The sequence below is a fragment of the Geodermatophilus normandii genome (genome assembly GCF_003182485.1).
Taxonomy (GTDB): Bacteria; Actinomycetota; Actinomycetes; order Mycobacteriales; family Geodermatophilaceae; genus Geodermatophilus; species Geodermatophilus normandii.
Window position 1 is genome coordinate 3,647,936 of sequence record NZ_QGTX01000001.1, and the last position, 57,254, is coordinate 3,705,189.

A 57,254-nucleotide genomic window follows, 5' to 3' on the forward strand; every position below is an offset into this window, starting at 1 on the left:
CACCGCGCACAGCGGGACGTTCACGAACAGGACCCACCGCCAGCTCAGCAGGCCGGTCAGCAGACCGCCGATGACGCCGCCGAGCGCGCTGCCGGAGGCCGCCGCCGCGGTGAGCAGGCTCAGCGCCCGGGCGCGGGCGCGGGCGTCGGCGAAGCCCGTCGTGACGAGGCTGAGCGTCGTGGGCACCAGGACCGCTCCCCCGAGCCCCTGGACGAAGCGGGCGGCGACCAGCTGCCAGCCCTCCTGGGCCAGACCGCCGGCCAGGCTGGCCGCGGCGAAGAGCAGGAGGCCACCGAGGAACGCCCGCTTGCGGCCGAACAGGTCGCCCAGCCGCCCGCCGAGCAGCAGGAAGCCGGCGAAGGTGAGCGTGTAGCTGCTCACCACCCACTGCAGCCCGGTCGCCGAGAGCCCGAGGCTCTCCTGCATCGGCGGCAGCGCGACGTTGACGATCGAGGTGTCGAGGACGGCGATGAACTGGGCGGCGCAGGCGATCGCGAGCAGCGCGCCCGGCCGCCGCGGCGGCGCCTCGACGGGCGCCGCCGCGGGGAGTGTGGTGTCCACTTACCGGAAGGTGTCCTCGAACTGCGTGTACGGCACCGGCGGCTCGGGGTCGAGCGTCTGGACCCTGTCGTTGGCGTACGGGTGGTGGTCCGTCGTCGTCACCGGCTCGTCCACCGGCGGCAGGAACACCGGGACGCCGTCGTCGCCGAACCACGCCAGCTGCGAGTCGTGGCTCTCCTGGTTGTCCTTGGCGAAGCTGATCCAGTCGCGGTTGAAGGGGGCCCGGGCGACCTCGTAGCAGCGGAAGTGCCAGATCCGCCACTCGCCGTCCTGCTTGACGAAGTCGACGCCGTACTTGCACCACACCCAGTGCGCCCACACCGGCTTGCCGTCGACGTCACCGCCGGACAGGACCCACGGCGGGACGCCCTTGGCGACCTCCGGGTCCATGAGACCGGACTCCAGGCCGGCCATGATCCAGATGCCCTTGGCGGTCTGCCCGTCGGCACCGACCTCGACGACCGGCGTGCTCGTGTAGTGGAACAGCAGCTTGCCGATCGGCTTGGGGCGGCCGCGGTGGTAGGCGGTCACCGACTCGTAGGTCGTGTAGACGCCGACGTTGTTGTACCGCGACCAGATGTCCGGCGTCCCGGGCTTCACCCAGAGCTCGTCGATGATCCGCTCGTCCTGGTAGGCGTTGTGGTAGTGCATGTACCGGTTGAAGACGTTCTCGACCGCGCCGCGGTCCTGCGCACGGGTGGCGGTCAGCTCGGCGGCGGCGAGCCGCTCCTCCAGTGCTGCCAGGCGCTGCTCGAGCGCCTGTGTCTCGTCGGTGGTGGTCATGTCGTGTCCTGCTCCCTCTGTGGGGCGGTTGACGGGGGTCGGGTCCGGGGCGCGCCGGGCGGTCCGCGGAACGGCCGCGGCGTGATCAGCCGGCAGGAACGGGGCACGGGTCAGCCGTGGCCCTTCTGCAGCGAGCGCAGCAGGGCGTGCTGTCGACGCACCTGGTCGCGGCCGCGGTAGGGCTCCCGCCGTCCCTCGTACTCGCTGGACAGCCAGCCGCTCCAGCCGGCGTCCTCCAGGGTCGGGACGATCTCGCCCCACGGGACGTGCAGGTCGTGCAGCGAGTCGTCGATCTCGAAGAACTTGGCCTGGATGAAGTGCGTGTGCGGCAGGACCTCGACGAGGTCGGACATGGGGACGCGCAGCGGGCGCAGCGGCGGCGGCACGTCCTCCTCGTCGTCCGTGCCGAGGCTCTCCGCGGCCTCGCGGACGACGGCGGTCTGGAAGATGCCGGTGTCGATGAGCAGCTTGAAGTGCTCGGTGCCGGTCTTCTCGATGAAGTCGACGTAGCCCTGGGTGACGGGGTGGTCGATCGGTGTCGGCGAGTGGATCTCCGGGCAGATGACGACGTCGAGGTCGGCGGCCAGGTCGAGCGAGCGCTCGACGACCTGCTCCCAGATGGGGTGCGGGTCGAGGTCCCAGGAGACGACGCCGAACTTCGGGCGCACCGAGGTGAAGCCGAGCTCCTTGGCCAGCCGCAGGTCCTGCTGGAGCTGCTCGGCGCCCTCCTCCGCGGTGAGGTCGCGGCCGTGGAAGCGGGTGGTGTCGACCCAGGAGCCGAAGTTCGTGGGCGTGAGGCCGTACCGGGCGACCAGCCCGTGCCAGGAGTCGATCCAGGCCGGGTCGGGCGACGGGTAGTCCGGCAGGTTGCCCTCACCGAGGATCTCGATGCCGGTGGCGCCGAGGTCGGCGATGTCGGCGAAGACGTCCTCGAGGGTCATCGACGTGTACACGTCGCCGGTGTAGCTGTAGGTCGAGACGCAGTACCGCAGGCCGCCGTCGGGCACCGGCGGGACGATCACGCCCGAGCCGGTGATCGCGAACTCCGACCGGGCGATCGGCGGTGGGAAGTACGAGCGCCGCAGGTAGACCGTCGCCTCGAGGCGGTGGACGCCGACGGACAGGCCGCCGGGCTTCGGCACGGTGATGGTGGCCGGCTCGTCGAGCTGCCAGCGGACGTCGGTCGAGGCCCGCAGCTCGTCGCGGGTGAAGGTGCGGCCCTGCAGCGTCCACAGCGGCACGTGGTCGGGGATCCGCTCGCCGTCGACGACGACCTCGATGCCGTCGAGGAGGCTGGCGGGGCCGCCGCGGTAGTTGGGGTTGCGCAGCCGGAAGGAGAAACCGGTGACCCGGCCGTCCTCGACGACGTTGCGGAAGCCCCGCCCCTGGATGATCGGGAACTCGAGCACGGTCATGCTCCTTCGCGGAGTCCGGTGGCCAGCGCCGTGGCCCCGCGCACGGCGAGGGCGACGCTGGTGAGGGTCGGGTTCATCGAGTTGGCGGTCGGGATCAGGCCGTTGCCGGCGAGCACGAGGCCGGGCACGCCCCACACCCGCGACCACGGGTCGCACACGCTGGTGCCGTCGTCGGTCTCGCCCATGCGGACGGTCCCCATGTAGTGCAGCGAGCTGCCGGCCGGCATGACCTTGGGCATCCCGTCGACGAACTCGCCGAGCGCGGCGGCGGCGCGGGCCTGGTGCTTGCGGGCCCGCTCGAAGTCCGCCTCCTCCAGGTCGGTGAGCTCGTAGGCGATGCGGATGCCGGGCAGGCCGTTCTCGTCGGGCGCGTCGTCCTCGAACGTGAGCCGGTCCTCCGGCCGGGGCCGCTTGCGGATGCCCCAGCCCATGCCGACGTAGCCCGCCGGGTTGTCGCGGAACCGGCTGCCCTCCGGCAGCGGCGCCGGCGAGACGGGGCTGAACATCATCTGCGCGGAGTACGGGTGTCCGTGCTCCTCGTCGAACGGGATCGCGATGATGGCCCGGATCGGGTCGACCGGCCCGGCGGAGTCCTCCCGCGGCGGCAGGACGTCCTCCCGCACCGCCACCACGCCGAAGAGCAGCGGGTGCTCGGTCAGGTACCGGCCCAGCGCCTCGGGGCGGATGCCGGAGGCCCACAGCAGCTGCGGGGTGCGCAGCGCGTCGGCGGCCAGGACGACGACGTCGGCCCGGACCTCCTCCTCCGCGCCGGTGCGCAGGTCGCGCAGCACGGCGCCGACGGCGCGGTCGCCGTCCCGGAGCACCCGCACGCACAGCGTCTCGGGGCGCAGGGTGAACCTGCCGTCGTCGGGCACGCCGTCGAGGACGACGTCGGTGCCGCTCCACCGCAGGGAGCCGTCCGCCCGGGGGTCGGCGGCCACCGGCAGGGGGCGCACCGTGATGCCGTCGGGCGCGAACTCGTCGCGGATCCGCTCCAGGATCGCCGCGGCCTGGGGCGCGCCGTCGAAGGACGGCCGGTGGACGTGCAGCAGCGACTCCGCGACGGCGAGGAGCTGCTCCCAGTCCGCGTCCTCGATGAAGGGGACGCGCTCCGGCCCGGTGGGGGCGGGCGTGGCGCAGGTCCAGTGCACGCCCTGGCCGCCGACGCAGGTCGCGCCGGCCGCCGCGGGCATGCCCGGTGAACCGTCGGCGGCCCGGCCGATGAGGTGGGTGCCCTGCCGCGCGGTGATCGTCCCCTCGACGACCACGCCGCCCGGGATGCCGGAGACGCCGCTCTCGTGCGACCGGCCCTGCGAGGCCAGTCGCGCCGCCGCCTGCTCCTCCGGGTCCGGGACGTTCTTGACGTTCATGCCGAGCGGCCGGGTCACGACCGGCCCCGCCTCGACCATGAGGACGTCGACGTCCGGGACCTGCTCCAGGAGCAGCCGGGCGTAGGTGGCTCCGGTCGGCCCGCTGCCGACGACCAGTACTCGGGGGGTCATGCGTGCGCCTCCTCGGCGACGGGGGTGGCGGCCAGCGAGGCGGCCAGGGACCGGGCGGTGAGGACGCCGAGCGCGACGGCGGTCAGGGTGGGGTTGCAGGCGGTCGCGGTCGGGATGACGTTGTTGCCGCCGACGTACAGGTTCTCGGTGCCCCACACCCGGCCGGTCGGGTCGCAGACGCTCGTGCCGTCGTCGGCCCTGCCCATCCGGGTCGTGCCGAGGTAGTGCAGCGAGCTGCCGGGCGGCATGACGAACGGGTCGCCGAGCGGCCGGCCCAGCGCCCGGGCCGCCTCCGCGATCTCGGTCTTGGCCGCCTCGATCGACGCCGTGTCGGCGGCGCTCAGGGCGTAGTCGACCCGGATGGCCGGCAGGCCGTGGGCGTCGGTGGCGTCGTCGTCGAACCAGACCCGGTTGTCCGGCGACAGCTCCTTCCTGCAGAACCAGCCGAGGCCGACGACCTGCCCCGGCCGCACGGTCACGCCGGGGTCCAGGGGCACCGGCGAGGCGTCCATCTGCATGACCTGGCCGTGGAAGGGCCGGTCGGCGGCGTAGGGCACCCAGGAGACGCCGGAGACGGGGACGATCGCCCCGCCGCCGGGTGCGGCCGCGGCGGTCACCGGGAGGGCGGTGTCCACGGGGGCGTCCTCCGGGACGTACCGCTCGTCCAGCACCGACGCCGCCATGATCTGCGGGTGCTCGGTCAGGTACCGGCCGAGCGCCTCGGGTCGCACACCCGAGGCCCACAGCAGCTGGGGGGTCCGCCAGGCGTCGGCGGCCACCACCACCGCGCGGGCGCCGACCTCCGACCGCTCCCCCGAGGCCAGGTCGACCACCTCGACCCCGGTCACCCGGTCGCCGTCGAGCAGGAGCCGCCGCGCCAGCGTCCCGGTGCGCAGCTCCACGCCGGGCCGCTGCCACAGGTCGCCCGCGATGATCGCGGGCCCGGTCCAGTGCAGGGCGCCGTCCTCCCCCACGGTCACGGCGACCGGCATCGCGCCCACCGGCCGGCGGTGCGGCCGGTCGAACAGCTCGCCGAGCACCCGCTGCACCGCGCCGGTCAGCGGCGCCCGGTCGAAGGCGTGCGTGGTCACCGCCAGCAGCTCCTCGGCCCGCGCGAGCGCCTCGTCGAGGACGGCGGGCTCGACGCAGTCGGGCACCTCGTCGTCGACCGGGCGCGGGCAGGCCGCGGTCCAGTGCGCGCCCATCCCGCCGACGTTCGTCGACATGGCCGCGTTGGGCATCGACGCGGCGCCGATCAGCGCGGTGCCCGGACGGGCCGGCGTGCCGCCGGGCAGCGGCGCCGGTCCGGTGGCGAGACCGGCGAGCAGCCGGTCGCGCTCGTCGACGTCGGCGATGTTCTTCACGTGCCCGCCGGCGGTGTCGCCGAGGGCCTCACCGGCCTCGAGCACCAGCACCCGCAGGCCGCTGCCGGCGTCGGACAGCTCGCGCGCGACCGCCGTCCCCACCGGGCCGGAGCCGACGACGACGACGTCGTACGACCCGCTCACCGGGCCACCACCGAGGCCTCGGCCTCGAGCAGCCGCCTGAGCATGTCGTGCTGGGCGCGGACCTGGTCGAAGGCGTCGTGGCGGTCGCTGTACGCGTGCGCCTCGTACTCGCTGGAGACGAAGCCGGTGTAGCGCTGCTCGACCAGCACGCGGGCGACCGTCGGCCAGTCGATGGACGGGTCGGTGAGACCGTCGGGCCCCTCCACGATCCCGTAGAACTTGCCGTGCACGTGCACCACGTGGGGGAAGAAGTCGGCCCAGCGCTCGGGCTCCATCTTCCCGTGCATCGTGAAGAGCATCTTGAGGTTGCCGACCTGCGCCGGGCTCGCGCCCGCCTCGGCGGCCCGCCGCTCCAGCTCGGGGAACTTGGCCACGGTCGGGCCGGGCTCGGCCCACAGCTGCTTGGTCATGGCCGTCAGCTCCGGCGAGATGCCGGCGGCGCGGTGGGCGTCGTCGACGGCCTCCGGGATGGCCCGCATGCTGGAGCTCATGTCGGGGATGAACCCCAGCCACGGGGTGTCCAGCCGGACGAAGAGCTCCTTGAGCGCGGCCACCGGCGGCGCCTCGACGGTCAGCGGCGCGTGGATCTCGACGCCGATGCCCACGCCGAGCTCCTCGGCCAGGGGCAGGAGCCGCTCCAGGATCGCCGGGCTCGTCTCGACGCCCACCCGGGTGACGGGGAAGCCCAGCGCCGCGGCCCCGCGGACCTGGACGGCCACGTACTCGTAGGACTCGTCGTCGGTCAGCAGCCGGCCCGGGTAGAGCCCGAGGTCGTTGTTGATGGCCAGGCAGGAGGGGGTGAGGCCGGAGGACTCGATCACGCCGCGGACCTCGCGGACGGCGGCGTCGTCCAGCCGCGGCCAGCCGCGCAGGCTCTGGAAGGCGACCATCTCCAGGCCGGGGCCCAGGTCGCGCGCCGCCACCTCGGCCACCAGCGAGGCGAAGTCGCGGCCGGGCTTGCGCTGCTCCAGGGAGAGGCTGAACAGGGTGGTGCCCAGGCGCGGCAGGCCGGGCGCGGTGTCGGTCATCGTCAGGCTCCCGCCGCGGTGAGGGTCTTGTCGGTGAGGCTGGGCGCCACCAGGGGCACCCGGTCCGGGCCGGTGAGGATGTACGGGATCGACAGCCCGAGGAGCAGCCGCACGCGGTGCTCGCGCCCGGGGGCGGTCTCCACGGGCACGTGCAGCACGACCGGGTCGGTGGTGAACCAGTACTCGTCGCCCTTCTCCGCCAGCGCGGCGAAGGGGTGGCGCTGCCCGTTCACGGTGACCGACAGCGAGGAGGGCTCGATGCGCTGCCCGTCCACGGTCAGGTCGACGCGGGCCAGCGAGGGCAGCGGCAGTGCCCGGTACCAGTGCGAGTAGACGGCGATGTCCAGGCCGTCGGGCGTGGCGGTGAGCGAGTCGGCGCGCACCACCTGGTCGTCGAGGGGTCCCATCAGATCTCCTGGGCAGCGAGGGTCAGGCGCTTGGCGTCCCGGCCGCCGCCGGGCACGGGCATGTACGAGATCCGCAGCCGGACGGCGACGGCCACCTCGTGCTCGCCGGGTGCCAGCGGCTCGTCGGTCTCGAAGGCGAGCTGCGCCCGCTCCCCCATCTCCCAGCGGTCGTCGGTGGTGCGCGGCAGCTGGTCGAAGCGGTAGGTGTTGCCGTGCACCGTGAACGTGGTGCGCCCGGCCGGCACGGGCCGGCCGTCGAGGACGAGGTCGACGGCCTCGACCATCGACAGCGCCAGGCCCCGGTAGTAGGGCATCCGCACCTCCACGACGCCGCCGGTGCGGCCGTCGTCGAGGGCCCGGAAGCCCTCCTCGCAGACGATGTACCTGTCGAACATCAGGCGTCCTCTCCGGTGGGCTCGCCGAGCAGGCGGGCGAACATGGCGTGCTGGCGGCGGACCTGCTCGACGCTGTCCACGGGGAAGGCGTCCTGGACGTGGCGGTTGCCCTCGTACTCGCTGGACAGGTGGCCGTCGAAGCCGCCCTCGACCAGCACCGGGACGATCCGGTCGTAGGGGATCGAGTACTCGACCTCGTCCGGGGTCATCTCGTAGAACTTCGCCTGGATGTGCCCGATCAGGGGCATGTGCTCGAGCATCGCCTTGGGGTCGGACCAGATGTAGTGCGTCGCCTGGCGGGCCAGGCCGAAGTCGACCGGGCCGCCGCCGCGGTAGTTGACGACGTCCATGAGGGCGTGGGTGTCGCCGTGGTCGTCGTAGGTCCTGGTGATCAGGTCGACCAGCTCGGGCTTGGCGCCGTCGCGCAGCGCCCGCTCGGAGACCACCCGCGGGAAGCGCTCGACGTAGGTGCCCATGTCGGGCATCAGGCCCAGCGCGGGCGACCCGGTGCGGTACATGACCTCGAGGTGCTCGAGGATCCAGGGGTGCCCGTAGTGGAAGGGCGCATGCACCTCCAGCAGCAGCCGGACGCCCTTCTCCTCGGCGTAGGGCGCCGCCTCCTCCATGACCTCCGGAGGGGTGTTGATGATCGCCCGCACGATGGTCGCGCCCAGCCGGACGGCGACGTCGACGTCCCGGCAGACGGAGGCGACCTGCTCCTCGCGCGTCAGCCACCGGTCGGGGTGCAGCTTGGTGTCGAGGAAGAGGTCGGTCGCGACCGGCGTCGTCCCGTACCGCTCCATCCACGCCGACCACTGCTCGACGAACTCGTCGGTGACCTGCGGGAACCCCGGGATCATCTGCTCGGGGATGATCTCGATGCCCCGTGCGCCGATCTCGCCGGCGACGCGGATGCAGTCCTCGACGGACATCGTGCGGAGGAAGTACTCCTCCTGGAACGAGTAGAGGCTGACGCCCCGCTTGATCTGGTGTGCCGGCGTGGTCACGGTGCTCTCCCGGTCAGGCGGTCGCCGCGGCCAGGCGCGGCGACCGGGGGGCGATGGCCTGTCCGGTGGACAGGTCGAAGAAGTGCAGGGCCGACGGCGGGACGGCGAACTGCGCGCGGGTCCCCTCGCGGACCGCGGTGGTGCCGGCCAGCCGGGCGTGCAGCACCGAGCCGCGGCCCAGTGCCCGCAGGTCCTCGGCGGCGGCCTGGTCGATGTCGGCGGCGATCTCCAGCGTCGCCTCGGTGACCACCGGCTCGGCGTCCACCCGCAGGTGGACCAGCTTCTCCGGCGGCAGGTTCTCCACCAGCTCGACGTCGGCGAGCAGCCGCGGCCACGAGGGGTCCGCGGTGGCCGGGTCGCGCAGCGCCTCGGGGCGCAGTCCCAGGGCCACCGGGGTGGCGTGCGCGCCGGCGAGCGCGGGATAGGCGTCCAGCGTGCCGGCCGGGAGGGCCAGGCGCTGGGAGCCGAGGACGAGCTCGTGCCCGGCGCCGGTGCGGGTCACCGTGGCGCTCATGACGTTCATCGGCGGGGAGCCGATGAACTCGGCGACGAAGAGGTTGGCCGGCGACTCGTAGAGCTCGTCGGGGGTGCCCAGCTGCTGCAGGAGGCCCTTGCGCAGGACCGCGATGCGGTCGCCCATCGTCATGGCCTCGACCTGGTCGTGCGTGACGTACAGGGTGGTGGTGCGGTACTCCCGCTGCAGGCTGCGGATCTCCGCGCGCATCTGGCCCCGGAGCTTGGCGTCGAGGTTCGACAGCGGCTCGTCCATGAGGAACGCCTGGGGCTGGCGCACGATGGCCCGGCCCATCGCGACGCGCTGGCGCTGGCCGCCGGAGAGCGCCTTCGGCTTGCGGTGCAGCAGGTCGGTGAGACCGAGGGCCTCGGCGGCACGCGCGACGCGCTCCTTCGTCTCCTCCTTGGAGACACCGGCGCAGGCCAGCGGGAAGGCGATGTTCTCGCGCACCGACATGTGCGGGTACAGCGCGTAGTTCTGGAAGACCATCGCGATGTCGCGCTGCGACGGGTGCACCTCGTTGACCACGCGGTCCCCGACCAGCAGCCGGCCGTCGGAGATCTCCTCCAAGCCCGCGGCCATGCGCAGTGCGGTGGTCTTGCCGCAGCCGGAGGGCCCGACGAGGACGAGGAACTCGCCGTCGGCGATGGCCAGGTCGAGCTCGGAGACGGCCTGGGTCCCGTCCGGGTACCGCTTGGTGATGCGGTCGTAGGTGATCGATGCCATGACAGCTCCTGGGAGGTGGGGGGACTCAGGACGGGGATGCGGTCTGCCTGCGGAAGTCGACCCAGCCGGGCAGCTCCCAGGGGCGGGTCAGCGCCTCGCGCAGCCGGGCGGCGAGGTCGTCGGCGTCGGGCAGCGGCGAGCTGCGGCCGTCGGCGCGGGCGTAGACGCGGCAGGTGAGGGCAGGCGGCGCGTCCACCGGGAACAGGTCGCGGCGGCCGACCTGGAACGTGGGCGACCCCGGGAAGCCCAGGCGTGCGGCCTCCTCCCGGGAGCGCACCTCGCGCTCGGCGACGTGCACCTCTCCCCTGCCGAGGTCGTCGAGAACGCGCCGGAGGAGGTCGGCGGCCTGCCCGTGGGTCGGGCAGCCGGCCCACCAGAGCAGCTCGACGCGCCACTTGACCGAGCAGCCGGCCGGTGAGGTGACCGGCCGGGCGACCTCGCGGCCGGCCAGCACGTCGGCCAGCGCGGCCCGCAGCCAGGCGGCGTCCTGCGCCGGGTCGTCGTGGTCGCCGTCGGGCGCGCCGGAGTAGCGGAGGACGCCGTCCCGGTCGACGACGAAGACCTCGGGCGTGGCGGTGGCGCCCCACGCGCGGGCGGCGGACTGCTCGGCGTCGCGGAGGAAGGGGCCGGCCACCTCGCCGGCGGCGACGCGGGCCCGCATGCCGTCGACGGAGTCCTCGGGGTGGTCGGTCTCGTCGTTGCTCACCACCTGGACGACGGCGACGTCGCGGTCGGCCCAGTCCCGGGCGACGGCCTGGATCCGGTCGTGCCAGGCGCGGGCGTACGGGCAGCCGTTGGCGGTGAAGACGACGACCGACGCCGCGTGCGCCGCCGGGTCGAGCCGGACGACGACGCCGTCGGTGTCGGGCAGGGCGAGCGGCGGCGCGGGGTCGCCGACGGTGAGCCGGGTCATCGGGCGGTCGCCTCCGTGCGGACGGTGGCGCGCTGCACGAGCGGCACGCCGGGGGCCTGCTGGATGTAGGGGATGCGCACGGCGAGGGCGACCTCGACCACGTGCGCCGCGCCGGGCGTGCCGGCGGTGTCGAGGGCGGCGTCGAGGGTGTCCCGGAGGTCCCACCAGGCCGCGGACGCGGCCGCGTCGGCGAGCGAGCCGGTGAAGCCGCCGACGGCGAGCGCGCGGACGGCCACCGGGGCGCCGTCCACCGTGACGTCCAGCGACTCGAGGCAGGAGACCGGCAGCGAGCGGTACCAGGGCAGGTGCACCGCCACGGTCAGCCGGCCGTCGCGGACCGCCAGCGCGTCGGGGCGCAGGGTCCCCTCGGTCATCGTCACGCGGGCACCGCCGTCCGGGCTGCGGCCAGCTCGGTCAGGAGCGCGACGTGGGCGGTCGTGACGGCCACCGCGTCGGCGTCGGCGCGCTCGAGCAGCTCGTGGCCGCCCCACTCGCTGAGCAGGGCGCCGGTGTAGCCGGCCGCGCCCAGTGCCGCGAGCCAGGCGCCGTGCGGAGCGCGCACGGTCTCGACGTCGGGGTCCCAGAACTTGGCGTGCGCGTGCCGGACCAGCGGGAGGAGGTCCGCCCACGCGGCCGGCGTGGAGCGGCCGCACCGGCCGAGGACCCCCGCGACGAGGATCGACAGCTCCTCCCGCCGCGGGTGCCCGGCGAGGGCCGCGAGCGCGGTGCCGATGCGGGCTCCCGCCGGCCCGTCCTGCGCCCAGGCGGCGTGCACGGCGGCGACGCCGTCGGCGTCGAGTCCGAGCCGCCGCAGGGCGGTGCCGAGCGCGTCCGGCAGCGCCGGGGTCGTCAGGCTGCTGTCGAGCGTGAGGCCCAGGTACGGGCTGCCGGTCGACCGCTGCAGCTCGGCCACCTCGAGGACGGCCGGGGCGTCGGGCGGGGTGGCGCCCTGCACCTCGAAGGTGAGGACGACGCCGAGCCGCTCGGCCTCCGCGGCCACCCGACGCAGCAGCGCGCTGCCCATCCCGAGGGTCGCGCGGACCGCGCCGAAGCCGAGCCGCGCCGCGGCCTCGAGCTGGGGCCGGACGTCGTCGAGGGCCTCGTCGTCGGTCATCGGGCGGCCGGGACGGCGGAACAGGTCGGTGTAGACCCCGAGCGCGGCCGGCACGAGGCCCAGCCGGTCGACCGCCGCGCGGAACGCCCGCTCCTCGCGGGGGTCCACCGCCGGGAAGCCCCGCCACGCCTGGTGGCCGACGACCTCGACCGCCGGGCCGCACCCGGCCGCGGCGACCCGCTCGAGCAGGCCGGGCAGGTCGGCACCGGCGCGCCAGTCGGGCGTCAGCGAGAACAGCGTGGTCCCCAGCACGACCATCTCAGCCGACCTCGACCCAGCTGCGGGTGCGCGAGGACTCGAGGACGGCCTCGGTGAGCCGCGCGGCGCGCAGGCCGTCGGCGAAGGTGGGCAGGCCGTCCGGGCGTTCCCCGGCGAGGGCTGCGTAGGTGTCGGCGACGAAGGCGTCGAAGCAGTCCTGGTAGCCCTGCGGGTGCCCGGACGGGACGACGCTGTAGCGGGCTGCCGCCGGTCCCTCGCCGGCCCCGCGCAGCAGCTGCCGGTTGACCTCGCGGCCGCCGATCCACAGCGAGTCGGGGTGCTCCTGGTCGAAGCACAGCGACTCGGCCGCCGCGTCGACGGAGAACCACAGCCGGTTCTTCCGCCCCTGGCTGACCTGGCTCACCGTGAGGTTGCCGAAGGCACCCCGGTCGGTCTCGAACAGCACCAGCGCGGCGTCCTCGGTGGCGACCGGGCGGCCGCCCCGCTCGGGGACCACGGTGGCGGTGCGGGCGGCGAGTCGGGTGATGCGGTGACCGGCGACGAACTCGACCAGGTCGCACCAGTGGACGCCGATGTCGGCGAAGGCCCGCGACGCCCCTCCGGCGGCCGCGTCGACCCGCCAGTCGTCGTCGCCGTCCTCGGCCAGCCAGTCCTGGAGGTAGGAGCCGTGCAGGAGGCGCACCGGCCCGGCCGTCCCGTCGGCGACGCGGGCACGCGCCTCGCGGACGGTCGGGTAGAAGCGGTAGACGAACGGCACCGTGGCGGTCACCCCGGCCTCGGCGGCCAGCGTGACCAGCTCGGCGGCCTCGGCGGCGTCGACGGCCAGCGGCTTCTCGCAGACCACGTGCTTGCCGGCGGCGATCACCGCGCGCACCAGCGGGGCGTGCGCCGCGTTCGGGGTGCACACGTGCACCACGTCGACGTCGTCGGCGGCGAGCAGCTGCTCCACGGTGTCGGTCGGGTACTCCGCGCCGATCCGCTCGCCGCCGGCGCGCGAGGACTCCGGGGTGGACCCGACCACGCGGGAGACCGTCCCGCCCGCCCGGCGGACCGCCCGGGCGTGGACGGTGCCCATGAAGCCGGCCCCGACGATGCCGGCCCGGATCCGATCGCCCACGGAGGTCTCCTTCGGTCGAGTGTTCGTCACTTGCGTGACCTGGACTACATACTTCTTCCGAGAGTCGGAGAAAGTCAACGCTGCGGGGGCGTGCCCGTGCTGATGCCGGGCATCGGTCCGGGTGATGGAGCAGTGCGTCGGGGCGCGGCCCCGGTCCCCCCGCGCGGCCGGTCCTCCCGCGCGGCCGGTCCTCCCGCGCGGCGGTGGGCGCGGGAGGACCGCGGGACCTACTTGATGCCGCCGGCGAAGCCCTGGATGAACTTCTTCTGCGCGAAGAGGTAGAAGGCCAGGATCGGCACCATCGAGATGATCACGATGGCGAAGATCTTGTTCCAGGCGGAGACCAGCGAGCCGACGTAGTAGTACATCGACACCGGCAGCGTCTGGCTGTCCGAGCCGCCCAGGAAGATCAGTGCGGAGAAGAAGTCGTTCCAGACGATCAGCCCGGTGAGGATCGCCACCGTGCCGGTGGCCGGCGCCATGAGCGGCAGCACGACGCGGAAGAAGACCCGCGCCGGGCTCGCGCCGTCCAGCGCCGCGGCCTCCTCGTAGTCACGCGGGAGGTTGCGGAAGAACCCGGCGTAGAGGAAGACCGCCAGCGGCATCAGCGTGCCGACGTAGAGGACGACCATCCCCCAGAGGGAGCCGACCAGGCCGACCTGCCGGGCGCCGATGTAGAGCGGGATGAGGCCCAGCTGCGTCGGCAGGACGATGGCGACGAGGAACAGGTAGAAGGCGACGCTCCCCCACCGCCGGGTGGTGCGCGCCAGCACGTACGCGGCGAGGGAGCCGAAGGCCACCAGCCCCGCGATGCTCCCCACGGTGATGACCACGCTGTGCAGCAGGGCCATCAGGATGTTGTTGTCGCCGCCCGCGGTGAGCACCTCGGCGAAGTTGCCCACGGTCGGCCGGCTCGGCGGCGCGGACGTGCCGGTCGTGAGCAGCTCCTCGTCGGGCTTCAGGGCCGTGATGACCAGGAAGTAGAACGGCAGCAGCGTGAGCAGGGCGGCGATCCAGACGATCGCCTCGCGCAGCGCCGTCGCCTTCGTGTAGCGGAACATCGAGCCAGCCCCTTCAGGAACGATCCCGGGTGACCGCCTGCTGCAGCACCGAGAAGACGAGCATGATCACGGTCAGCAGGAGGGCCAGCGCGGCGCCGTAGCCGAAGTTGCTCAGCGCAAAGGTCTCCTTGTAGACCTGCGTGGCCAGCGTCTCGGTGGCGCCGGCGGGACCGCCGCCGGTGAGCGCCATGACCTGGTCGAACACCCGCAGGCCCTGGATGAGCATCAGGGTCGAGGCGATGGCGATCGAGGGGCGGACCGACGGCACGGTGATGTGCCGGAAGCGCCGCCAGGTGCTCGCCCCGTCGAGGGCCGCGGCCTCCTCGATCTCCGGCGGCACGGTGGCCAGGCCGGCGAGGTAGATGACCATGACCATGCCGGTGGTCTGCCACGCCATGACGACCAGCACGGCCCACAGGGCCAGCGTCGGGTCGGCCAGCCACGTGCGCGGCTCCATGCCGACCCAGCCGAGGACGTCGTTGAGCGGGCCGTTGAAGTCGAAGATGAACTTCCAGACGTAGGACACGGCCAGCGGGCTGAGCACCACCGGCATGAAGAACAGCACCCGGAGCAGGTAGCGGGTCTTCAGCGTGCGGTTGAGCGCCAGCGCCAGCAGCAGCCCCACGACGTTGGTGAGGACGAGGAAGCCGAACGCCAGGAACAGCGTGTTCTTCAGCGACCCGATCGACGCGGGGTCCTCGAGGATCCGCCGGAAGTTGTCGAGGCCGACGAAGTCGAAGTCGCCGATCCCCGTCCAGTTGGTGAACGCGTAGAGGGCGCCGCCGGCGGTGGCCAGGTAGTGGATGAGCAGCACCGCGAGGATGGCCGGCAGTGCCCACCACCAGCGGCCGTAGGTGATCAGTGGCCGGCTGCGCCGGGAGCGGGCGGGGCGCCCGCTCCCGGCGGCCGGGACCGTGCCCCGGACGACCGGACCGGTGTCCTGCGGAGTACCCATGGTTGCGGTCATCGTCAGTCCCTTGGTCGGTCGGTCCGGGAGTGGGGATCGGCCTTACTGGTCCCAGGCCTGGTCGACGCCCTGGAGCACCGAGTCGATGTCGCCCTGTCCGGCGATCAGGCCCTGGACCCCCGTGGCCAGGGCGTCGTAGACGCCCGGGTTGGGCCAGCTCAGGTTGGGCAGCGGCGCGTAGCTGCCGGACTCCAGGAGCTCCCGCACCGGCTCGAACACCGGGTTGAGGTTCTCGTCGGGACCGGTGATCGCGACGCCGCCCTGGATCTCGGTGAACCGGGCGGCGTTCTCCGGCTCCGCCATCCAGGCCAGGAACTCCTGCGCGGCCTGCTTCTGCGGGTCCTCGGCGGCGGCGTTGATGCTCAGCGCGTAGTTGGAGGAGGCCAGCAGGTAGGGCTCGCCACCCTCGGCCGGCGGGAAGGGCTGGACCTCGAGCGCCAGCCCCGGCGTCGCGTTGTTGAGCTCGTTGGCCGCGGAGCCCGGGAGGAAGCCGCCCAGCGAGGTGCCCTGGGTCATGCCCTGGGTGATGGCGTCGAAGCCGGCACCCGCGGCGCCCTGCTGGAAGCAGCCGGCCTCGTTCATGTCGACGACCGTCTGCAGGGTCTCCTGCCAGCCCTCGCTGTCGGCGAAGGAGACGTCGCCGGCCGCACGCTGCTCGTTCCAGTCCGGGGTCTCGGCGTACACCCGCGTCGCGGAGATCGCCATGGCCATCAGGCCGGGGTTGGGCGGGACCGAGCCGGCGACGACGAACATCGACTTGCCCTCGTCGGCCAGCGGGCCACAGGCGTCGATGAGCCCGTCGGAGTTCTCGGGGATCTCCACGCCGGCGTCGGAGGCGGCCGTCGGGTTCCAGGTCATGCCGACCGGGATGAGGTTGGTCGGCTGGGCGTACACCTCGCCGTCGATGCCGTACAGGGACTCGCTGCCCTCCGGGACCAGCGCCGCGGACTCCTCCCCCAGCGGCTCGAGCAGGTTCGCCTCGGCCAGCGGGAGGACGGCGTTGGCCTGCCCCGCACCGGGCGAGAACATCATGAGGTCGGGCGCGTTGCCGCCCTGCAGCTGCGTGCGGATGGTCAGGCCGTAGCTGTCCGGGGGCAGCGGCTGCGTCTCGATCTGGACACCGGTCTCCTCCGAGTACTGCTCGGCCAGCACGGTCCACGGGTTCTCGGCGCCGCCGCTGGCGTTCTCGAAGGCGAAGCTGAAGCTGTCCGCCGGACCGCCGGAACCGCCGGAGCCGCCCGAGCCGGTGTCGTCGCTCCCCCGCCGCAGGCGGCGAGGGTCAGCGCGCCCAGGGCCGGCAGGGCGAGGAGGACACCGGTGCGGCGGAGCCCCCGGTGGCGATGCTGGGTCATGTGGTGCCTCTCTTCACGTGTCCGGGGACCGGACGACGACTGCGACGGTGGTTCCGAGCGCCGCGTCCGGTCCGAGTCGGATCCCGTCCGCGTGATGGCAACCACATACTTCTGCCAGCCAGCGGAGGAAGTCAATGCAACCTGGACGTAACGCTGGTGATGCGGCACATCAGCCGCAGTGATGACGCAGACCACACCGCAGGTCGCCGGCGAGCGGCCGCGCACGGCTCAGGCCGGTACGCGCTCCGGGGCGGCGGCGAGCTCCGGGCGACCGGACGGGGACCCGGCGGGCAGCCAGCGGGCCAGCCGCTCGGGCGTGAACAGGTTGTCCAGGGCGAGGTGCACGGCGCCGGCCAGCCCGGCGGCCTCCCCCAGCACCGACGGCTCGATGCGCAGCGTGCGCGTGGCCAGCGGCAGCGACCGCCGGTAGACCGACTCGCGGATCGCCGCCAGCACGTGGTCGCCGGCATGCACCACGCCGCCGCCGAGGACGACCAGGCCCGGGTTGTAGAAGCTGACCAGGGTGGCCAGCGTGCCGCCGACCAGGCGCCCCGCCCGGGCGAGCATGGCGCGGGCCGCGGGGTCACCGCGCTCGGCGGCGGCGGTGACGTCGGCCGCGGTCAGGTCGCCCGTCGCGGCGAGGACCTCGGCCATCCCGGGGCTGGCGCCGCTCTCGGCCAGCCGGCGCCCGTCGCGGGCGAGGGCCGCGCCTCCGGCCACCGCCTCGAGGCAGCCGACGTTCCCGCAGCGGCAGATGACCGCGTCGGCCTCGGCGACCGCCACGTGGCCGATGTCGCCGGCACACCCGTTGACCCCGCGGTGCAGCCGCCCGCCGGAGACCAGACCGGCGCCGATGCCGGTGCCGATCTTCAGGTACAGCAGGTCACCGGCCCTCGCCGCGGCCGGGTTGGTGCGCAGCTCCCCGAGCGCGAGCACGTTGACGTCGTTGTCCACCCAGACGGGGACGGCGAACCGGCCGGACAGCCGCTCCCGGATGGGGTGGCCGTCCCAGCCGGGCATGATCGGCGGCGCCACCGGCCGGGAGGTGGCGAACTCCACCGGGCCCGGGACACCCACGCCGATCGCCCACAGCGGCGGCGGGTCGGCGAGCCCGGCGAGCAGCCGATCGACCAGCTCCTCCACCCGGCCGAGGACGACGTCGGGGCCGTCGGCGACGTCGACCTGCTCGTGCACCTGCGCCACCACCCGGCCGGAGAGGTCGGCGAGACCGACCGCCATGCCGGTGGCACCGATGTCGGCACCGGCGACCAGCCCGGCGCGGTCGCGCAGGCGGAGCAGGCGGGGCGCCCGCCCGCCGTTGGACGGCCCGAGCCCGTCCTGGACGACGAGGCCGGCGGCCTCCAGGTGGGCCACCCGCTGGGCCACCACGGTGCGGCCGAGGCCGACGCGCTGGGCGAGCCGGGACTGGGTGATGCCGTTGTCGCTGCGGATGGCGTCGAGGACGGCCACCAACCCGTCCATCCGCTCAACGGACACCGGTCACTCCGTGCCCGCACCGGGTGCTCGCGCTCATCGACGCAGCGTAGCGGGACTTTCGTCCATCTGCGGAAGAAGAACGGCCTCAGTCGGCCGAAGTGGCCCGTCCGCTCAGGCGGGGAGGTCCTCGGCGAGCGGGGCACCGCTCCGGGCGTCGAGGACCGCCGGGAGGTGTTCGGGGCTGAACAGCTCCCCGAGGGCGAACTCCACGGCTCCCGTGATGCCGGCGATCTCCTGGTCGAACGCCGAGGGCTCGATCCGCAGGTCCCGGGTGGCCGCCGGCAGGGCGGACCGGTAGATCTCCTCGCGGATCGCGGCCAGGACGTGGGCGCGGGCCCGCGCGATCCCGCCGCCGACCACCACGAGGTCGGGGTCGAACACGTTGACCAGGGTCGCCAGGCTCCGGCCGATCAGGGTGGCGCTGCGGTGCAGGAGGGCCCGGGCGGCGGCGTCGCCCCGGCCCGCGGCCTCGGTGACGTCGACGGGCCGGATCCGGCCGGTGCGCTCGAGGACCTCGGCGAGGGCGGGGCTCTGCCGCGTCTCGGCCAGCAGCCGGCCGTCCCGGACCAGCGCCGCGCGCCCGGCGACGGCCTCCAGGCAGCCCGTCCGCCCGCAGTGGCAGACGACGTCCCCCGCACCGGGGACCGGCATGTGGTCGATGGCGCCGGCCAGGCCGTGCGCGCCGCGGTGGATCCGGCCGCCGACCACGACCGCCGCGCCGATCCCGTAGCCGCCGCCGAGGTAGACCATGTGCTCCGACGCCGCGGCGACCGGGTTGACCCGCCGCTCGCCCAGGGCCGAGAGGTTGGTCCGGTTGTCCACCCAGACCGGGACGCCGAACCGCTCCGCCAGCTGCTCCCTGGTCGGGTGCCGACTCCAGTCCGGCAGGGTCGGCATCGTCACCCGGACGCCGCTGTCGTGGGCGACGGGTCCGGGCATGCCCACGCCGAAGGACCAGAGGCTCCGGCGGGCGCCGACCTCGTCGACGAGCTCGCCGGCCAGCCGCGTCACGGCCTCGACGACCGGTTCCGGGCCCCACACGACCTCGATCTCCTGCTGCCGGGTCGCGAGGATGCCGCCGGCGAGGTCGGCCACGCCGACGACGAGCTCGTTGGTCGCGATGTCGGCGCCGAGGACGTAACCGGCCTCGGCGTGCAGCCGCAGCCGGCGCGGCGCACGGCCACCGGTCGACGGGCCGAAGCCGTCGGAGACGACCAGACCCGCGGACTCCAGCTCGGCGACGCGCTGCGCGACGACGCTGCGGCCCAGGCCCACCCGGTCGACGATCTGCGGCTGGGTCACATCCGCCGAGCCGCGGACGACCTCGAGCACCGCGGCCAGGCCCGTGTAGCGGTCACTCGGCACGACTGCGTTCCCTCCCAGGTCCGGACTGCACACCATCATCCGTCCCGGCGCCCCGTCGCGGCGCCTCCACGGGACGACATCGTCCCGATGGGGCAGCGTCCGACGACCGCCGTCGCCGTGCGGCCGATGGTGACCCGACCCCTGGACAGCGGTCCGTGACGAGGGTCACAGTGTCGGCTGGGTCAGGGGGAGAGCGTCACAGGCCCTGGGAGCGCTCGCCGATCGTGACCTCGGGCGCCCTCTGCCGCACCCACTCCCTCGGAGGACCCACGATGCGAACCGTCGTCCGAACCTCGATCACGATCGCTGCCGGAGCCGGGCTGTTCCTGGCGGGCACCGGCGTCTCGTCGGCCGTTCCCGAACCCGGCGGCTGCCCGCCGTCGCAGCGGCTCATGACCGAGGACGACCTCGTCGCCTACGGCGTCGACGTGATCGGCCTGTCGCTCGGGGAGTCGCAGGAGCAGGTGGACCTGATCCTGTCCGCCGTGGACAGGAACGGGGACCGCACGGTGTGCTTCAGCACGTCGAACAAGAACTTCGCTCCGCACGGCAGGTCGAACGACAACAACGCCAACGTGGGGAACGCGGCGCGCTGAGGGAGGGTCAGGCGGCCTTCCGGTTGCTCTTGGCGAGCACCGCGTCGGCCTTGCTCAGCTTGACCAGGCGTCGCTTCTTGACCGTGTAGCCCGGCGGGAGCGTCCCCTCGGCGAGGGCGCGGATGGGACACCGCTTGCAGCGCGGCTTGTCCTGACAGCACTTCTTCTTGGGCATGCCCGCCGACTTGGCCACCCGGTGAGGTTAGCCTCTCCTTCGCGAGTGCTGGACAGGCGCCGCCGGGTGACCGGCTAGCGTCCGGTGACCGCCACCGCACACGTCCGGGAGTCCCGATGGCCGCCCCCGCCTTCGTCGAGCTGCTCAACACGCAGATCGGCAACGAGTTCGCCGCGCACCAGCAGTACGTCGCCTGCGCCGTCTACTTCGACCAGTTGACGATGCCACGGACGGCGCAGCTCTTCTTCGACCAGGCAGTCGAGGAGCGGCAGCACGCCATGATGATGGTCCGCTACCTGCTCGACTCCGACGCGCCGGTGCGCATCCCCGCCGTCCCGGCCCCGGTCAACGAGTTCCCGGACGTCGTCGCGCCGGTCGCCCTGGCCCTGGAGCAGGAGAAGCGGGTCACCGAGCAGATCGGCGCGCTGATCGGCGTCGCGCGGCGGGAGGACGACTTCGCCTCCGACCAGTTCATGCAGTGGTTCATCAAGGAGCAGATCGAGGAAGTCAGCAAGATGAGCGACCTGCTGACGATCGTGAAGCGCTCCGTGCACGACCTGGAGACGATCGAGGACTACGTGCTCCGGGAGGTCACGGCCGAGGCCGCCGACCCCACCGCGCCGCCGGTCGCGGGGGCCTGAGCCGTCCCCACCGGTCCGCACGTCCCCCGCACCTGGCCCGGACGCGTGCCCACCTGGCCGCCGCGGCGCCACCGCAGCTCGTCGCCGTCTGCGGCATCGTGCCCCCGCTGCCCGGCCTGGCCGTCTCCCACGGCCTGTCCGCCGTCGTCGTCGACGCGCGGATCGACGAGCTCGCCGCCCTCGTCGGGACCGCCGCCCTCGGGCGCGCCCTGGCCGCCGGCGTCACGCTGGGCGAGTACCTCGGCAGACCGCTCAGCGGCGTGCGGGACCGCTACGACGAGCGGGTCCGCCGGCGCGCCATGACCACCGGGTGAGGTGCACACGGACCCAGCCCGCTCGCGCCGAGACGCCTCCGACCGACTTGGAGCCGGCAGCAGGGCAGGTCGGTGGACGTTCCCGCCCAGGGTGGGCAGGACGACGCCCGTCCGCTCCTCGGGTGGAAGGCTCCGACGGCAGTCAGGGGCCGTGTCCGGATCTCTCCGGACACGGCCGCTGACCTGCGTCTCGCTGTCGGGTTGACAGTATGTGGACCTGCGCCCCTTGACCCCCCCGGTCACAGTCGAGGGGTTCGCCACGGTTCGCGACCGCGCGATCAGTGCAGGTCAGAGGCACCTGACGTTCGCCGGCAACCGGCCCGATGCCCCATCGTTCGGAGCGCGTTGCTGTACTGGTTGCTGTACCACTCCCACGAACCCGGGCGTGTCGTTCACCTCAGCGCCGCTCCAACAGGGGTCCATCTCGCGGCGCCGACCACGATGCCGGGTTCAGCCTCGCGCGGGGCAATCGCAGGGGTCGCTCGTGGCCCCGACCAACGGCGCACTCAGGGCCCGCACCTGCGCGTCGCGAACGCGGAGCAGTCGATCTCCATCGACGATGAGACTGACGCCGTTCGCATGACCGAGGTAGACGCCTTCTGCGGGGGCTCCCAGGGGGCCTGTCTCCGAGGCCCAGGCTATGCAGACACGCCTCGCTTCGAGGCCGACTACGCGTTCGATGGGGAATTCCGTACGACCGTTGCGCAGGATGTCCTCCGCAACGTCGGCCCCGAAGGTTCGTGCGAGCACTGCAGCGTAGCCCAGGGCTACGAGCACGAACGCGAGGATGGCGGCCGCATGACGCCATCCAGCGATCATTCGAAAGAGCGAGTAGACGACAGCGAAGAAGATCAGAGAGACACCGGCGGCCACGATGGCATGCTCCGGGCTCCATCCGCCGAGTTCGTATGACCCGACGAGGAACAGGAGGATCGCAGGAATGGCCGCACACGAGGCGGCAAGAATCCTGGTCTCGAACTCGACCCGCCTGATCTCGGCCCGCTTGCGTACCACTCCGCCACCGCGCGCCTGCGCCGGACTCCTCGCAAGTCGACCCGCCAGCAGGACGGCGAAGATCCTGAGGATGACCACGTACACAAAGGCAGTACCGACGATGTACGCCCCGAGGATCGCCGCTCTCGCGACCAGGGTGGCCTGGTTGACTCCAACTTCCTCGGGAGACGTCCCCAGTTCGCTCAGCATGGAGTAGGTGAACTCGTACAGAACCACGTAGGCGATGCCGGCCAGCACGCTCAACGTGAAGCTCACATTGGCGGGAGTGAGCCATCCTGGCCATTCTCGACGCCGCAGGATCCGGCGCTCGTCCGCACGTAGCCAATAGGGCTTACCCGCGGCGCTGTCCATGTCTTGCTCCGGTCGAGGACGGGTGCGGCAGGGGCGCGCCCCACGGACTGGCGTGCCCGCCATGGCTTGAGGCGTGCCTCCGGCAGTAAGCATGGCGGTCTGATCGACCGCCGACGTCATCCCTCCCTGCTGTGCACGGGCGCTGTCGACGAAAGCCGAATCCGCCTACCGCTCGCAGAACTCCTGGGCGTTCCGTCAGGCCGTCAGGGCAGGAAATCCGCTCCGGCCGCGCTGATCTCCATCGTGTTGGCGGCGTCAGTGGTACCCGAGAAGCGCACGCCGAGCGTGAGGCCGACCCCCCACAACACCTCCGGACGGTTCGGCACCGAGAACCGCAACATGGTGAAGGCCGATGGCGCGAGGTCCAGGCCGTCGTGGTTGGCGATCCGCTTCTCGCCGTCGAAGACGTGGACGTTGGTGATGTCCGCGGACGTGCTGTTGCTGCGCATCCGCACCAGTACCGAGTCGATGGCCAAACGGTTGTCGTCGACGATCACAGGGGTCGGGATGCCGAAGTGCAGCCAGTTCGTCGTGTTTTGCTTGCCGACGAGACGGATGTAGAACCCGGCCCGCCATTCGCTCTTGATGTTCTGCGGAACCTCGACGGCCACCGCGTGTCCGTGGGTCCAGCTGGCCTGCTCGAGTGCCATCCGAGTTCCTCTCCCGGGTCGGATTCGCCGACCGCAGTGGTCAGTCGCGCCCTTCCAGTACGTCGCGGGACATGTCGCGGATCAGGTCCGAGTCGCTGGCCTCGGCGAGGTGTTGCAGCTTCTCCGCCAGCCGCGGGCCCGGACTGCGGTCGAGCGCTCGCAGCGCGACCTTCTCGACCGCGACGTCGCCGCGGCCGAGCAGCATCTCCGCGACCGGCTCACGCCGATCGGGGGCCAGGTTGCGCAGCCCCGAGGCCGAGGCCGCCTGCAGTACGGGATCGGCGCTCGCCGCAGCCCGCTGCACGACCTCTGCACCGCCGGGGAGCAGGCTCGCGGTGTAGACGGCCTTCGACGCGATCATGACGTCGTCCGACTCGGCCAGCTCGGCGACGGCCGGGACGTCGGTGGCGTCGAGCCGGGCCGCGAGCGCCGCGTAGTCCGGTTCCTCGTTGCTGAGGAGCAAGCGGAGTTCCTCGCGGGTGACAGGCATGTCGGCACTCCCGACTGTGTCTCGGACGGCGTGGGCTGGTCACGGATCGATGGTGATCGGGCTGTTGCGCATGGTGGTCACCTCGGCGGCGACCAGATCTGGCGGCGGGTTGGTGATGTTGTCCGTGCCGTTCCCGGTCATCAGGCGGTCGTTGTCGTTGACGTGGTTCAACCCGAGCACGTGACCGATCTCGTGGCCGAGGGTCCACCGGCTGGCACCGCTGGCCACGACCGCGCCCGGCTGCCCCGCCGGATGTGCGGCGCAGCCGTTCGTGGGCGGATCAGTGGCCTGCACGAAGTAGGCGACGACCTCGTTCGCGCCGACGCCGTTGCGGTTGCTGAACAGGGTCCGCTGTTCGGCGGTGGTGTTGCCCCGCGTGCAGCCACCGACGTCGACCACGTCCAATGCGGGGAGGTTGAGGGTCTCGTCGCCGGCCCGGACGATCCGGAATCCCTGGGGCTCGTAGACGTCGCGCATCGCAGCGACCATCTGGTCGATGGTGAAGCGGGTCGGGGCAGTCAGCGTCTTCACGTGCAGGCGCACCGTCTCCACCAGGGTCAGGTCGGCGCCGACCGCGCTGAACTCCATGGTGTTCTGCGAGGCGGTCGTCCCGTCGAAGCGGACGCCGACCGTGATGCCGATCCCCCACAGGACGTCGGGCTTGCCCGGCACGGTGAACCGGTCGAAACCGAAGCCGGTGTGCGACAGGTTCAGGTCGTCGAACGCCGCGATCCGCGTCTCGCCGTCGAAGACGTGGACGTTCGTCACCTTCGCTGCGGCCGAGTTCGCGCGGAAGCGCAGCATCACGGAGTCGATCATCTGACGCTTGCCCTTGACGATGACCGGAGTGGGGACGGCGAAGTGGAACCAGTTCGTGGAGTGCGACTGCCCCACAGCGCGTACGTAGAAGCCGGCACGCCACAGCGAGGCGAGCTGGTCGGGCCGCTCGACCTCGATGGTGTGCCCGTGCGTCCACACGGCCTGCGTGATCATCTGCCCCCTCCGCGAGTCGAACGACCGAACTCCACGCGCGTCACCTTCACCTCAGGTGTCAAGCCAGTAGCCGCGACCGTTCCAGTCGTCCGTCACGGATCCGTCACCGGCCCGTCGTGACGAGTCCCTCGGGTCAGGGACCCGTTTGTCCGGGTCGGGGCATCCGTGTGGTGCACCAGCCACGGGGCGCGAGTCCATAGCGGGAGGAGCGACCTCCGCCGGCCGAGTGGACTACGACACGAAGAACTGGAGAAGGACCGGAGGACCGAGCTGACCGGTGTCGACCGAGTCCGCCGTCGGGGACATCAGACGGACGGCGCCGCTGGGAGGTCGTCCAGGAGTACCTCGGGCACTCCTCGTACGCGATCACGGCGGACATCCACAGCCACGTGGGTCCGGCCCAGCAGCGCCAGCCGGCCGACCGGCTCGACCAGGCGCTGCGCCGCTGACCGCTGCCGTCCGCGCGCCGCGTCGCTGTACCGGTTGCTGTGCTCACGCGAGAGGCGGGCCACCCTCGTCGGGTGACCCGCCTCTGACCTGCACTGTCGGGCTGACAGGATTTGAACCTGCGACCCCTTGACCCCCAGTCACGTTCGAGGGGTTCGGGGCTGTTCACCGACATCCCGTTCATGCAGGCCAGAGCTTCGCGCCATTCGTCCGCGTCCGCCTCGGTTCGCTACGGCTCGCCCGCGTTGCTGTACCGGTTGCTGTACTTCTCCCCCGCGCTCGGGCGCGTCAACTGCCGGCAGCACACCCAGCCGCTCGCCAGGGATGGCAGCGGACGGCCAGGAGGGCGATGTCGTCGTCGGCGCGGCCGCGGACGATGCGGCGGCGGGGCCACCCGAGGCCGGCGAGGTCGCCATCGAGCAGGTCCTGCCGGCCTTCGAGGATCGGGCGTCCAGCGCGCTGCTGCACGGCGGAACCTCGATCCAGGTGACCGTGACCGCTGGCCACCACGGATGACGGTTCGAGGCTCGCGACGCCGCGGTGACCAAGCCGCCGGCGGTGGGGCGTGAGGCCCGGGAGGCCCGCGGGCGAGGCCACTTCCTTCGGTCCGGCTCCGAACCCGTCTGCGGTCCGCGGACTCGCTCCCCGCCTGCCCTTCGTCGCCCCAGGCGCTCAGGCCTGGCATTCGTGCCCGCCACCCGATCACTCGACTCACGAAGTCGAGGCTGCAGGCCCGCCTGGTCCTGTCGCTCCAGGACCCGCCGGACCGATGGGGCGGCGACCCGTCGTCCCGGCTGTCCACGGGCATCGCCTCCGCCGAGTCCTGCTGAGCGTGACCGTCCAGCGAGAGCGGGGCAGCGCCCCACTCTCCGGTGAACTGCGCGTGCACGGAAATCGGTCGGGTGCACACCGCACCCGCCCGTCAATACCGCCCTGTCAGTCGCGCGTCATGATCGCAACTCGGGGCGCGTAAACAATTCCGAGCAATGACGAAACAGCGGGTACATCGCCGGGAATCACGGTGCACCTAGCTTTCGCCTGGCACGCAGGGACGCGCGCATTCCCGCTCCTCCCGCCCACCCAGGAGAATCCAGATGGCTCAACGCGAGGCGGTTCACAATCCGCCCCCGGCCGGTCCGTCGGCCCCGGACTACGCCACCGGCCGGAACGTCGACGCCGCGACCCGAGAGACGCTGGAGGACTACACCCTCCGGTTCGCCCCCCGGCACTACCGGCGGTGGGGCCCCGGGGTCGTCGCCGTCTCCGCCCTCGGCGGGATCGCCTACCTCGCTGATTTCGCGATCGGGGCCAACATCGGGATCGCCTACGGCACCACCAACGCCCTGTGGGGCATCGCGATCTTCGCCGTCGTCGTCCTGCTGACCGGCTTTCCGCTGGCCTACTACGCGGCCCGTTACAACCTCGACCTCGACCTGGTGACCCGCGGCAGCGGCTTCGGCTATTACGGCTCGGTCGTCACCAACGTCATCTTCGCGACGTTCACGTTCATCTTCTTCGCCCTCGAGGGCGCCATCATGGCCCAGGGGCTGGAACTCGGGCTCGGCATTCCGCTGTGGCTGGGGTATGCGCTGTCCACCGTGCTCATCTTCCCGCTGGTCATCTACGGGATGAAGGCACTGGCCACGTTGCAGGTGTGGACGACACCGCTGTGGCTGGTGCTCATGGTGCTCCCGTTCGGCTACCTGCTGATCAGCCACCCGGAGTCGGTCGGGGACTTCTTCGCCTACCAGGGTGAGGACGGGACGGCGCCGAGCGTCGGCTCGGCGCTGCTGGCCGCCGGTGTGTGTCTGTCACTGATCGCGCAGATCGCCGAGCAGATCGACTACCTGCGGTTCATGCCGCCCAAGACCGCGGCCAACCGGCGCCGGTGGTGGGCCGCCGTGCTCCTCGCCGGCCCGGGCTGGGTGCTCTTCGGTGCGGCCAAGCAGGTGATCGGCCTGTTCCTGGCGGTGTACCTGATCGCCAACGTCGCCGACTCGGCGGCGATCGCCAACCAGCCGGTGCACCAGTTCCTGGAGATCTACCAGGACGTCGTGCCGGCCTGGCTGGCGATGACCCTGGCCGTCGTCCTGGTGGTGATCAGCCAGGTGAAGATCAACGTCACCAACGCCTACTCCGGGTCGCTGGCCTGGACGAACTCCTTCACCCGCGTCACCGGGCACTACCCGGGCCGGCTGGTCTTCCTCGGCGTGAACCTGCTGATCGCGCTCGTGCTGATGGAGGCGAACATGTTCGACTTCCTCAACACGATCCTGGGGTTCTACGCCAACTGCGGCATCGCCTGGGTGGTGGTCGTCGCCAGCGACATCGCTATCAACAAGTACCTGCTGGGAATCTCCCCCAAGGAGCCGGAGTTCCGGCGCGGCATGCTTTACGCGGTCAATCCGGTCGGGTTCGCGTCGATGCTCATCTCCGCCGGTGTCTCGATCCTGGTCTTCTTCGGCGGCCTCGGTGAGACCCTCCGCCCCTACTCGCCGCTGGTGGCGATCGTCCTGGCCCTGGTGCTGCCCCCGGTCTTCGCCGTGGCCACCCGTGGGCGCTGGTATCTGCGGCGCACCGACGACGGCATCGACCTGCCGATGTACGACCAGGACGGCAACCCCTCCGACCAGGTGCTCACCTGCCACGTCTGCGGCCAGGACTACGAGCGACCGGACATGGCCGCCTGCCAGGCGCACGGCGCCCACATCTGCTCGCTGTGCCTGTCGACCGACCGGACCGGCGAACACGTCCTGCCCGAGCAGCAGCCGGCGCGGGTCATCCAGCCAGCCGCGATCAGCGAGCCGACCCGGTGACGTGCGGGAGCCTCCCCATCGGCGCCCGCCCCGGACGGGGGACCTGCACCGGACTGCAACGGTCCAACCCGACTGCGACGTCGAGCCGTCGGCCGCAGGCCCGGGTCGTCCTGACCCGGGCCCCGGGATGCCGTAGCCCGGCTTCGATCCAGCAGTCCCGCCGGCACGGAGGCGGCGGGCCGGTTCCCCTCGACCCCGTCCACCACTGCAACGAAGGAGCTCCCGTGCCCGAGGTCATCTTCGAGGTCAATCGTGATCTGAGTGTGTCGATGCGCGACCAGGTGGTGCCCGGGCACAACCGCTGGCACCCGGACATCCCTCCGGCGGCGACGGTCAAGCCCGGCGCCTCCTACCGGATCGAGTGCAAGGACTGGACGGACAACCAGGTCCGCAACAGCGACGACGCCGATGACATCCGAGACATGAACATCGACCCCTGTCACATGCTCAGTGGTCCGTTCGCCATCGAAGGCGCCGAGCCCGGCGACCTGCTGGTCGTCGACATCGTCGGCATCGGCCCGTTCCCGGAACAGCCCTGGGGCTACACGGGGGTCTTCGCCAAGGAGAACGGTGGTGGCTTCCTCACCGACTACTCCCCCGGGGCATCGAAGGCGATCTGGGACTTCGACGGCATCTGGACCAGCTCCCGGCACGTGCCCGGTGTCCGCTTCATCGGCAACTCCCATCCCGGCCTCTTCGGCTGCGCCCCGTCCCCAGACCTGCTCACCGAGTGGAACCGCCGCGAGCAGGCCCTCATCGACGCCAATCCCGACCGGGTCACCGGAGACGCCCCCGCCCACCCCGGCGACGTCCCCGGTGCACCTCAGGTCCCTGCCCTCGCCCTCCCGCCGCTGCCTCAGGAGGCACTGCTGGGCACGCTGTCCGGCAGCGCGTTCGACCAGGCCGCCGCAACGGCATGCCGCACCATCCCGCCCCGCGAACACGGCGGGAACGTCGACATCAAGGACCTCGGCGTGGGCAGCCGGGTCTACATGCCCGTCTACGTTCCCGGGGCCAACTTCTCCATCGGCGACCTGCACTTCGCCCAGGGCGACGGGGAGATCACCTTCTGCGGCGCCATCGAGATGCCCGGCTTCATCGACCTGCACTTCGACCTGATCAAGGGCGGGATGGACCGCTACAAGCAGACGATGCCGTTCTTCAAGCCCGGCCGCGTCGGCCCGAACTACTCCGAGTTCATCACCTTCGAGGGCATCAGCGTGGAGGACGGCCGCAACTACTACATGAACGCCACCGTCGCCTACCGCCAAGCCTGCCTCAACGCCATCAACTACCTGATGCCCGCCATGGACTGGACCTTCGAGCAGGCCTACCTGTTCCTCGGCGCCGCTCCCGTCGAAGGACGCATCGGTGGCGTGGTCGACATCCCCAACAGCGCCGTGTCCCTGAGCATCCCGCTGTCCATCTTCGACCGGAACATCCTCCCCGGCGGCGCCGGCGGCGGGCGCGACCTGACCGCCGACTGACCGGCCCACAGGAGTCCACCGTGCCCGTGTACGAGTTCCGCTGTCCTGGATGTGGCCCCTTCGACCTGCAGCGCTCCATGCAGCAGGACACGGACGGCGCGTGCTGCCCGACCTGCGCCCGGGCCGCCCCGCGCAGCTACGCCGTCGGCGGCGCAGTCGGCCTGGCCGGTCCACTGCGGGGCGCCGGGCGGGCGGACCGCGCCCGGGTGGACCGGGCGCACAGCGGTGAGCCGAGGGTCACCGCCGGCCCGGCGGAGCGACGGCTGCCCCGGTCCGCCGGCCACGGCCACTGAGCCCCGGGAGGCTGACAGCCTCCGACTCTCGACGATGGGATCCCCGTGCCGTTCGTGTCCCGACTGTCCACCACCCCCCTCAAGGGAACGGCGTTGCACTCCCAGGCAACGGTGACCCTCACCGAGAACGGAGTGGCCGGCAACCGCCGGTTCCACCTGATCGACGCGCGAGGTGGGCTGTTCAACGGCAAGCAGCACGGGCCGCTGGTCCGGCTGACCGCTGAGTTCGAGGCGTCGAGCGGGCAGCTGACCATCCGGTTTCCCGGCCGGGGACCGGTGACCGGTACCGCGGTCGAGCTGGGCGAGGCGGTCACGACCGACTTCTACGGGCGGGGCGTCGCCGGCCACGTCGTCGAGGGCGCGTGGTCGGCTGCCCTGTCCGACCACGTCGGGCAGCCGGTGCGACTGGTCGCGGTGGACCGACCCGGGGACGCTGTCGACGTCCACCCGGTCACCCTGGTGTCCACCGCGACGATCGAGCATCTCCGCGCGATGGCTCCCGACGGGGAGCGGATGGATCATCGACGGTTCCGGATGCTGATCGAGGTCGACGGCTGCGGGGTGCACGAAGAGGACACCTGGGCGGAGCGGCGGCTGCGGGTGGGCGGGGCGCTCCTCCGCGTGGTGGGCCCGGTGCCCCGTTGCGTGGTGACCAACCAGGACCCCGACACCGGGGTGGTGGACGCCAGCACCCTCAAGGCCATCGTTCGGTACCGCGGCGCGCTGGCGCGCGACCTGAGGACTCCCGTCGCGCACCTGCCGGACAACGGCGCGGTGGTCTTCGGGATGTACGCCACTGTCGAGGAGCCCGGCGAGGTCGCCCTGGGCGACAGCGTCGAGCCGGTGGTGGCCGACGTCCTGGCCGGCTCCTGACGGGCGCTCCCCACGACGACGGCGGTACGGCTGCGCCGCAGACGTCCACCTGTGTCCCACCCCGACCGGAACGGGAGGTCGTCCAGGAGCCCTCGGTCACTCGTCGTACGCCATCACGGCGGACATCTACAGCCACGTCGGTCCGGCCCAGCAGCGGGAGGCGGCCGACCGCCTCGACCAGGCGCTGCGGTGGTGACGGTTGTCGTCCTCGCGCCGCGTTGCTGTACCGGTCGCTGTCCTGACGCGAGAGGCGGGCCGGCCTTCTCGGCCGACCCGCCTCTGACCTGCGGTTTCTCTGTCGGGCTGACAGGATTTGAACCTGCGACCCCTTGACCCCCAGTCAAGTGCGCTACCAAGCTGCGCTACAGCCCGAGCGCCGGGCGGCTCGCACCGCCCGATCGCTGCGTGGAGCAGGTTACCGCACCCGCTCCCCCGACCGGACCGGTGGTCAGCCGCGCGCCGGAGCGGGGTGGCGGACGTCGAGGTCGACCACCTGCCACCGCCGGTCCAGGGCGGCGCCGTCGTGCGTCACGAGCAGGACGGCGCGCGGATCGCGGGCCAGCAGGTCCAGGACGCGGGCGGACAGCTCGGCGTCGAGGTGCGCCGTCGGCTCGTCGAGCACCAGGACGTCGGCGCGGCTGAGCAGCGCCCGCGCCAGCGCCACCCGGGCGCGCTCCCCCGCCGACAGCCGCTCGCCGCCCTCCCCCACCCAGCCGTCCAGCCCGAGGGTCGCCGCGACGCCGCCGAGCCCGACGCCGGCCAGGACGGCGAGCAACTGGTCGTCGGTGGCGTCGCCGCGGCCCAGGCGGAGGTTGCCGGCGAGCGTGCCGCCGAGGACCTGCGGCGCCTGCGCCGACCAGGCCAGCCGGGACCGGACGCCGGCGAGCGGGAGCCGGCGCAGGTCGGTGCCGCCGAGGGTGACCCGGCCGGCGTCGGGGTCCCGCGCGCGCAGGGCGAGGGCCAGCGCGCTGCTCTTGCCGGCACCGCTGCGGCCGGTGAGCGCCACCTTGGCGCCCTCGGGCACGTCGAGGTCGAGCCCGGTCAGCGCGGGGTGTCCCGCACCGGGGTACGTGAGCGTGACGTCCTCGAAGCGCAGCGCCGACCCCAGGGGCAGCGGCAGCGGGGACTCCGGATCGGTCACCGCGGGGCGCTGGGCGGCGAGGGCCTGCACCCGCCCGGCCGCGGCCCGGATCCCGCCCGCGGCGGCCCAGGCCGCGCCCAGCCCGCCCACCGCCTCGAAGGCGCCCAGCACGCCGAGCGCGCACGCGGCGAGCAGCAGGGGCGACGTCGTCCCGGCGGCGACGTCGCTGCCCACCAGCCACAGCGCCGCGACGACGCCCAGCCCGGGCACGCCCTCCCGCAGCAGCGTGGTGACCGCGGCGAGCCGGGCCGACGCGCGCTCCGCCGCCTCCTGCCGGTCCAGGTGGCCGTCGAGGGCATGCAGGGCCGTGGCGCCGCCGTCGCCGGCGAGGTGGTCGGCCAGGCCGCGCACGAGGTCGAGGGTGTCCGCGGCGACGTCCGCGTCGGCCCGCGCGGCGGCGAGCGCGGCGCGCCGGCCGGCCCGCGCGGCGGCCGCCGGGACGAGCACGCCCAGCGCGAGCAGCAGCACGGCGAGGACGGCGGCCGTGACCGGGGACACCAGCGCGGTGAGCGTGACCGCCGTCCCGCCGGCCAGCACCGCCACCCCGGCCGGGGCGACGAGGCGGACGACGACGCCCTGCAGCTCGTCGACGTCGGTGCGCACCCGCGACAGCAGCTCACCGCCCCGCACCCCGGTGAGCGCGGCCGGCGCGAGCGGGACCAGCCGCTCCAGCACGCGGGCGCGCACCCGCGCCACCAGCCGCAGCGTGACGTCGTGGGTCACCAGCCGCTCGGCGTAGCGGACGGCGGCCCGCGAGATGCCGAACAGCCGGACCCCGGTGATCAGCGGCATGAGGACGAGCAGGCTCGAGGGGCGCTGCGCCGCGCCCGTGATCAGCGCACCCGAGGTGGCCAGCAGCGCGGCGCCGCAGAGCACGGTGACCGCCCCGAGGACGACGGCGAGCGCCGTCCGCGGCAGCCGGGCCAGCGCCAGCACCTCCCTCACCGCGGCACCACCGCCGTCCGCAGCCGGCCCTCCTCCAGCGCGACCACCCGGTCGTGCAGCGCCAGCGGGGCGGGCCGGTGGGTGACGGTGACGACGGTGCGCCCGGCGGCGAGGTCGGCGAGCGCGACGAGCACCTCCCGCTCGGTGGCCGCGTCGAGCTGGCCGGTGGGCTCGTCGAGCACCAGCAGGGCGGCGTCCTGGACGAAGGCGCGCGCCAGCGCCAGCCGCAGGCGCTCCCCGCCGGACAGCCGCGCACCGTCCTCGCCCAGCGGCGTGGCGGTGCCCTGCGGCAGCCGGCGGACGAGGTCGAGGGCACCGGCGCGGGCGAGCGCCCGCTCGACCTCCGCGTCGGTGGCGGCGGGCCGGCCGAGCCGCACGTTGTCCGCGACCGTGCCCGGCAGCAGCCACGGCCGCTCGGGGACGTAGGCGACCCGGGCCCGCCACGCGTCCGGGTCCAGGTCGGTCAGCGGGACGCCGTCGACCAGCACGGTGCCGGCGTCGGGGACGGCGAAGCCCAGCAGCAACCGGACGGCGGTGGTCTTCCCCGCGCCGCTCGGCCCGACCAGCGCCGTCCGCGACAGCGGCGGGAGGTCCAGGTCGACGTCGCGGAGGGCGACCCGGTCCCCGTACCGGACCGTGACCCCGCGCAGCTCCAGCGACGGCACACCCGGCGGGACCGCGTGGCAGCCGCGGGCCGGCCCGGGCGCGTCCAGGAGGGCGAACACCCGCTCCGCGGCCGGTCCGCCTTCCAGGCTCGCGTGCCGGTCGGCGCCCAGGGCCCGCAGCGGCGCGAAGAACTCCGGGGTGAACAGCAGGACCAGCAGCGCGCGCTCCAGCTCCAGCTGCCCCTGGAACAGCCGCACGCCGACCGTCACCGCCACCAGCGCCGTGCACAGCACCGCGCCGAACTCGAGCACGAAGCCCGACAGGAAGGCGGTCCGCAGCAGCCGCATCGTGCTGACCCGGTGGGCCTCGCTCACCTCGGTCAGCCACCGGGCGCTGCTGCGCGCCCGCCCGTAGAGCACGAGGGTCGGCAGCACCCGCAGCGTGTCGACGAGGACCGCGCCCAGCTGCGCCAGGGTCTCCCACGAGCCGCGGGCGGCCCGGGAGGCGAGGGTGCCGGTGAGCCACAGGAAGACGAGCACGAGCGGACCGGTCAGGAGCAGCAGGCCGCCGCTGGCCGGGTCGAGGACCAGCACCGTCCCGGCCACCAGCGGCGGGACGACGGCCGCCGTCGCCGCGCCGGGCAGGAGCCGGCCCACGACGCCGTCCAGCTTCCCGACGCCCTCGGTGACCGTGGTGGCCAGCTCACCGGCGCGCTCGCCGGCCGCGTGCGCGGGGCCGAGGGCGGTCAGCTTCCGCAGCAGGTCGGCGCGCAGGCCCCGGCGGACCCCGGCGGAGGCGCGGGCGGCGGTGCGGTCGCGCAGGCCGGCCACGCACGCGCGCGCCAGCCAGGCGGTGAGGGCGCCGGCCAGCTGTGCGGACAGCGCGGCCGGTGCCGCCTGCCCGGTGGCCACCCGGGACACCACGACGGCGACCAGCGCCCACTGCACCACGAGCAGCGCCCAGGTCAGCACGCCGAGGAACGCGCAGAGCAGCACGAGCCGGCGCGGCCCGGGCAGCGCGAGCAGGCGGCCGGTGGGTCCCCGCACGGTCAGTAGCCGTGGTTCAGGGCGCCCTCGTCGGGCCGCACCCGCTCCCGGAACACGTAGTAGTTCCAGATCTGGTAGCCGATGATCAGCGGCAGGAAGATCGCCCCCACCCAGGTCATGAGCACGAGCGTGTAGTGCTGGCTCGCCGTCTCCCGCAGCGTCAGGCCGAAGTCCGGGTCCAGGGTCGAGGGCAGCACCTCGCCGCGGGTGAACAGCGCGATGAACACCGTCACGGTGGCGAACAGGACGGTCAGGCCGCTCATCGTGAACGCCAGCGTGTCCCGTCGCCGCGACAGCGCCAGCCAGATGCTGGCCAGGGTGAGGAACGCCGCCACCGGGAACGCCCACGGCACCACGCCGAAGTCCTCGAAGAGGTCCTCGGTCACGTACCCCATGACGACGAAGGCCACGATCGCCACCGTGGCCAGCGCTCCCCACCGCAGCGCCGCCCGGCGCGCCCGGTCGTAGAGGACGGTGTCGGTGTGCAGGCGCAGCAGCAGGAAGTTGGCGCCGTGCAGCATGAACAGCAGCAGCGTGGTGGCCCCGCCGACCAGCGAGAAGGGCGAGAACATCGCGGCGAAGCCCCCCTCGACCCGGCCGTCGCCGTCCACCGGCAGCCCCTCGATGAGCTTGGCCATGATCACGCCCCACAGGAACGACGGGACGAGGCTGCCGCCGAAGGACATCCAGTCCCAGAACGCCCGCCACCGCGCGCTGTCGACCTGGTTGCGGTACTCGAAGGAGACCCCGCGCAGGAGCAGGGCCAGCAGGATCAGCACGAACAGCGGGTACATGCCGCTGAACACCGCGCCGTACCAGACCGGGAAGGTGGAGAACATCAGCCCGGCGGCGGCGATCACCCAGACCTCGTTGCCGTCCCAGAACGGCCCGATCGTGCCGGTGAGGGCCCGCTCCTCGGGCTCGGTCCGCGCCAGCATCGGCCGCAGCAGGTCGACGCCGAAGTCGAAGCCCTCGAGGAAGAAGTAGAGGGTGAACGTCAGGGCGATCAGCCAGAACCACAGCGTGACGAGGTCCACCGTCAGTTCCTCTTCTCGTACTCCTGGAACCCCGTGCCCTCGTAGTCCGGCGCGGGGGCGGCGACCAGCTGGGCCTCCGGCCTGCGGTGGATGCCGGCCCGGGCGGTGACGGTCAGCAGGTAGACGTCCAGGCCGATGAGGGCGAGGTAGACGGCCCACAGCCCGATCAGCCCGGCGAGGACCTCACCGGCCGAGTTGGGGCTCACCCCCTCGGTGACGGTGAGCTCGCCGTAGACCATGAACGGCTGGCGGCCCATCTCGGTGACGATCCAGCCGGTGAAGTTGGCGATCCACGGCAGCGGGATGAACAGCACCAGGGCCTTGAGGTACCAGCGCGTGCTCTCCAGTCCCCGTCGTCGCCGCCACCAGAGGAACAGCCCGAGGAACGCCGTCGCCAGGAGCAGCGAACCGATGGCCACCATGATGCGGAAGGACCAGTACACCCAGGCAACGGGCGGGGTGTAGTCGCCCTCGCCGTACTCGGCGTCGAACTGCTCCTCGATCTGGTTGATCCCCTCGTACCGGCCCTCGAGGCTGTTGTAGGCGAGGATCGAGCCGACGTAGGGGAGCTCGATGCTGAACGGGTTCTCCCGCTTCTCCTGGTCGATGACGGCGAACAGCGACCACGGCGCGGGCGACTCCGAGGTGTCCCACTGCGCCTCCATCGCCGCGAACTTCATGGGCTGGTCCTCGCGGGCGACCTGGGCCTCGGTGTGCCCGCTGACCACCGAGAAGACGGTGCCGATGGCGGCGAAGACCAGGCCGATGTGCAGCGACCGGGAGTAGACGTCGGTGTCCTGCCGGCGCAGCAGGTGGTAGGCGCTGATGCCGAGGACGAAGAAGGCCGCGACCACCCACGCGCTGCCCTGGACGTGGGCGAAGTACAGCCAGGCCTTGTAGTTGAAGACGACGGCGGCGAAGTCGGTGAGCCGGGCCTGCCCGTCGACCACCTCGTAACCGACCGGGTGGTGCATCCAGGCGTTGGCCAGCACGATCCAGAAGGCGCTGATCTGCGTGCCGACGGCGACCAGCCAGATGCTGGCCAGGCGCATCCAGGGCCGCAGCCGGTCCTTGCCGAACCACCACAGCCCGATGAAGGTGCTCTCGAGGAAGAACGCCATGAGCACCTCGAGCGCCAGCGGGACGCCGAAGATGTTGCCGACGAAGTCGGAGTACTCGCTCCAGTTCATCCCGAACTGGAACTCCTGCACGATCCCGGTGACCACGCCGACGGCGAAGTTGATGAGGAAGAGGTGACCGAAGAAGTTGGTCATCTTCCCGTAGACCTCGCGCCGGTCGGACCGGACGTAGGCGATGGTCTCCATGACCGCGATGAGGAACGCCAGCCCGACGGTCAGCGAGACGAAGAAGAAGTGGAAGATGCTGGTCGAGGCGAACTGGAACCGGGAGAGCTCGACCACGTCCACGCGGACACCACCTCGTCCCGGCGGCCGGCGGGGAAGCGCGGGGCTGGCGCGGGGAGCCGGGCGTGCGGGCCCTCAGGGTTGCACGCAACCGACTGTGGTGCACCGTGACGGCGCCTCCCGGCGGAGGCGCCGTCCCGGCCGGTCGTCAGCCGCGCTTCTCGTTCCCCCGGCCCTCGCGGACCTTCACCGAGATGTCCAGCGGCGTGCCGTTGAAGCCCCAGCGCTCGCGCAGCTTGCGCTCGAGGAACCGCCGGTAGCCGGCCTCCAGGAAGCCGGTGGAGAAGACGACGAACCGGGGCGGCCGGACGTCGGCCTGCGTCACGTACTTGATCTTCGGCGCGCGGCCGCCGCGGGCCGGCGGCGGCGTCTCCTGCACCAGCTGGCGGACGTAGGCGTTGAGCTCCGCGGTCGGCACCCGGGTCTCCCAGGAGGCGATCGCCGCGCGCAGGTGGTTGGCGAGCTTGCCGACGCCGCGGCCGCTGGCCGCCGAGATGTTGATCCGCGAGGCCCACCGCACCCGGGCGAGGTCGCGCTCGATCTCGCGCTCCAGCTGGGCGTGCCGGTCCTCGTCGATGGCGTCCCACTTGTTGAACGCGATCACCAGCGCGCGGCCGGCCTCGATGACCTGGGTGATCACCCGCTGGTCCTGCTCGCTGATCACCTCGTCGGCGGCCAGCAGCACGACGGCGACCTCGGCGGCCTGGATGGCGGCCTCGGTGCGCAGGCTGGCGTAGTACTCGGTGCCGCTGGCGGTGTTCACCTTGCGGCGCAGGCCGGCGGTGTCGACGAACCGCCACTCCTCGCCGCCCAGGCTGATGATCGAGTCGACCGGGTCCACGGTGGTGCCGGCGACGGAGTCGACGACCGAGCGCTCCTCCTTGGCCAGCCGGTTGAGCAGGCTGGACTTGCCCACGTTCGGCCGGCCCACCAGCGCCACCCGGCGCGGGCCGCCCTCCTCGGGCTGCTCGCGCGGCGCCTCGGGCAGCGCGTCGAGCACCAGGTCGAGCAGGTCGCCGGACCCGCGCCCGTGCAGCGCGCTCACCGGCTGCGGCTCCCCCAGCCCCAGCGACCACAGCTCGGCGGCGTTGGACTCGCTGCGCTCGTCGTCGACCTTGTTGGCGACGACGATCACCGGCCGGTCGCTGCGGCGCAGGATGCGGGCGGCGGCCAGGTCGGTGTCGGTGGCGCCGACGGAGCTGTCGACGACGAGGACGATCACGTCGGCGGTGCGCATCGCGAACTCCGCCTGCCGGCTGATCGAGGCGCCCAGCCCCTCGGCCTTGGGGTCCCAGCCGCCGGTGTCGGTGACGGTGAACCGCCGCCCGTTCCACAGCCCCTCGTAGGAGATGCGGTCGCGGGTGACCCCCGGGATGTCCTGCACCACCGCGGCGCGCCGTCCCAGGATCCGGTTGACCAGCGTCGACTTGCCCACGTTGGGCCGGCCGACGATCGCCACCACCGGCAGCGGACCGCCCGTGCCCTCCTCGCTCATGTCCTCTCCCCTGCCCCGACCGCCGAGAGCGCCAGGCCGACGACGCGGTCGACGACGGCCTCCCGGTCCAGGTCGGTGCTGTCCACGACCACCGCGTCGGCGGCCGGCCGCAGCGGGCTGTCCGCGCGGCTGCTGTCGTACTCGTCCCGGCGGCGCAGGTCGGCCGCGATCGCGGCCACCTCCGCCGGGTCGTCGATCCCGAGCTGCAGGGCCCGCCGCTCCGCGCGGACCTCCGGCGCCGCGGTCAGGTAGACCTTCAGCGTCGCGCCGGGCAGCACCACGGTGCCGATGTCCCGGCCCTCGACGACGACGGCGTCGGCCGAGGCCACGAGCGCGCGCTGCTGGTCGACCAGCTGCCGGCGCACCGCGGGCACCGCGGACACCGCGGACACGGTGCGGGTCACCTCGGCGCCGCGGATCCGCTCGGCGACGTCGGTGCCGTCGACCTCCACCTGCTCCACGCCGGCCGTCGTCCCCACCTCGATGCGGGCGCCGCCGACCACGCGGGCCACGGCGTCGGCGTCGTCCGGGTCCACGCCCGCGTCGATGACGGCCACGGTCGCGGCGCGGTACATGGCGCCGGTGTCGAGGTAGGCCGCCCCGAGCCGGGCGGCCACCGCCCGCGCCACGCTGGACTTGCCCGTCCCCGACGGCCCGTCGAGGGTCACCTGACCGCTGAACCGCCGCTCGCTCACTGCGCGATCGCCCCGCGCAGTGGTCTCCGCTCGCTGGCGCTCGCTCACTGCGCGATCGCCTCGCGCAGTGGTCTCCGCTCGCTGGCGCTCGCTCACTGCGCGATCGCTCCGCGCAGTGGTCTCCGCTCGCTGGCGCTCGCTCACTGCGCGATGTCCCGTCGCAGCGCCACGGCACCCCGCAGGTACACGTGCTGGATCTCCGCGCGCGGCCGGTCGGTCTCCACGTGCGCCATCAGCCGCAGCACCCGCGGCAGCGCGTGGGCGACCCCGATCTCCGTGGCGCACATCAGCGGCACGTCGCCCATCCCGAGCTCGCGGGCGGCCAGCGCCGGGAACTCCGAGACGAGGTCCGGGGTGGCCGTGAACAGGATGCTGATGATGTCGTCGTGGTCGAGGCCGTTGCGCTCGACCACGGTGCTCACCAGCTCGCGGGTGGCCTCGAGGACCTGGTCGCGGTCGTCGGCGTCCACCTGTGTCGCGCCGCGGATGGCCCGTACGGCCACGTGCACCCTCCTCGATCGGTCCCGGCTCCCGGATCCGGGGTGCCCGGTCGAGTCTAGGTACCCCGCGCCACCGGCCCTCCCCTCGTCCGCCGACAGCGCTCCACAGGCTCCTCCCCGGCCGGCTGAGCGGCGGGGGCGGGTCGAGGGTGACGGCCGACCGGCCGGCGCGGTACCCGCCGGCGGGGCGGCGCGGTCAGAGGGGGCGGATGCCCCAGGTTCCGGTCGTCGACTCCCCCGGCGCCAGTCGCACGAGGGCCTCGCCGGAGCGCAGCGCGTCCGGCGGGCAGGTCATCGGCTCGACGGCCAGCCCCTGCCGCCGGCGCGACGGCGGCTGGACGACGTCGCCGGTGAAGACCTGCAGGTAGCCGTAGGAGGCGTCCATCCAGACGGCGGCGCCGCTGCCGTCGGGGCGGACGAGACGGACCTCGGCGGCACCGTCGGCGTCCCGTGCGAGGTCGGTGAAGCAGTCGTCGACGACGAGGTCGCCGACCGGCCGTCCCCCGCGCAGGTCGAACGGCGTCCCCTGCACCGGCTCGCTCCCCACCGGCAGCAGCCGGTCGTCGGTGAGCAGCCGGGTGGCGGCGGGCAGGGTCAGGGTGCAGTCGTCGACCCGCACGCCCGGGCCGGCGGCGAGGTAGGGGTGGTGGCCCTCGCCGTAGGGCAGGTCGGCGCCGCCCTCGTTGGTGGCGGTGGTGGTCACCCGCAGCCCGTCCGCGGACAGCTCGTAGCCCACCCGCAGTCGCAGGGTGAAGGGATAGCCCGGCTGCGGGTACAGCAGGTGCTCCAGCACCACGGAGTCCGCCGACCGGGCCAGCAGCCGCCAGGCCACGTGCCGCACCAGGCCGTGGATCGCCGTCCCCCGCTCGGGCTCCGTCACCGGGGTGCGCAGCGCGGCGCCGTCCCAGGACCACTCGCCGTCCCGGAGCCGGTTGGGCCACGGGGCGAGGACGTTGCCCCGTACGTCGGGAGCCATCTCGCCGGCGTCGTACCCGTCGACGACGTCGCGGCCGCCGGCGCGGTAGGTGCGCAGGCCGCCGCCGACCTCGACGACGACGGCCTCGGCGTCCCCGGCGCGGAGGACGTGCTGCTCGCCTGTGGGCGGGAGGCTCACCCGAGCCGCTCGCCGTCGACGGTGGAGAACAGGTGCACGTGGCCGGCGCGCGGGCTCACGTGCAGCAGGTCGCCCTTCAACGGCGGACGGCGGCCGTCGACCCGCACGGTCACGGTGTGCCGCTGCCCGTCGAGGTCGGCGTGCCCGTACACGTAGGCGTCGGCGCCGAGCTCCTCGACGACGTCGACCTCCACCGGCAGGCCCTGCGCGGTGACCTCGAGGTCCTCGGGCCGGACGCCGAGCACCACCCGGTCGGCGTCCGCGCGGCCGAGCAGCTCGCGCTCGACCGGGTGCACGGCGTCGCCGAGGCGGACCCCGCCCTCGGCCACCGGCAGCTCGACGAGGTTCATGGCCGGCGAGCCGATGAAGCCCGCGACGAACACGTTGCGCGGCCGGTCGTAGAGCTCCCGGGGCCGGCCGGCCTGCATGAGCAGGCCGTCCTTGAGCACCGCCACCCGGTCGCCCATCGTCATGGCCTCGGTCTGGTCGTGGGTGACGTAGACCGTGGTGATCCCCAGCCGCCGCTGCAGCTGGGCGATCTGCGTGCGGGTCTGCACCCGCAGCTTGGCGTCGAGGTTGGACAGCGGCTCGTCCATGAGGAACACCTGCGGCTTGCGCACGATCGCCCGGCCCATCGCCACCCGCTGCCGCTGACCGCCCGACAGCGCCCGCGGCTTGCGGTCCAGGTACTGCTCGAGGTCGAGCAGCCGCGCCGCCTCGCGGACCCGCTCGCCGATCTCGGCCTTGCCGACCTTCGCCATCTTGAGCGCGAAGCCCATGTTGTCGGCCACGGTCATGTGCGGGTACAGCGCGTAGTTCTGGAACACCATCGCGATGTCGCGCGCCTTGGCGGGCAGGTCGGTGACGTCGCGCTCGCCGATGAGGATGCGGCCGCCGTCGACGTCCTCCAGACCGGCCAGCATCCGCAGCGACGTCGACTTGCCGCAGCCGGAGGGGCCCACGAGGACGAGGAACTCGCCGTCGGCGACCTCCAGGTCCAGCGCGTCGACGGCGGGACGGTCGGCGCCGGGGTAGAGGCGGGTCGCGGAGTCGTAGGTGACGGTGGCCATGGCGTGCTCCTCGCGGGGTTCGGCGACGGTGCCGGGTGGTGGCGGTGCGGGGTCGTTCGGGGACGGGGTCGGTCAGGCGCGCTGGGCGGTGAGGTCGCGGACCTCGGCGTAGCGCTCGCGGACGGCGGGGGTCGGGTCGGCCTCGTGGACCTCGGTGCCCGGCCGCGCCCACTCCGGCGCCGCGGCCGCGCCGGACAGCACCCACGCCGCCTGGCGGGCGGCGCCGTCGGCGACGTACTCCCCCGGCGGCGGCACGAGCACCGGCACACCGAGGACGGCCGGGGCGATGCGGCGGACCGCCTCGGAGCGGGCACCGCCACCGACGAGCAGCACGCGGCGGACCTCGGCTCCGGTGGCGCGGACGGCGTCGAGGCCGTCGGCCAGGCCGCACAGCAGCCCCTCGACGGCGGCACGGGCCAGGTGCGCCGGCGTCGAGGTGGCCAGCGTCAGCCCGTGCACGGCGCCGGTCGACGTCGGCCTGTCCGGCGTCCGCTCGCCCTCCAGGTAGGGGACGACGACCAGGCCGCCGGCGCCGGCCGGAGCCGACAGCGCCAGCCGGGACAGCTCCTCGTGGTCGACGCCGAGCAGCCGGGCGGTCGCGTCGAGGACGCGGGCGGCGTTGAGGGTGGCGACCAGCGGGAGGAACCGGCCCGTGGCGTCGGCGAACCCGGCCACCGCTCCGGTGGGGTCGGCGGCCGGGGTGTCCGAGACGATCGAGACGACGCCGGAGGTGCCGACCGACAGGACGACGTCGCCGGGCTCCGCGGCCAGGCCGAGGGCGGCCGCGGCGTTGTCGCCGGTGCCCGGTCCGAGCACCGCGCCGGTCGTCGAGGTCCCGGCGGCCTCGGCCGGCCCGAGCACCCGCGGCAGGTGCGGCGTGGCGCCGAAGGCGCGCTCGAGCAGGTCGGGGCGGTACTCCCCCGTGGCCGCCGACCAGTAGCCGGTGCCGCTGGCGTCACCGCGGTCGGTGACCAGCGCGTCCAGTCCGGGGCGGCCGGCCAGCACCCACGTCAGCCAGTCGTGCGGCAGGCACACCGCCGCGGTGCGCGCGGCGTTCTCCGGCTCGGCCTGCGCCAGCCAGCGCAGCTTGGTGACGGTGAAGGAGGCCACCGGCACCAGCCCGACGGCGTCGGCCCAGGCCTGACGCCCCGCCTGGCCGTCGCCGAGCTCGCGGGTGAGGTCGGCGGCGGCACCGGCCGAGCGGGTGTCGTTCCACAGCAGCGCGTCGCGGACGACCTCCCCGTCCTCGTCGAGGCAGACCATGCCGTGCTGCTGGCCGCCGACGGCGACCGCCGCCACGTCGTCGAGGCCGCCGGCCTGGGCCACCGCCTGCTCGAGGGCGGCGGCCCAGGCCGCGGGGCGACCTCCGTGCCGTCGGGGTGCGGCGCCCGGCCCTCGCGCACGAGGGTCCCGGACGCCGCGTCCCGGACGACGACCTTGCAGGCCTGGGTGGAGGAGTCGACCCCCGCGACGAGCGTCATCGGCCGGTCGGTCAGCCGCGGGCGCCGAGCAGGTGCTCGACGGCGAGCTGCGAGAGCCGGACCTGGCCGCCGCGGCGGGCACCGGCGGCCTCGGCGTCGTAGTCCTCGAACGCCGAGCGGTCGGCCAGCAGCTCCTCGTACGAGCCGCCCTCGAGGGTCGGCTGCGCGAGCTCGGGCACCGCGGCGTCGGCGAGGGCCTCCTGGACCTCCGGGTCCGCGCGGAAGGCGGCGGCCCGCTCCTTGAGCAGCAGGTAGGTGCGCATGTTCGCCGCGGCCGACTCCCACACGCCCTTGAGGTCCTCGGTGCGCAGCGGCTTGTAGTCGAAGTGGCGGGGGCCGTCGTAGGCCGGGCCGCCGTTCGGGCCGCCGTGCTCGAGCAGGTCGACGGTGGCGAAGGCGCTCAGCACGTCACCGTGGCCGAAGACGAGGTCCTGGTCGTACTTGATGCCGTGCTGGCCGTTGAGGTCGATGTGGAAGAGCTTGCCCTGCCACAGCGCCTGGGCGATGCCGTGCGTGTAGTTCAGCCCGGCCATCTGCTCGTGCCCGACCTCGGGGTTCACGCCCACCAGGTCGGCGTGCTCGAGGGTGCTGATGAAGGCGATCGCGTGCCCGATGGTGGGCAGGAAGATGTCGCCGCGCGGCTCGTTGGGCTTGGGCTCCAGCGCGAAGCGCAGGCCGTAGCCGCGGTCCTCGGAGTACTGGGCGAGGGTGTCGATGCTCTCGCGGAAGCGGTCCAGCGCCGCGGTGAGGTCCTTGGCGCCGTCGACCTCCGCGCCCTCGCGCCCGCCCCACAGCACGTACGTCGTGGCGCCGAGCTCGGCGGCGAGGTCCATGTTGCGCATGACCTTGCGCATGGCGAACCGGCGGACGCCGCGGTCGTTGGCGGTGAGCGCGCCCTCCTTGAACACCGGGTGGGTGAACAGGTTGGTGGTCGCCATCGGCACCACGAGGCCGGTCTCCTCGAGGGCGCCCTTGAAGCGCTCGATGATCTTGTCGCGCTCGCCGCTCTCGGTGCCGAACGGGATCAGGTCGTCGTCGTGGAAGGTGACGCCGTAGGCGCCGAGCTCGGCCAGGCGGTGCACGCTCTCGACCGGGTCGATCGGCGGACGGGTCGCCTCGCCGAACGGGTCGCGGGCGTTCCAGCCCACGGTCCACAGGCCGAAGGAGAAGCGGTCCTCGCGGGTGGGCTGGGTCATGGGGTTCCTCCCGGGAACGGAGTGCGGAGCCAGGTTTTGTTTCGGACTAGAACATAATGCACGTCACAGCTAACCTCAACCCCGTGCCCGTGCCGGTGTCGAGTCCCGAGGGCATCCGCGCGGGACCGGGCACTCCCCGCCGGGCCAACCTCGCCCGGGTGCTGCGGACGGTGTGCACCGCCGACGCCCCACCGTCGCGTGCCGACGTCGCGGCCGCCACCGGGATGACCCGCGCCACGGCCGCCCGCCTGGCCGACGACCTCGTCGCCGGCGGCCTGCTCGACGAGGTGGAGGCGACGCCGTCGGGCCGCCGGGGCCGGCCGGCCACGCCTCTCGCCCCGGGCTCCCGGGTCGTCGCGCTGGGCCTGCAGGCAGACGCCGGCCTGCTCGCCGGCCGGGTGCTCGACCTGCGCGGCCGGGTGGTGAGCGAGCGGGTCGAGCCCGGCGACCTGCGCGGCAGCGACCCCGCGGCCACCCTGGCCCGCCTGGGCGCCCTGGCCGCCGGCCTGCTCGGCGGGCTGCCCGACGGCACCCGGGTGGCCGGCGCCGGCCTCGCGCTGCCCGGCATCGTCGACGGCGCCACCGGCGTGCTGCTGCGCGCGCCGAACCTCGGCTGGTCCGACGTCCGCCCGGCCGACCTGCTCGCGCCCCGGCTGCCCGGCGGGCTGGACGCGGTGCCCGGCAACGAGGCCGACCTCGCCGCGCGCACCGTGGCCGAGACCGCGCCCGGCCGTCCCGGCCCGCACCGCGACTTCGTCTACCTCTCGGGTCAGATCGGCATCGGCGGCGCCACGGTGCTCGACGGCCGCGTCATGTGCGGCAGCTCGGGCTGGGCCGGCGAGATGGGCCACGTGTGCGTCGACCCCGACGGGCCGGCCTGCCGCTGCGGCTCCACCGGCTGCCTCGAGCAGTACGCCGGGCGCGACGCCCTGCTCGCCGCCGCCGGGCTGCCCCGCGGCACCGCCCCCGGCGAGCTGGCCCGGCGCGCGGCCGGTGGCGACCCGGCCGCGGCCGCGGCGGTGGCCGGCGCGGCGCGCGCGCTGGGCGTCGCGCTCGCCGGCGTGCTCAACGTGCTCGACGTGCCGGTCGTGGTCCTCGGCGGCCACCTCGGCGAGCTCGCCGGCCTGCTGCGGCCGGCGCTCGAGGAGCACCTGGGCCGGCGCGTGCTGTCGGCCCGCTGGCGCCGGCCCCGGGTCGAGGCCGCGCCCGGCGCACCGGCGGCCGGCGCGACGGGAGCGGCGCTGCGCGCGCTCGCCGACGTCGTCGACGACCCCGCCCGGTGGCTGGGAGCGCACTGACGGCCGGCTACTTGCCGAAGCCGGCCGTCAGGCCGCTGAGCAGGTAGCGCCGGCCGATCAGGTACAGCACGAAGATCGGCACCACCGACAGCGTCACGGCCGCGAGCAGGCCCGGCACGTTGGTGCCGAACTGCCCCTGGAAGTCCCACAGCCCCAGGGTGAGCACGCGGGTGTCCTCCGACTGCGTGAGCACCAGGGGGAAGAGGAAGCCGTTCCAGGCCGTGAGCGAGGTGAACACCGACACCGTGGTGATCGCCGGCTTGGCCAGCGGCAGCACGAGGTGGCGCAGCACCGCGAACGGGCCGGCGCCGTCGAGGGTCTGCGCCTCGTACAGCTCGCCGGGGATGTCGCGCAGGCTGTTGACCATCACCAGGAGCGCCACCGGCATCGCGAAGGCCGCCGTCGGCAGGATGACCGCCAGCAGGGTGTCGTACATCCGCATCTGCGTGATCATGAGGTAGACGGGGATGATCGCCGCCTGGGCGGGGATCGCGAGGCCGACGAGCAGGAGCGAGAAGCCTCGCTGCACGAAGCGGCCGCCGTTGCGGGCGATGGCGTAGGCCCCGGGGAGCGTCAGCCCGACGACGATCGCCACGGTCGCCAGCGTCACGACGACGGTGTTGAGCAGGTACGTCGGGAAGCCGCCCTCGAAGACGGTCCGGTAGTTCTCCAGCGTCGGGTCCGACGGCGGGACGAGCGGGTTGGTCGACAGGTAGTCCTGCCGGGTCCGCAGGCTGCCCGACACCAGGTAGTACAGCGGGACGGCGACCAGCACCAGCCAGACCAGAGACAGCAGGCCGGCCAGGAGGTTGGGCCGCTCGCGGCGGCGCCGGCCGCGGGGACGCGGCGGCACCGGGGCCGCGGACGCGCCGCGGGTCGGGAGCGCGGTGGCGGTCACAGGCCCTCCTGCTGGCTCTGCATGGCCCGGAAGCCGGTGACACGGGTGACGAACAGGGACAGCCCGGCGCCGAGGACCAGCAGCAGGACCGCGATGGCGCTGGCGTAGCCGAACTCGAAGCCGCTGAAGCCGGTGATGTACATGTACAGCGGCGCGATGCGGGTCGTCGTCCCCGGGCCGCCCCCGGTGAGGATGAGGATCGTGTCGAACGTGGTGAACGAGCCCACGATCATCAGCACGCTCGAGGTGATCACCGTGTACTTCAGCAGCGGCAGCGTGATGGTGAAGAACTGGCGGTAGCGCCCGGCCCCGTCGATGGTGGCCGCCTCGTAGAGGCTGTGCGGGATCTGCCGGGCGGCGCCTTGGTAGAGCAGCGTGTGGAACGGGACGTACTGCCAGGAGACGACCCACACGACGGTGTAGATGACGATGTCGGTGTCGCCGAGGAAGTTGAACCGGTCGAGGAACGGCAGCGCCTGGGTCACCCCGAAGTTGGGGTCGAGCACCGAGGCCCACAGCAGCGCGATCGCCGCCGTCGACAGGAGCAGGGGCAGGAAGAACAGCGAGCTGAGGACGGCGCGGTTGCGCTGCCGCCCGGCCGCCCAGACCCCGATCAGCAGCGCGATCGGGGTCTGGACGGCCCAGGTGACCACCATGAACAGCAGGGTGAGCAGCAGGGCGTCGCGCGCCTCGCCGTCGGCGACCAGGCGCTCCCAGTTCGCCGCCCCGGACGGCTGCGGGAACCCGAAGCCGTTCCAGTCGGTGAAGCTGAGGTAGACGACCAGACCCATCGGCAGCACCGCGAAGAACCCGAAGAAGGCCAGCGCGGGCGCCAGGTACCAGCCCGAGGGGCGCTCGCGCGTCCCCCGGGGCCGGCCCCGGGGCGTCGGCGCCGGGCTCGGCGCGGTGGTGACGAGGGTGGTGCCTGCCATGCCGGGTCCCCTGCCGTGGAGTGGTGCGGTGGTGCGGTGCGGGTGCGGTGGTGGCTCAGGCCGCGGACATCGCGGCGACGAAGCCCTCGGGGGTCTGCTCGCCGAGGAACAGCCGCTGCAGCTCGGTCAGCATCTCCGTGGCCTGGTCGGCGGGCAGGTCCTGGTCCCAGGACAGCTGGAAGTTCGGCGCGCCCTCGACCAGGTCGTAGATCCAGGTCGTGTAGTCGGCGTTCTCCGCCTGCTCCAGCTGGTCGCGGACACCGGCCACCGCGGGCACGTCGCCGGCCGCCACCAGGTCCTCGACGTACTGCTCGTCGTTGAGCGCCGTCGTCACGTACTCGATGGCCACGTCCCGGTGGTCGCTGTCCGCGACGACCGAGTAGAAGTTCGTCGGGTTGCCGACGACGTTGGCCGGGTCACCGGCACCGCCCTCGACCGCCGGGAACGGCGCCCAGCCGAGGTCGCCGGCCTCGACGAACTCCGGGCTCTGCCCGAGCTGGTTGACGTACTCCCAGGACCCCATGAGGTGGAAGCCGGCGTCGCCCTGGGCGAGGATCGTCGACGCACCGCCGACGTCGTAGCCCACGGAGGCGAAGTCGTCGCCGAAGGCGCCCCGGTCGACCAGGTCGGTCACCAGCTGCAGCGACTGGAGCACCGCCGGGTGCTCCCAGGCGCCGGGCTCGCCGTCGCGGATCGCCTGGAAGACCTCCGGGCCGCCGACGCGGTCGAGCAGGTACTCGATCCACATGAGCTCGGTCCACGACTGCGAGCCGGCCAGGGCGATCGGCGTGACGCCCTCGGCCTTGAGCGCGTCGACGGCCGCGAGCAGCTGCTCCCAGGTCTGCGGGACCTCCACCTCGGCGGCGTCGAGCACGGCCCGGTTGTAGAACAGCGCGACCGGCTGCACGCCGCGCATCGGGATCCCGTAGTACTTCCCGTCGAGCTGGGCGGCCTCCAGCACGCTCGGGATGAACGAGTCGCGCAGCTCGGGGTCCTCCTCCAGCAGCGGGGTGAGGTCCTCCACCGCGCCGGCGTCGACGTACTCCTTGAGGTTGCCCCCGCCCCAGTTGAAGAAGACGTCGGGCGCCTCGGGTGAGCTCAGGGCGACGCGCAGCCGCTGCTTGTAGGGGTCGTTGCCGAACGTCGCGAGCTCGGCGTCACCGGCCTCGCTGGTCTCGTTGAAGCGGGAGATCGAGGACTCCTCGATCGGGTTCAGCACGGTGTCCTGCAGGGCCCACACCTGGGCGGCGTCGCCGCCGCCTCCGCCGCCGGCCCCTGCGGGGCCGGAGGAGCCGCAGGCGACCAGGCTCGCCGCGAGGAGGAGCGCGCCGGCGGATGCGGCACCACGGGTCAGACGCCGGGATGTCATCCCATCGCCGCCTTTCTGTTTCGACGTTGAAAACCGAAAGTTTCGGGGTGGTGCGAGAACGTAAGCCACGTCACGGGACCTGTCAACGCACCGTCTTGGCGCCCGCGTGGCGCCCCTCGGGGTCGACGGGGTGACCTGCGCCACGGCCCGTATCCTGACCAGGACGGATGGGAGGGCTGGCGGTATCGGAGAAGTTTCGATAGCGTCGCCGATCACATCCGACCGGCACCGGCGCCGGCGGCCGGCCACCTCGGAGGACCGACAGTGCACGAGCAGACGGCCGGCCGCCCCACCCTCGCCAGCATCGCCGCGGCGGCCGGCGTCTCGCTGCCCACGGTGTCCAAGGTCGTCAACGGCAAGACCGACGTCGCCCCCGCCACCCGCGAGCGCGTCCTGGCCCTGCTCGACCAGTACGACTACGTGCCCCTGTCCCGGCGGCCGGCGCCCGAGCCGGAGAGCCCGCTGGTCGACGTCGTGTTCACCGCGCTGGACAGCCCCTGGGCGGTCGAGCTGCTGCGCGGCATCACCGAGAGCGGACTGGAGATCGTCCTCGACTCGCTGGCGGCCCGGCCGCAGGGCGGGGACTGGGTGCGCTCGCTCATCGCCGGCGGCCGCCGCGGCGCCATCGTCGTCACCTCCCGGATCACCGCGGCCGACCAGCGCCGGCTCGGCCGCTCGCACCTGCCCGTCGTCGTCATCGACCCGGTCGACATGCCCGGTCCGGACGTGCCCAGCGTCGGCGCCACCAACTGGTCCGGCGGCATGGCCGCCACCGAGCACCTGGTCGAGCTGGGGCACCGGCGGATCGCGGTCATCGGCGGCCCCGAGGACTGGCTGTGCAGCCGGGCGCGCATCGACGGCTACCGCGCCGCGCTCGACCGCGCCGGCATCCGGGCCGACCCGGCGCTCGTGCGCCACGGCAACTTCCACCACGACGGCGGCTACGAGCGCGCCCGCGAGCTGCTCGAGCTGCCCGACCGGCCGACGGCGGTCTTCGCCGGCAGCGACGAGCAGGCCTTCGGCGTCCTCGAGGCCGCCCGCCAGGCGGGCCTGTCGGTGCCCGGCGACCTGTCCGTCGTCGGCTTCGACGACCTGCCGATGGCCCGCTGGTCCTCCCCTCCCCTGACCACCGTGCGCCAGCCGCTGGCCGACATGGGCCGGATGGCCGGGCGCATGCTGCTCGACCTGGTCAGCGGCCGGGAGCTCGCCAGCCAGCGGGTCGAGCTGGCCACCTCGCTGGTGCCGCGCGCCTCCACGGCTCGCCGTCCCTGACCCGCCCCTCCCCCGCACCGGCCGGCGGGCGTGTCCCCTGCGCCGCCGGTCTCCCGCCCGCACGACTGGAGCACCCGTGACCGACCAGCCCCTCGCCGACCGTCCCGGTGCCGACCGTCCCGGTGCCGACCGTCCCGGTGCCGACCGTCCCGGTGCCGACGGGTGGGCCGGCACCTGGCGCGACCCCTCCCGCCCCCTGGCCGAGCGGGTGCGCGAGCTCGTGGCCGAGATGACCCTCGAGGAGAAGGTCGCCCAGCTCTACGGCGTGTGGACGACGATCGGCGAGGGCCCCGACGGTGGTGCCGACGTGGCGCCCAACCAGCACGAGTTCTCCGAGCCGCTGCCGCCGTGGGAGGAGCTGACCCGCCCCGGCCTCGGGCAGCTGACCCGGGTGTTCGGCACCGTGCCGGTCGAGCCGCTCACCGGCGCCCGCGTCCTGGCGAGCACCCAGCGCGGCATCGTCGAGGGCTCGCGCCTGGGCATCCCGGCCATCGCGCACGAGGAGTGCCTGACCGGGCTGGCCGCCTGGCAGGCGACGGTGTTCCCGACCCCGCTCGCCTGGGGCGCCACCTTCGACCCGGCCGTCGTGCAGGAGATGGCCGCGGGCATCGGGGCGCTCATGCGCCGCATCGGCGTGCACCAGGGCCTCGCGCCCGTCCTCGACGTCACCGTCGACGCCCGCTGGGGCCGCACCGAGGAGACGATCGGCGAGGACCCCCACCTGGTCGCGACGCTGGGCAGCGCCTACGTGCGGGGCCTGGAGGGCACCGGCGTCGTCGCCACCCTCAAGCACTTCGCCGGCTACTCCGCCTCCGGGGCCGGGCGCAACCACGCCCCGGTCCGCCTGGGGCCGCGCGAGCTCGCCGACCTGCTGCTGCCGCCGTTCGAGGCCGCGCTGCGCGAGGGCGGCGCCCGCTCGGTCATGCACTCCTACGCCGCCGTCGACGGCGTCCCGCCCGCCGCCGACCCCACGCTGCTCACCGGCCTGCTGCGCGACACCCTCGGCTTCGACGGCGTGGTCGTCGCCGACTACTTCGGCGTCTCGTTCCTCGAGACCACCCAGCACGTGGCCGGCTCGCCGGGCGAGGCCGCGGCCCTGGCGCTGGCCGCCGGGGTCGACGTCGAGCTGCCGACCGTCCGCTGCTACGGCACGCCGCTGCTGGAGCGGATCCGGTCCGGCGAGGTCCCGGAGGCGCTGGTCGACCGTGCGCTGGAGCGGGTCCTGCGGCAGAAGGGCGAGCTCGGCCTGCTCGACGCCGGCTGGGACCCCGAGCCGGAGGCACTGCGCAGCGGGGAGCCCCTGGACTTCGACCCGCCGCACCTGCGGGAGCTGGCGCGCGTGCTGGCGGAGCGCTCGGTGGTCCTGCTGGACAACCCGCGCGGCGTCCTGCCGCTGGCCGCACCGCGGCGGGTCGCCGTCGTCGGACCGTGCGCCGACGAGGTCCTGTCCCTCATGGGCTGCTACGCCTTCCCCAACCACGTCGGCGTGCAGCACCCGGACGTGCCGCTGGGCCTGGAGGTGCCCACGCTGCTCGACGCCCTGCGGGCCGAGTTCCCGGACGCCGAGGTCCGCACCGCCCTCGGCTGCCCGGTCCAGGAGGCCGACCGCAGCGGCTTCGACGCCGCCCTGGCCGCTGCCCGGGACGCCGACGTGTGCGTGGCCGTCGTCGGCGACAGCTCCGGGCTGTTCGGCCGCGGCACCTCCGGCGAGGGCTGCGACGCCGCCGACCTGCGGCTGCCCGGCGTGCAGGGCGAGCTGCTCGACGCGCTGCTCGGGACCGGCACCCCCGTGGTCGTCGTGCTGCTCACCGGGCGGCCGTACGCGCTGGGCGGGGTCGCCGGCCGGGCCGCGGCGATCGTGCAGGCCTTCTTCCCCGGTGAGGAGGGCGCCGGGGCGGTCGCGGGCGTGCTCAGCGGCCGGGTGGACCCCTCCGGCCGGCTGCCGGTCTCCGTGCCGCACGGGCCCGGCGGGTCCCCGGCCACCTACCTGGCGCCGACCCTCGGCCGGGCCGGCGGGATCAGCTCGGCCGACCCGACCCCGGCCTTCCCGTTCGGCCACGGCCTGGGCTACACGACCGTCGAGTACTCGGGCCTGGAGGTCTCCGGCGAGCAGTGGCCCACCGACGGCGAGCTGGCGGTCTCCTGCACGGTGCGCAACACCGGCGGCCGCGACGGCGCCGAGGTGGTGCAGCTCTACCTGTCCGACCCGGTGGCCAGCGTGGTGCAGCCGCTGCGCCGGCTGGTGGGCTTCGCCCGGGTGGAGCTGGCCGCCGGCGCCGCGGCGCGGGTGTCGTTCCGGCTGCACGCGGACCGGGCGTCCTTCACCGGGCGGGACCTGCGGCGCGTGGTGGAGGCCGGCGAGGTGCAGCTCGCCGTCGGCGCCTCGAGCGAGGACCTGCGGCTGCGGGCGACCGTGACGCTCACCGGGCCCGACCGGGTCGTCGGCGCCGACCGCGTGCTCTCGACCCCGGTCACCGTCGAGCCGCTGGGCTGAGTCGGGCCGCTGGGCCGAGCCCGCCGCGTGCCTCCCCCGGCCGGGGAGGCACGCGGCGGGCTCAGAGGCCGACGAGCTCCTCCAGCGCGCCGACCTCCTGGCGGGTGAGCCGGCGGATCGAGCCGCTGCGCATCCGCTGCAGGGAGACCGGGCCGATCGCGGTGCGGGTCAGCCGCGTCACCGGGAGGCCCACCTCGGCGAGCAGCCGCCGGACGATGTGCTTGCGCCCCTCGTGCAGCACCACCTCGACGACCGACTGCCCGGCGTGGGTGTCGACGACGCGGAAGGAGTCCACCTTCACCGGGCCGTCGTCGAGCTCGATGCCGGCCCGCAGCCGGCGGTGCAGCTCGCGGGAGACCGATCCGGACACCTGCGCGAGGTAGGTCTTCTTCACCTCGTAGGACGGGTGGGCCAGGCGGTGCGCCAGGTCGCCGTCGTTGGTGACCAGGAGCAGGCCCTCGGTGTCCTGGTCGAGGCGGCCGACGTGCACCAGCCCGGGCGCGAGGTCGCCGACCATGTCGCCGACGGTCGGGCGGTCGCGGTCGTCGCTCATCGCCGTGATGACGCCCGGCGGCTTGTTGAGGGCGTAGGTGACCCGGTCGTCGCGCAGCTCGATCCGGCGGCCGTCGACGGCGATCTTGTCGGTGGCGGGGTCGACGCGCATGCCCTGCACGCTGACGACCGCGCCGTTGACGCTGATCCGGCCGGCGTCGATCATCTCCTCGCAGACGCGGCGGGAGCCGACGCCGGCGCGGGCGAGGACCTTCTGCAGCCGCTCCCCCTGCCGGTCGTCGGGCGCGGAGGCGGGCCCGCGGTCGCCGGGGTGGACCGGCGCGAGCTCCATGTCCTCCGACCAGCCCTCACCGCCGGGGCTGCCGGGCGTCAGCTCGGAGGGATCGGGGAGCGCGTCGGGATGCGGTGCGGTGTCCATCGCCGCCCAGTCTCCCACCCCCGCGACGGGGACCGGCCGCCGCGGGACCGCTCAGCAGTTCTCCTTGCCGTAGGCGTCCACGGCCTCGCCCGAGGAGACCAGTTCGCCCTGCAGCTCCTGCAGCTGCGGGGCCAGGTCGGCGTTGGCCGAGGGGTCGGTCAGGTCGGCCTGGTCGAGCAGGTCGGACAGGCCGCGCCAGGAGGACACCAGGTCGTCCCACTCGTCGGCGACGGCCTCGGGCGGGTCGACGGCCTCCAGCCGCTGCACCGCCTCGTCGAGCACCTGCGGCGCCGACTGCGGGTCGGACTGGACCGCGTTGACGTCGTCGGTGATCTCCGAGAGCAGGTCGGGCACCTCCGCGCAGAACGCCTCCTGGCGCTCGGCCTCCTCCGACGAGCAGCCGGCCAGCAGCAGCGCGGTGAGGGCGAGCGGGGCGGCGAGGGCGCGGGAGGTCACGACGAGCACGGTATCGGCGGGCGCTCAGCCCTCCGCGGCCTGCTCCCGGGCCAGCGCGACGGGGTCGGGCAGCAGCGGCGCCAACGGCGGCAGCTCGTCGAGGCCGGTCAGCCCGAGCCGCTCGAGGAACAGCGGCGTCGTCCCGTAGAGGCCGCCGCCGCTGTCGGGGTCGGTGCCGACCTCGGTGACCAGACCGCGGGACAGCAGGGTGCGCATGACGCCGTCGACGCCGACCCCGCGGATCGCCGACACCCGCGCGCGGGTCACCGGCTGCCGGTAGGCGATGACGGCGAGGGTCTCCAGCGCGGCCTGCGTGAGCCGGGTCCGCTGTCCCTCGGCGAGGTGCCGCTCGACCACCGGCGCGAACTCCTCGCGGGTGTAGAAGCGCCAGCCCTCCCCCACCCGGCGCAGCGTGATCCCGGAGCGGCGGGCGTCGCAGTCGGCGGCGAGGTCGGCCAGCGCGGCGCGCACCCGGGCCACCGGGCAGCGCAGCGCGGCGGCCAGCGTCGCCTCGTCGACCGGGCCGTCGGCGACGAACAGCAGCGCCTCCAGACCGCCGCGCAGCTCGACCGGGTCGAGGTCGGCCTCCGGCTCCGGCTCGGGCGCGGCCGGCAGCTCGAGCCCGGGCAGCGGCAGCGGCTCGGGCTCGGCGGGGACCGGGGGGACGTCGTCGGCGGCGGGGGCCGGGCGCTCGGCGACCCGGGCGGCCAGCTCGGCGGCGACGGCGTCCCAGATCGCGGGGTCGGCGGCGTCGGGGCGGCCGGCCTCCTCCTCGCGGGTCGCCTCGAGCTCGGCGGCCAGCGCCTCCCACGAGAACGGCGCGCGCTCCTCCGGCCCGGTCACGGCAGGTCCTCCGTGGCGACGTCGGGCCCGTCGTCCGCGGGCCCTGCGCCGTGCCCGGGGTCCGCCGGGCCGGTCCAGCGCACGTGCAGCTCGCCGAGCGGCGTCAGCTGGGTGAAGGTGACCCGCTGCTGGCGGTAGAGCTCGAGCAGCGCGAGGAAGCGCGCGACGACCTCCAGCGTCGTGGCACAGTCGCCGGTGAGGGACCGGAAGGTGAGCGTGCCGGCGCCGACCAGGGCGGTGCGCACGGCGAGCAGCTGCTCGGCGACGCTGACCGGCGGCGCGTGCAGGTGCCCGACGCCGACGGTGGGCGGCTCCCGGGGCGTGAGCGCCCGCGCGGCCAGCGCGGCGAACCGCTCGGGGGTGGTGCCGAGGAGCACCTCGGGCAGCAGCCCGGCGAAGCGCGGCTCCAGCGGCGCCTCGCGGGCGTACCGGCCGGCCGCGCCCGTCTCGCGCTCGCGCAGGAACGCGGCGGCCTGCTTGTAGGCGCGGTACTGCAGGAGCCGGGCGAAGAGCAGGTCGCGGGCCTCGAGCAGCTCGAGGTCGTCCTCGTCCTCGATCTCGGCGGCCGGCAGCAACCGGGCGGCCTTGAGGTCGAGCAGGGTGGAGGCGACGACGAGGAACTCGCTGGCCTGGTCGAGGTCGAGCTCGTCCCCGAGTGCCCGCAGGTGGGCGATGAACTCGTCGGTGACCACCGACAGGGCGATCTCGGTGACGTCGAGCTGGTGCCGGCCGATCAGCTGCAGCAGCAGGTCGAACGGGCCCTCGAAGTTGGTGAGCCGGACGGTGAAGCGCGCGGGATCGACCCCGCGCTCCGCCACCGCCTGCGTGCTCGCACTCACGGAACGCAAGGGTAGGCGGTGCTACCGACGATTCAGCCGCGGAGACGCCGGACCAGCACCGAGTCCTCGCCCTGCTCGGCGAGGTCGGCGAGCAGCACGGAGATCGCCTCGCGCACGATGCGGCCGCGGTCGGCGGCCACGCCGTGCTGCGCGCGCAGCGTGAGGCGGGCGCTCTCCAGCGCGAGCAGGTCGTCGGCGGAGATGTAGACGGTGATCTTCTCGTCGTGCCGGGTGCGGGAGTTGCCGGCCGCGCGGGCGGCCTTGCCGCGGGTCCGGGCACCCGGCGGGGCGCCGGAGCGGGCGCCGGAGCCGCGGTGCGGTAGGCGGCCAGCGGGTCGGCCGCAGCGCCGCCGGGCACCAGGGTGAGCGGTGCGGGCGCGTCGCCGGCCGGTTCCGGGTCGACGGCACGGCGGCCGCCGCGCAGCGCCGGGGAGCTGACCGCCGAGGCCAGGCTCGGCAGCTCGGTCACCTCCGCCTGCGGGGTGTCGGTCCGCCGGAACAGCTCGGCGGCACCGGGGAGCACGGGACGCCGGGTCACGCGCCCACCTCGCCGGTGCTCGGCGGGCGCGTGCCCCGGGGTGCTCCGCTCATCGGTGAGCTCGCGCGCTGGCTCACAGGGCGATGACCTCCTTGGCCAGGTCGCGGTAGGCGGCCGCACCCGAGGAGGTCGGCGCCCAGGTGGTGATGGGCTGGCCGGCGACGGTGGTCTCGGGGAAGCGCACCGTGCGCTGGATGACCGTCTGGAACACCGTGTCGCCGAAGGCCTCGACCACCCGGCTGAACACCTCCCGGCAGTGCACCGTCCGGGTGTCGTACATCGTCGCGAGGATCCCGGAGATCTCCAGCTCGGGGTTGAGCCGCTCCTTGACCTTGTCGATCGTGTCCACGAGCAGCGCCACGCCGCGCAGGGAGAAGAACTCGCACTCCAGCGGGATCATCACGCCGTGGGCGGCGGTCAGGGCGTTGACCGTGAGCAGGCCCAGCGAGGGCTGGCAGTCGATGAGGACGTAGTCGTACTCGTCGCGCACGGAGTCCAGGGCGCGCAGCAGGGTCTGCTCGCGGGCCACCTCGCTGACCAGCTGCACCTCGGCGGCCGACAGGTCGATGTTGCTGGGCACCAGGTCCAGCCCCGGGACGTCGGTGGCCACGCGGACGTCGGCCAGCGTGGTCCGCCGCTCCATGAGGGCGTTGTAGACGGTGCGCTCGAGCTGCTGGGCGGGCACGCCGAGGCCCACCGACAGGGCGCCCTGCGGGTCGAGGTCGACCAGCAGCACGCGGCGGCCGTACTCGACCAGCGCGGCACCCAGGTTGATCGTCGACGTCGTCTTGCCGACGCCGCCCTTCTGGTTGCACATCGCGATGACGCGCGCCGGGCCGTGCTCCGTCAGCGGCGGCGGCTCCGGCAGCCTGCGCTGTCGCGCGCGGGCCGGATCCAGCCGCGAGGCGGCCGCACCCATCTCCCCGCCGTCGGCCGGGAGTGCGAGAGCCTGACCGGCCACGTCTCCTCGGATCGCCATGAGTCGCCACTCCTCCGTGCTCCCCGGCGGTGCCGGCCGCGGTCGGCCGCCCCTTCCGCTCGGG

The 57,254-nt window shown here is 73.7% G+C and carries 54 protein-coding genes and 2 tRNA genes (1 of these 56 cut by a window edge); 11 read left to right on the forward strand and 45 right to left on the reverse strand.

Annotated elements, in window-relative coordinates; translation table 11 throughout:
- The 19 genes from JD79_RS17630 to JD79_RS17720 form a co-directional block, all read right to left on the reverse strand.
- Positions 1-561, reverse strand: partial view of an MFS transporter gene (locus JD79_RS17630; protein WP_110006589.1) — the 5' portion only. It extends 846 nt beyond the left edge of the window; 561 of the gene's 1,407 nt are visible here — the first part of the coding sequence; its start codon is at positions 559-561; its stop codon lies beyond the left edge, outside the window.
- Entirely contained in the window at positions 562-1,344 is a 783-nt protein-coding gene (locus tag JD79_RS17635; RefSeq protein ID WP_110006590.1) for a nuclear transport factor 2 family protein, read from the reverse strand.
- A 110-nt stretch (positions 1,345-1,454) separates the two neighbouring features.
- A complete protein-coding gene (locus tag JD79_RS17640; protein WP_110006591.1) occupies positions 1,455-2,759 on the reverse strand; it encodes a C-glycoside deglycosidase beta subunit domain-containing protein in 1,305 nt (434 codons plus the stop codon).
- Positions 2,756-4,261, reverse strand: a complete 1,506-nt coding sequence (locus JD79_RS17645) for a GMC oxidoreductase (protein ID WP_110006592.1) — start codon at positions 4,259-4,261, stop codon at positions 2,756-2,758. Before JD79_RS17645 ends, JD79_RS17640 begins: the two co-directional genes overlap by 4 nt.
- Positions 4,258-5,769 (reverse strand): GMC oxidoreductase, encoded by a 1,512-nt coding sequence (locus JD79_RS17650; protein ID WP_170149258.1) that lies wholly within the window; start codon positions 5,767-5,769, stop codon positions 4,258-4,260. The genes JD79_RS17645 and JD79_RS17650 overlap by 4 nt, the downstream gene beginning before the upstream one ends.
- Positions 5,766-6,797: a sugar phosphate isomerase/epimerase family protein gene (locus tag JD79_RS17655; protein ID WP_110006593.1), complete on the reverse strand. Its 1,032-nt coding sequence runs from the start codon at positions 6,795-6,797 to the stop codon at positions 5,766-5,768. Before JD79_RS17655 ends, JD79_RS17650 begins: the two co-directional genes overlap by 4 nt.
- A 2-nt stretch (positions 6,798-6,799) precedes the next feature.
- A complete protein-coding gene (locus JD79_RS17660) occupies positions 6,800-7,204 on the reverse strand; it encodes a C-glycoside deglycosidase beta subunit domain-containing protein (RefSeq protein ID WP_110006594.1) in 405 nt (134 codons plus the stop codon).
- On the reverse strand, positions 7,204-7,599 hold the full coding sequence (locus JD79_RS17665; RefSeq protein ID WP_110006595.1) for a C-glycoside deglycosidase beta subunit domain-containing protein: 396 nt from the start codon (positions 7,597-7,599) through the stop codon (positions 7,204-7,206). The genes JD79_RS17660 and JD79_RS17665 overlap by 1 nt, the downstream gene beginning before the upstream one ends.
- The gene (locus tag JD79_RS17670; protein ID WP_110006596.1) at positions 7,599-8,606 is read right to left on the reverse strand and encodes a sugar phosphate isomerase/epimerase family protein; all 1,008 of its coding nucleotides are present in this window, start codon (positions 8,604-8,606) and stop codon (positions 7,599-7,601) included. Before JD79_RS17670 ends, JD79_RS17665 begins: the two co-directional genes overlap by 1 nt.
- A 13-nt stretch (positions 8,607-8,619) precedes the next feature.
- Complete coding sequence (locus JD79_RS17675; protein ID WP_110006597.1) at positions 8,620-9,846, reverse strand: ABC transporter ATP-binding protein; 1,227 nt, start codon at positions 9,844-9,846, stop codon at positions 8,620-8,622.
- A 25-nt stretch (positions 9,847-9,871) separates the two neighbouring features.
- Positions 9,872-10,759 (reverse strand): redoxin family protein, encoded by an 888-nt coding sequence (locus JD79_RS17680; protein WP_110006598.1) that lies wholly within the window; start codon positions 10,757-10,759, stop codon positions 9,872-9,874.
- Positions 10,756-11,139 (reverse strand): hypothetical protein, encoded by a 384-nt coding sequence (locus JD79_RS17685; RefSeq protein WP_110006599.1) that lies wholly within the window; start codon positions 11,137-11,139, stop codon positions 10,756-10,758. Before JD79_RS17685 ends, JD79_RS17680 begins: the two co-directional genes overlap by 4 nt.
- The gene (locus JD79_RS17690) at positions 11,136-12,131 is read right to left on the reverse strand and encodes a sugar phosphate isomerase/epimerase family protein (RefSeq protein ID WP_110006600.1); all 996 of its coding nucleotides are present in this window, start codon (positions 12,129-12,131) and stop codon (positions 11,136-11,138) included. The genes JD79_RS17685 and JD79_RS17690 overlap by 4 nt, the downstream gene beginning before the upstream one ends.
- Before the next feature lies 1 nt (position 12,132).
- Positions 12,133-13,209, reverse strand: a complete 1,077-nt coding sequence (locus tag JD79_RS17695; RefSeq protein ID WP_110006601.1) for a Gfo/Idh/MocA family protein — start codon at positions 13,207-13,209, stop codon at positions 12,133-12,135.
- A 227-nt stretch (positions 13,210-13,436) separates the two neighbouring features.
- Complete coding sequence (locus JD79_RS17700) at positions 13,437-14,270, reverse strand: carbohydrate ABC transporter permease (RefSeq protein ID WP_110006602.1); 834 nt, start codon at positions 14,268-14,270, stop codon at positions 13,437-13,439.
- Positions 14,271-14,283: 13 nt separating this feature from the next.
- Positions 14,284-15,225, reverse strand: a complete 942-nt coding sequence (locus JD79_RS17705; protein ID WP_211308036.1) for a carbohydrate ABC transporter permease — start codon at positions 15,223-15,225, stop codon at positions 14,284-14,286.
- Positions 15,226-15,279: 54 nt separating this feature from the next.
- Positions 15,280-16,389: an ABC transporter substrate-binding protein gene (locus JD79_RS17710; protein ID WP_211308037.1), complete on the reverse strand. Its 1,110-nt coding sequence runs from the start codon at positions 16,387-16,389 to the stop codon at positions 15,280-15,282.
- A 428-nt stretch (positions 16,390-16,817) separates the two neighbouring features.
- The gene (locus tag JD79_RS17715) at positions 16,818-18,086 is read right to left on the reverse strand and encodes an ROK family transcriptional regulator (protein WP_211308038.1); all 1,269 of its coding nucleotides are present in this window, start codon (positions 18,084-18,086) and stop codon (positions 16,818-16,820) included.
- A 111-nt stretch (positions 18,087-18,197) separates the two neighbouring features.
- Positions 18,198-19,451, reverse strand: coding sequence for an ROK family transcriptional regulator (locus tag JD79_RS17720; protein WP_170149259.1), 1,254 nt, complete (start codon positions 19,449-19,451; stop codon positions 18,198-18,200).
- A 272-nt stretch (positions 19,452-19,723) separates the two neighbouring features.
- On the opposite strand from JD79_RS17720, the gene JD79_RS17725 reads away from it, so the two are divergent.
- Positions 19,724-20,047 carry a S8/S53 family peptidase gene (locus JD79_RS17725; protein WP_110006606.1) on the forward strand — a complete coding sequence of 108 codons (324 nt, stop codon included), beginning with the start codon at positions 19,724-19,726 and terminating at the stop codon, positions 20,045-20,047.
- Positions 20,048-20,054: 7 nt separating this feature from the next.
- On the opposite strand, the gene JD79_RS17730 is transcribed toward JD79_RS17725, so the two are convergent.
- A complete protein-coding gene (locus tag JD79_RS17730; RefSeq protein ID WP_110006607.1) occupies positions 20,055-20,240 on the reverse strand; it encodes a hypothetical protein in 186 nt (61 codons plus the stop codon).
- Between the two features lie 98 nt (positions 20,241-20,338).
- Here JD79_RS17730 and JD79_RS17735 point away from each other — a divergent pair, with 98 nt between their 5' ends.
- Positions 20,339-20,863 carry a ferritin gene (locus JD79_RS17735; RefSeq protein ID WP_110006608.1) on the forward strand — a complete coding sequence of 175 codons (525 nt, stop codon included), beginning with the start codon at positions 20,339-20,341 and terminating at the stop codon, positions 20,861-20,863.
- A 98-nt stretch (positions 20,864-20,961) separates the two neighbouring features.
- Positions 20,962-21,177: a hypothetical protein gene (locus tag JD79_RS17740; RefSeq protein WP_211308039.1), complete on the forward strand. Its 216-nt coding sequence runs from the start codon at positions 20,962-20,964 to the stop codon at positions 21,175-21,177.
- A gap of 450 nt (positions 21,178-21,627) precedes the next feature.
- Here the strand turns inward: JD79_RS17740 and JD79_RS17745 are convergent, their stop codons facing one another.
- The 5 genes from JD79_RS17745 to JD79_RS22780 form a co-directional block, all read right to left on the reverse strand.
- A complete protein-coding gene (locus tag JD79_RS17745; protein WP_146220483.1) occupies positions 21,628-22,542 on the reverse strand; it encodes a hypothetical protein in 915 nt (304 codons plus the stop codon).
- A 203-nt stretch (positions 22,543-22,745) separates the two neighbouring features.
- Positions 22,746-23,192, reverse strand: coding sequence for a DUF6623 family protein (locus JD79_RS17750; protein ID WP_110006610.1), 447 nt, complete (start codon positions 23,190-23,192; stop codon positions 22,746-22,748).
- 40 nt (positions 23,193-23,232) lie between these two features.
- A complete protein-coding gene (locus JD79_RS17755; protein WP_146220484.1) occupies positions 23,233-23,682 on the reverse strand; it encodes a hypothetical protein in 450 nt (149 codons plus the stop codon).
- Between the two features lie 39 nt (positions 23,683-23,721).
- Positions 23,722-24,675 (reverse strand): DUF6623 family protein, encoded by a 954-nt coding sequence (locus tag JD79_RS17760; RefSeq protein ID WP_110006612.1) that lies wholly within the window; start codon positions 24,673-24,675, stop codon positions 23,722-23,724.
- A gap of 545 nt (positions 24,676-25,220) precedes the next feature.
- Positions 25,221-25,301, reverse strand: a tRNA-Pro gene (locus tag JD79_RS22780).
- 145 nt (positions 25,302-25,446) lie between these two features.
- On the opposite strand from JD79_RS22780, the gene JD79_RS17765 reads away from it, so the two are divergent.
- From JD79_RS17765 to JD79_RS17785, 5 genes are all read left to right on the forward strand, one after another.
- Complete coding sequence (locus JD79_RS17765; RefSeq protein ID WP_110006613.1) at positions 25,447-25,638, forward strand: hypothetical protein; 192 nt, start codon at positions 25,447-25,449, stop codon at positions 25,636-25,638.
- A 578-nt stretch (positions 25,639-26,216) separates the two neighbouring features.
- Positions 26,217-27,938 carry a purine-cytosine permease family protein gene (locus JD79_RS17770; RefSeq protein ID WP_110006614.1) on the forward strand — a complete coding sequence of 574 codons (1,722 nt, stop codon included), beginning with the start codon at positions 26,217-26,219 and terminating at the stop codon, positions 27,936-27,938.
- Positions 27,939-28,162: 224 nt separating this feature from the next.
- Positions 28,163-29,425 (forward strand): formamidase, encoded by a 1,263-nt coding sequence (fmdA, locus tag JD79_RS17775; RefSeq protein WP_110006615.1) that lies wholly within the window; start codon positions 28,163-28,165, stop codon positions 29,423-29,425.
- A gap of 26 nt (positions 29,426-29,451) precedes the next feature.
- A complete protein-coding gene (locus JD79_RS24565; RefSeq protein WP_425454192.1) occupies positions 29,452-29,718 on the forward strand; it encodes an FmdB family zinc ribbon protein in 267 nt (88 codons plus the stop codon).
- Between the two features lie 54 nt (positions 29,719-29,772).
- On the forward strand, positions 29,773-30,591 hold the full coding sequence (locus JD79_RS17785; protein WP_281270354.1) for an MOSC domain-containing protein: 819 nt from the start codon (positions 29,773-29,775) through the stop codon (positions 30,589-30,591).
- A gap of 298 nt (positions 30,592-30,889) precedes the next feature.
- Here the strand turns inward: JD79_RS17785 and JD79_RS17790 are convergent.
- The 12 genes from JD79_RS17790 to xylA form a co-directional block, all read right to left on the reverse strand.
- Positions 30,890-30,963, reverse strand: a tRNA-Pro gene (locus JD79_RS17790).
- Between the two features lie 76 nt (positions 30,964-31,039).
- On the reverse strand, positions 31,040-32,677 hold the full coding sequence (gene cydC / locus JD79_RS17795) for a thiol reductant ABC exporter subunit CydC (protein WP_110006617.1): 1,638 nt from the start codon (positions 32,675-32,677) through the stop codon (positions 31,040-31,042).
- Positions 32,674-34,329: a thiol reductant ABC exporter subunit CydD gene (cydD, locus tag JD79_RS17800; RefSeq protein ID WP_211308040.1), complete on the reverse strand. Its 1,656-nt coding sequence runs from the start codon at positions 34,327-34,329 to the stop codon at positions 32,674-32,676. The genes cydC and cydD overlap by 4 nt, the downstream gene beginning before the upstream one ends.
- Positions 34,330-34,331: 2 nt before the next feature.
- Positions 34,332-35,366 (reverse strand): cytochrome d ubiquinol oxidase subunit II, encoded by a 1,035-nt coding sequence (gene cydB, locus JD79_RS17805; protein ID WP_110006618.1) that lies wholly within the window; start codon positions 35,364-35,366, stop codon positions 34,332-34,334.
- A gap of 2 nt (positions 35,367-35,368) precedes the next feature.
- On the reverse strand, positions 35,369-36,793 hold the full coding sequence (locus JD79_RS17810; RefSeq protein WP_110006619.1) for a cytochrome ubiquinol oxidase subunit I: 1,425 nt from the start codon (positions 36,791-36,793) through the stop codon (positions 35,369-35,371).
- 145 nt (positions 36,794-36,938) lie between these two features.
- Complete coding sequence (der, locus tag JD79_RS17815) at positions 36,939-38,285, reverse strand: ribosome biogenesis GTPase Der (RefSeq protein ID WP_110006620.1); 1,347 nt, start codon at positions 38,283-38,285, stop codon at positions 36,939-36,941.
- A complete protein-coding gene (gene cmk, locus JD79_RS17820; protein WP_110006621.1) occupies positions 38,282-38,980 on the reverse strand; it encodes a (d)CMP kinase in 699 nt (232 codons plus the stop codon). Before cmk ends, der begins: the two co-directional genes overlap by 4 nt.
- 140 nt (positions 38,981-39,120) lie before the next feature.
- A complete protein-coding gene (aroH, locus tag JD79_RS17825; protein ID WP_110006622.1) occupies positions 39,121-39,483 on the reverse strand; it encodes a chorismate mutase in 363 nt (120 codons plus the stop codon).
- Positions 39,484-39,676: 193 nt separating this feature from the next.
- Positions 39,677-40,594: an aldose 1-epimerase family protein gene (locus JD79_RS17830; RefSeq protein ID WP_110006623.1), complete on the reverse strand. Its 918-nt coding sequence runs from the start codon at positions 40,592-40,594 to the stop codon at positions 39,677-39,679.
- Complete coding sequence (locus JD79_RS17835; RefSeq protein ID WP_110006624.1) at positions 40,591-41,664, reverse strand: ABC transporter ATP-binding protein; 1,074 nt, start codon at positions 41,662-41,664, stop codon at positions 40,591-40,593. The genes JD79_RS17830 and JD79_RS17835 overlap by 4 nt, the downstream gene beginning before the upstream one ends.
- Before the next feature lie 72 nt (positions 41,665-41,736).
- Positions 41,737-42,990, reverse strand: a complete 1,254-nt coding sequence (locus tag JD79_RS17840; RefSeq protein ID WP_245900183.1) for an FGGY-family carbohydrate kinase — start codon at positions 42,988-42,990, stop codon at positions 41,737-41,739.
- Between the two features lie 166 nt (positions 42,991-43,156).
- Positions 43,157-44,341 (reverse strand): xylose isomerase, encoded by a 1,185-nt coding sequence (gene xylA / locus JD79_RS17845; RefSeq protein ID WP_110006625.1) that lies wholly within the window; start codon positions 44,339-44,341, stop codon positions 43,157-43,159.
- An 83-nt stretch (positions 44,342-44,424) separates the two neighbouring features.
- Here xylA and JD79_RS17850 point away from each other — a divergent pair, with 83 nt between their 5' ends.
- Positions 44,425-45,639, forward strand: coding sequence for an ROK family transcriptional regulator (locus JD79_RS17850; RefSeq protein ID WP_245900184.1), 1,215 nt, complete (start codon positions 44,425-44,427; stop codon positions 45,637-45,639).
- Between the two features lie 7 nt (positions 45,640-45,646).
- On the opposite strand, the gene JD79_RS17855 is transcribed toward JD79_RS17850, so the two are convergent.
- From JD79_RS17855 to JD79_RS17865, 3 genes are read right to left on the reverse strand one after another with little or no spacing between them, the layout of a single operon-like run.
- The gene (locus JD79_RS17855; protein WP_170149262.1) at positions 45,647-46,537 is read right to left on the reverse strand and encodes a carbohydrate ABC transporter permease; all 891 of its coding nucleotides are present in this window, start codon (positions 46,535-46,537) and stop codon (positions 45,647-45,649) included.
- Positions 46,534-47,469, reverse strand: a complete 936-nt coding sequence (locus tag JD79_RS17860) for a carbohydrate ABC transporter permease (protein WP_110006627.1) — start codon at positions 47,467-47,469, stop codon at positions 46,534-46,536. The genes JD79_RS17855 and JD79_RS17860 overlap by 4 nt, the downstream gene beginning before the upstream one ends.
- 55 nt (positions 47,470-47,524) lie before the next feature.
- The gene (locus JD79_RS17865) at positions 47,525-48,838 is read right to left on the reverse strand and encodes an extracellular solute-binding protein (RefSeq protein WP_110006628.1); all 1,314 of its coding nucleotides are present in this window, start codon (positions 48,836-48,838) and stop codon (positions 47,525-47,527) included.
- Positions 48,839-49,102: 264 nt separating this feature from the next.
- Here JD79_RS17865 and JD79_RS17870 point away from each other — a divergent pair, with 264 nt between their 5' ends.
- Both JD79_RS17870 and JD79_RS17875 read left to right on the forward strand, forming a co-directional pair.
- Positions 49,103-50,110: a LacI family DNA-binding transcriptional regulator gene (locus tag JD79_RS17870; protein ID WP_110006629.1), complete on the forward strand. Its 1,008-nt coding sequence runs from the start codon at positions 49,103-49,105 to the stop codon at positions 50,108-50,110.
- Positions 50,111-50,186: 76 nt separating this feature from the next.
- Positions 50,187-52,604, forward strand: a complete 2,418-nt coding sequence (locus JD79_RS17875) for a beta-xylosidase/alpha-l-arabinosidase (RefSeq protein ID WP_245900185.1) — start codon at positions 50,187-50,189, stop codon at positions 52,602-52,604.
- A 61-nt stretch (positions 52,605-52,665) separates the two neighbouring features.
- Here JD79_RS17875 and JD79_RS17880 read toward each other — a convergent pair whose 3' ends face one another.
- The 5 genes from JD79_RS17880 to JD79_RS17905 all read right to left on the reverse strand — a co-directional run bounded on the left by JD79_RS17880 (position 52,666) and on the right by JD79_RS17905 (position 57,190).
- On the reverse strand, positions 52,666-53,535 hold the full coding sequence (locus JD79_RS17880) for a pseudouridine synthase (protein WP_110006630.1): 870 nt from the start codon (positions 53,533-53,535) through the stop codon (positions 52,666-52,668).
- A gap of 51 nt (positions 53,536-53,586) precedes the next feature.
- Complete coding sequence (locus JD79_RS17885) at positions 53,587-53,991, reverse strand: hypothetical protein (protein WP_146220486.1); 405 nt, start codon at positions 53,989-53,991, stop codon at positions 53,587-53,589.
- A 24-nt stretch (positions 53,992-54,015) separates the two neighbouring features.
- Complete coding sequence (gene scpB, locus JD79_RS17890) at positions 54,016-54,834, reverse strand: SMC-Scp complex subunit ScpB (protein ID WP_170149263.1); 819 nt, start codon at positions 54,832-54,834, stop codon at positions 54,016-54,018.
- Positions 54,831-55,673: a segregation and condensation protein A gene (locus JD79_RS17895; RefSeq protein WP_245900186.1), complete on the reverse strand. Its 843-nt coding sequence runs from the start codon at positions 55,671-55,673 to the stop codon at positions 54,831-54,833. Before JD79_RS17895 ends, scpB begins: the two co-directional genes overlap by 4 nt.
- Positions 55,674-56,284: 611 nt before the next feature.
- Complete coding sequence (locus tag JD79_RS17905; RefSeq protein ID WP_110006633.1) at positions 56,285-57,190, reverse strand: ParA family protein; 906 nt, start codon at positions 57,188-57,190, stop codon at positions 56,285-56,287.
- Positions 57,191-57,254 lie beyond the last annotated feature (64 nt).

Coding starts and splice junctions, on each gene's coding strand:
- JD79_RS17635 (WP_110006590.1), bottom strand. CDS start 1,344: ATGACCACCACCGACGAGACACAGGCGCTCGAGCAGCGCCTGGCAGCA.
- JD79_RS17640 (WP_110006591.1), bottom strand. CDS start 2,759: ATGACCGTGCTCGAGTTCCCGATCATCCAGGGGCGGGGCTTCCGCAAC.
- JD79_RS17645 (WP_110006592.1), bottom strand. CDS start 4,261: ATGACCCCCCGAGTACTGGTCGTCGGCAGCGGGCCGACCGGAGCCACC.
- JD79_RS17655 (WP_110006593.1), bottom strand. CDS start 6,797: ATGACCGACACCGCGCCCGGCCTGCCGCGCCTGGGCACCACCCTGTTC.
- JD79_RS17660 (WP_110006594.1), bottom strand. CDS start 7,204: ATGGGACCCCTCGACGACCAGGTGGTGCGCGCCGACTCGCTCACCGCC.
- JD79_RS17665 (WP_110006595.1), bottom strand. CDS start 7,599: ATGTTCGACAGGTACATCGTCTGCGAGGAGGGCTTCCGGGCCCTCGAC.
- JD79_RS17675 (WP_110006597.1), bottom strand. CDS start 9,846: ATGGCATCGATCACCTACGACCGCATCACCAAGCGGTACCCGGACGGG.
- JD79_RS17680 (WP_110006598.1), bottom strand. CDS start 10,759: ATGACCCGGCTCACCGTCGGCGACCCCGCGCCGCCGCTCGCCCTGCCC.
- JD79_RS17690 (WP_110006600.1), bottom strand. CDS start 12,131: ATGGTCGTGCTGGGGACCACGCTGTTCTCGCTGACGCCCGACTGGCGC.
- JD79_RS17700 (WP_110006602.1), bottom strand. CDS start 14,270: ATGTTCCGCTACACGAAGGCGACGGCGCTGCGCGAGGCGATCGTCTGG.
- JD79_RS17705 (WP_211308036.1), bottom strand. CDS start 15,225: ATGGGTACTCCGCAGGACACCGGTCCGGTCGTCCGGGGCACGGTCCCG.
- JD79_RS17725 (WP_110006606.1), top strand. CDS start 19,724: ATGCGAACCGTCGTCCGAACCTCGATCACGATCGCTGCCGGAGCCGGG.
- JD79_RS17735 (WP_110006608.1), top strand. CDS start 20,339: ATGGCCGCCCCCGCCTTCGTCGAGCTGCTCAACACGCAGATCGGCAAC.
- JD79_RS17745 (WP_146220483.1), bottom strand. CDS start 22,542: ATGGACAGCGCCGCGGGTAAGCCCTATTGGCTACGTGCGGACGAGCGC.
- JD79_RS17750 (WP_110006610.1), bottom strand. CDS start 23,192: ATGGCACTCGAGCAGGCCAGCTGGACCCACGGACACGCGGTGGCCGTC.
- JD79_RS17755 (WP_146220484.1), bottom strand. CDS start 23,682: ATGCCTGTCACCCGCGAGGAACTCCGCTTGCTCCTCAGCAACGAGGAA.
- JD79_RS17760 (WP_110006612.1), bottom strand. CDS start 24,675: ATGATCACGCAGGCCGTGTGGACGCACGGGCACACCATCGAGGTCGAG.
- JD79_RS17765 (WP_110006613.1), top strand. CDS start 25,447: ATGGCAGCGGACGGCCAGGAGGGCGATGTCGTCGTCGGCGCGGCCGCG.
- JD79_RS17770 (WP_110006614.1), top strand. CDS start 26,217: ATGGCTCAACGCGAGGCGGTTCACAATCCGCCCCCGGCCGGTCCGTCG.
- der (WP_110006620.1), bottom strand. CDS start 38,285: ATGAGCGAGGAGGGCACGGGCGGTCCGCTGCCGGTGGTGGCGATCGTC.
- JD79_RS17835 (WP_110006624.1), bottom strand. CDS start 41,664: ATGGCCACCGTCACCTACGACTCCGCGACCCGCCTCTACCCCGGCGCC.
- xylA (WP_110006625.1), bottom strand. CDS start 44,341: ATGACCCAGCCCACCCGCGAGGACCGCTTCTCCTTCGGCCTGTGGACC.
- JD79_RS17860 (WP_110006627.1), bottom strand. CDS start 47,469: ATGGCAGGCACCACCCTCGTCACCACCGCGCCGAGCCCGGCGCCGACG.
- JD79_RS17865 (WP_110006628.1), bottom strand. CDS start 48,838: ATGACATCCCGGCGTCTGACCCGTGGTGCCGCATCCGCCGGCGCGCTC.
- JD79_RS17880 (WP_110006630.1), bottom strand. CDS start 53,535: ATGGACACCGCACCGCATCCCGACGCGCTCCCCGATCCCTCCGAGCTG.
- JD79_RS17905 (WP_110006633.1), bottom strand. CDS start 57,190: ATGGCGATCCGAGGAGACGTGGCCGGTCAGGCTCTCGCACTCCCGGCC.